Here is a 57,671-nt window from a genome sequence, read left to right on the forward strand (position 1 = left end):
CACCGCCGCCGACACCTTATTCAGATAATATTCATAGATGATCTCTTCCAGGGGATGATGACTATGCTCGACATAGACTTGCATATACTCGAGGATGTCGCGGATCAGGTTGAAGTTAACCGCCTCGCCATCGGCAAGCCTCATGCATTTTTTTTCTAATAAGCTTACCAAAATCCCTATATGCTTATGATCATTGATTAGCCTCTGCAACATAATCACCCCACAAAAAAACCATCTAAGCCCGATGCCTTAATAGTAGTCAAACGAACTATTAATGCCCAATATGCCAAAAGGCAGCTGCCGGCGATATGCTGTGGGTCACAGAAAGTGCCGGCAGGCTCGCAAGTTATCCAAGTGATGCCGAACAGGAAGGCGAACGGGGGAGGCATCACCTCCCCACTGCTAACTATGATGGCCGCGCGCCCAAGGCGCTAATGAGCCGCGCTAAAGCCTGCCGGGCACTAGCGTGACAAGCAGGCGAACATGTGGGCCTTGAGCGCAGCAAAATCGGCATCGAGCCGCGCCGATAGCGACGGCTTTTGCGCCACCGCCGCCAGCTCAGGCGGCAGGGGTAAATCCAGTCGCAACTCCCGGTCCACCACGTCCTTGAATTTTGCCGGATGCGCGGTACCGAGAAAGATCCCCTGTTCGGCGGCGTCCAGGCTCAGCGACAAAGCCCTGGCGGCGATGGCCGCATGTGGCTCAGACAGGTAACCGTCGTCATGCAAGCGGGCCAGCGCCTGCGACGTTTCGGCCTCGGACAAGGCGACGCCCGTAATGTCGGTTAACGGCCAGCCCAGCTGCGCGCAGATGGCTTCGACCCGCGGCCAATTGCTCGGCTCGGAAACGTCCATGGCATTGGACATGGTCGCCACCGTCGTCTCGGGTAACCAGTCCCCGCTCTTCAGGTAACGTGGCACTGTGTCGTTGCTGTTGGTGGCGGCAACGAAGCGTTTTATCGGCAGGCCCATGGCCTTGGCAAACAAGCCAGCTGTCAGGTTGCCGAAATTACCGCTGGGTACGGCAACCACAGGCTCGGCAAATCCCAGGGCTTGCGCCTGGGCAACCGCCTCGAAGTAATAACATACCTGCGCCAGCAGGCGGCTGATGTTGATCGAATTGGCCGAATTCAGATGCAGGCCTTCGCGTATGTCCTCGTCGTCGAAGGCCTGTTTCACCAGGTGCTGGCAGGCATCGAAGTCGGATGCGACCGCCACAGTATGTATGTTGCCGCCTAGGGTGGAGAACATCTTTTCCTGCAACAGGCTGATCTTACCCTCGGGATACAGCACCATCACCTTCACCTTCTCCAGCCCGAAGAAGGCATCGGCCACGGCGGCTCCCGTGTCGCCCGAGGTCGCAGTCAATATGGTCAACACCTTGTCGCCGGCGAGCCGGTTGATGCACTGGGCCATGAAACGGGCACCAAAATCCTTGAAGGCCAGAGTCGGGCCATGGAAGAGCTCCAGACAGGCGCGCCGCTCATCCACCCTGACCAGGGGCAAGGGGAAATTGAACGCTCCTTCAACCAAGGCATCCACCGCCGGCTGCCCCAGCTCTGACGCCAGCCAGGCCCCGAGCACTTTCTTGCTGCGCTCGACGAAAGGCAATGCCAGCAGGCTAGCCATGTCTTCCAGTACAGGGATCTCGGTCGGGAAGAAGAGCCCCCTATCCTTGCCCAACCCCAATTGTACCGCTTCACTGAAACTCACCCGCTGTTGCGGGTGTTTTAAGTTATATAACTGCATCTTATTGTATCCTTTGTCTTATTCCGATAATCGAGACTCAATCCACCCTGCGGGCACCCTGTTTATCCAAGCGGCATATGTGGCTGAAACCGCCTGGGCCGGACAGGTAATGCTGCTCGAGCCAGTCCCTGGCCGCCTGTGCCGTCGCCAGCTTGTCGGTGACAGAAAACAGCGTAGGACCGCTGCCGGAAATCCCGGTCGTCAGCATGCCGAGCTCCGCCAAACCCTCCCTCGCCTGGCGATAACCGGGAATGGCATCCGCACGATAGGGTTCGGCCAACACATCCTTGAGCATCTCGATGGCCAGCGCCGCATCCTGTTTATAGGAGGCATGCACGAAGGCGCTCAGGTAACGGCCAAAATCTATCGCGACGCTCCTGTCATAGTGTTCCGGCAACAGGGCCCGCATCTTGGCCGTCGACAGGGAAATCCCCGGATAGGCCAGCACCCAATACCAGTCATCGAAGCCTGGAATGGTGTCACACACCCTTCCAGGCACATTCAACATGAGTTGCATGCCGCCCAAATAGCAGGGCGCGACATTATCAAAATGCACCGAGCCGCTGATCTTGCCTTCGAACTCGCCCATCAACAGCAACAGCTGTTGTTGCGAATAAGGCTCGTCGAAATACAGGTTGAGGGCGTACAGGGCCGCCACGACCGAGCTGGCGCTGGATCCCAGGCCACTGCCCACCGGCAGGTTCTTCTCCAGCGTCAAGGCCAGGCCGACCGAGGGTTTCCCCAGGGCCTCAAGAAAGAAACTGGCGCACTGGTAGACGATATTCTGTTGTTGGGACTCGGGCAGCTTATGGGCCCAGGGACCGGTCAACGTCAGCTTGACCCCGGAAGGCGCCGCCTCGATGAAGACTCTGTCCCCCAGCAGACTGCCGTCGAGCGGTGCCAGGGCGGCCCCGAGCAGATCGAAGCCGACACCGACATTTCCCATGGAGGCGGGGGCGTATACCTTAATGCTCATAGGCTCACCTCGCGGGTCCAGTTCAAAGTCCTGAGCACATCGGCGAAGGCTCCGGCGGCGGTCACCTCGGTGCCGGCGCCATAGCCACGCAATACGAAAGGCAATGGCTGATAATAGCGACTGTAAAATGCCAAGGCATTCTCGCCCCCCTTGACGCTATAGAGAGGATCTGCGGCATCGACCTCGACGATACGCACCCGGCAGCACCCCTCTTCTATCTGGCCGACATAGCGCAGCAGCTTGCCTTCGGCCTTAGCGGCAGCGACGCGCATCGCCATGGCGTTGTCCAGTTGCGGCAGCCTTGCCATGAAAGCGTCGACATCACCCGAGGCATCGAAGTCCAGTGGCAACACAGACTCCACCTCCACATCATCCAGCTCGAGCTGCAACCCCACTTCCCGCGCCAGGATCAACACCTTGCGGGCCACATCCATGCCACAGAGATCGTCCCTGGGATCGGGCTCGGTGAAACACTTGTCCCTGGCAATGGCCGTCGCCTGCGACAGTGTCATCCCTTCATCCAGCATGCCGAAGATAAACGACAGGGAGCCGGACAATATGCCGTTGAACTGATGTAACTTATCGCCGGCAAACAACAGCTTCTTGAGGTTGTCTATGACAGGAAGGCCGGCACCTACCGTCGTCTCATACAGAAACTGGCGCCTTTGTTTCAGTGCCGTCTGGCGCAATGCCTGATAATAGCCAAAGTCACGGGTGTTGGCTTTCTTGTTGGGGGTCACCACATGCAGGCCAGCGTTCAGTACCTCGAGGTAACCGTCTGCAACCAGGCTGCTGGAGGTGCAATCGACCAGCACGGGATTGAGCAGCTGCTGCTCCCTGGCCCATGCCAGCATCAGCTTCAGATCATTGGCCTGCTGACTGTCGGCAAGCAAGGACTGCCAACGATTCAAATCTATGCCGGCACTGTCGAGCAACATGGTGCGTGAATTGGCTATGCCGCACACCCGCATGCAGATGTGCTGTGCCTTGAGCATCTGGGCCTGCTGTTTGATCTGTTCCAGCAGCCCGGTGCCTACGTTGCCACAGCCGACCAGGAATACGTCCAGATATTGCAGCACATCGAAGAACCCCTGATGGCAGGCGCCTATGGCATGCTTGGTCTTACGCTGCTCTATCACAGCCGAGATGGAGCGTTCGGAGGATCCCTGGGCGATGGCGATGATATTCACACTCGCCTGGGCCAGTGATTGGAAGAACTTGGCGGCAACCCCCTTATGGGTACGCATGCCATCGCCTATCAGCGACACTATCGCCAGCTCATGGCGGCATTCTATCCGTTCTATGAGCTCACTCTTTATTTCCAACTCGAACTCTTGTTCCAGTGCCCATTTGACCTTGGCGGCATCCTGGGTCGCCACACAGAAGCTGATGCTGTACTCGGATGAACTTTGGGTGATGAGGGATACGGATACCCCGCTGTGGGAAATGGCTGCCAGGGTACGGCTGGCCATGCCCACCATGCCCTTCATCCCGGGGCCCGAGATATCGAACATGCTCTGGCTGTCGAGATTGGAGATGGCCTTGACCTGCAACCCTGTCTCATCCGGCTGACTGGAGACCAGGGTGCCGGGCGCCTCTGGGTTGAAACTGTTCTTGATATAACAGGGAATGTGGTACTGGGCTATGGGGGTGATGGTCTTGGGGTGCAACACCTTGGCGCCGAAATAAGATAACTCCATCGCCTCCTGGTAGCTCAACTGGGTCAGCAGCTTGGCATCGGCCACCACCCTGGGATCTGTGTTATACACTCCGTCGACGTCGGTCCAGATCTCACAGCTGCTGGCATCGAGACAGGCGGCCAACACAGCCGCAGAATAATCTGAGCCGTTGCGCCCCAGGGTCACCACCTGACCATCGACATTGGCGGCGGTGAAACCCGGCATCACCCATACCCGCTTCTCATCCAGCGACAAGAGGCTGAACCTGGGTTTGCTGATGGCGATATCGACTATCGATTCCAGTGGCTTGCCATGGGCCAGGAATAAACGCCTGGGATCGAGCTGCCCGGCGGTGACCCCCTTAGCCTGCAGCACTTGCTCCATCAGGGCTGCCGACAGGCGTTCCCCGGCAACCACTATCTCGGCGCGTACATTATCCGGGCAGACCCCGAGCAAGCTGACGCCATGTAACTTGTCGCGCCAGATGTCGAGCTGGGCGGCAAGCTCCGCCGACAAATGATGGCTCTGGGCCTCGGACAGGAGTGCCGCCGCCTCCTGAAACAAGCCGGTGAATACTTGTTCGACCCGAGACAGCACAGCCAGATAGTCCCCGGCGGCAACGGCGACGTCGGCCATGTCCAGCAAGGCATTGGTCACAGTTGCCGGTGCCGACAAGACGGTGGCGACAGATTCATCCTTAGCGGACTGGGCCACTATCTCCGCCGCCATCAGGAATCGCTGCCAGTTGGCGAGCGAGGTACCACCAAACTTCATCACTTTCATCTTCATTCTCCTTAGTACCGCACCCGCTAAGAAACAAAAAAGCCCGCTTCTTGGTGGGAAGCGGGCTTGTAGTTTAATTCTTTCAGGGTGTAATCAGCCCGCCCCCACTTTGATAATAGTGGTGGTTGTAATAATGGTGGTTACAACTGGGCTGAGATTAGGCATTTGGCTGCGCTTAATTAACTTTGATTGCTTGGTAAACAGAATTGCCTTTTTTGTCTGTCCTTGTCAAGCCCGGAAAGCGAGTTATACATGAGGAATAATAAAGATGTTCGTCTATCCAGGTATTTTCCTCAGTTTTTGCAGGCAATTTTTGCATTTAATGCAAAACAACAGGGCTTACGTAAAGGTAACCCTGGGTACCACGCCAAAGTTAAAACTATTAAAATTCAAATGGTTAAAACAATCATTGATATGCAGCCATCGGAATTTTGTGCCTGAGTGCTATTTGTTACCTATTTCTTTGCCAAGGGGATGAATTCAGATGTTTCGCCCACGACAGGCAGCCTGCAACCCCCCTGTGCATGAATGATGCAAAAGGCAATTTGTCCACAACAGATCATCGCCAACGGCATAAAAGCACGTTACTATGCGCCCACATTCAGCTCTGGAGGCAATATGAAAATCACTCAACATAGCGCGGTAACCCTTCATTACCGTTTAACCGATGATCAAGGCAGACTGCTCGAAAGCTCTTTCGATGCCGAGCCTATGCAGTACATACACGGCACCGAAAACCTGATCCCGGGTCTCGAAGCCGCGCTGGACGGTAAAGCCAAGGGGGATACCCTGGACGTGACTATCGCCGCAGCCGAAGCCTATGGTGAGTATCATGAAGGTCTGCGCCAGGAAGTGCCAGTTGAAGCCTTCGGCGACATCGAAGACATAGTCCCTGGCATGCGTTTCATCGCCGAGACAGAGATGGGCCAACGCCCGGTTCAAGTACTTGAAGTCAAAGATGATCTAGTCGTTGTCGACGGCAACCATCCGCTGGCCGGTCAGGCATTGAGTTTCAGTCTGGAGATCATAGATGTCCGTGAAGCCAGTGCCGACGAACTGGCCCATGGTCATGTCCACGCCCCAGGCGGTTGTGGCAGCCATGGTCATGATCATGATGGACACGAATAAAGACTGCTTGCCACAGTGAGTCCCGAGATGACCCGGGGTGCCACTGTCACCTTAGCGTAAAAAAAACGCGGCGCCGGCTCGGGCCGCGGTTTTGAAGCATTAACTACCTTGGCTTGACTAGGAGATCAAACCCTTGATCTTCTCCCTATGCTCAACCGACATATGCTTCAGATAATTAGAGCAGCGGGTGATGGTGGCTATGCTCACCTGATATTCGGCTGCAATTTGCCGCTGGCTCAAGTCCCCACTGAGCAGGAGTTGAAACACTTTCAGTCGCCCAGCGATGGCACTGCGCTCCTCTTCTGTGAGTAACAATTGGAACAGGGCGATGAGTTCATCATGTTCGGCATGACTCAAGACTTTCTCTAATACTAATTCCCAATTTGCCCGCATGTCGCCTTTCTCCGGTACTGTTACAGCATTACATTCGCCAGTTTAACAAAACGGCTGCCAACACAAAACCTCTTATCCGAGCCGCCGTGGCTTTACACACAATCAGTGACAAAATAGCTTCTAGTACACGGAGTTAATATGTGTAGAATGGACTGGCAATGTCACTCATATGCCTTATTGAACAGTGGAAAACAGATGAAAAAGAGACTATTAATCTTAATCGCCAGCACAGCATTGACTGCCGGCGCCCAAGCCAATGATTTCAAAAATACCGATGCCGCCATTCATTACCGTCAGTCGGCATTCGACTTAATCGCCCATAACTTCGGTGACATGGGTGCCATGCTCAAGGGTAAGAAAGCCTTCGATGCCGATACCTTCACCATGCGGGCAACCCATGTTGCGGCATTGGCGAAAATGCCCTTCGAAGGTTTCGTTGCAGGTTCAGATCAGGGCGATACCGACGCATTGGCAAAAATTTGGCAGGACAGAGCGGATTTTGATGCCAAGATGAGCCGCTTCCAGGAAAATGCCGCCAAGCTGGCACTCGTTGCCCAACAAGGCGAAAAGATGGCTATCAAACAAGCCTTCATGGAAACAGGCAAAAGCTGCAAGGGCTGCCACGATAGCTACAAGAAAGACTGATAAGCCGGAGCCTCAAACACCTCCAAAGCCTGCACTCAGATGCAGGCTTTTTTGTGGCTGTTATTGATGGCTCACAAACTCTGGAGCACGGGTCGCATCAGGGTAACAAATACCAGACTCCCCAAGATGCTCAACAGGGCTATCGCGACCAACACAGAAGTAAATCTGAGCCGGGGATCGCCACTCCCGCTATGCTTCTTATAACCACTCACCATGGCCCACACCAGCTTATCTCCCTTAAACCAATGCAATGCCACGGCGGCTAGGTGTATTGCAGCCAGCCCAAGGATGAGTAAGAAATTTTGCTTATGCAGCCAAGTCAGGGAGGATGCCGTCTCGGCACTCACCCAGGAATACAGGGGGCCCTCGGTAAAGATCTCATCTGTGGCGAACAGGCCAGTGGCCAACTGCAGGCTCAGGGTGAAAATAAGCATCAGCACCATATAGCCCCCCAGGGGATTATGACCCAAGGTCGCTGGCAGCTCCCCCCCGCGGCCGGACTTAAGGTAGTCTATTACCCTCTTGGGGCCGTGAACAAACTGTTTGAATCTGGCGGTGTCACTGCCCACAAATCCCCAGAGGATCCGAAAACCAATAAAAACCAACAGGGTATAAGCCAGAAGTTGGTGCCACTGCATTTCCCCCGCATCGGCGCTCCACCAGAGGCCAACCAGCAGCAACACCATACCCCAGTGGAAGACGCGGGTCGGAAGATCCCATACCTTGATCTTAATCTCTTTCGCACTCATATATTGGCTCTCATCGACACCACCTACAGCGGTTTTGTGGTCTATACTCATCGAAGGCAGTTTATATGAAAGCTTACGGCAGGCAATGTTTCTATGGGGTAAATTTAAGTAAAGGTGGCAGGGTTATCCACTCGAATATGCGCTGCTTTCAAGCCGATAACAAGACCTTTGCTTCGTTTTTCAGCCGAAAATGTCTAAGTGTTCAAATATGCGCCTAACAGTCTGGAGGGAGCCGGAAAATGTGATTTAAATCACATTATGCAAGACTAAGCTTGATAGTCTGAACACAGGGAAACAATAGAAGGTTCGACATATGATAAAAATCACAAGCAAACAACTTGAAGTCACCACCCCTATTCGTGAGCGTGTAGAGAGCCGATTTGACAAGCTGGCACGTCACCAGATCCACTTGATCAACCCTCATGTCATCATCAACCAGGAGAAAAGCGTTTTTAAGATTGAAGCCTCTGTCGGTGTTCCAAACGGAGAGTTGTTCGCCCAGGCGAAGCATGACAATCTCTATGCCGCAATTACGGCGGTGGGACAAAAGCTGGAGAAACAGCTAAATCGCCTGATCCACAAGCCTGAAGCTCAACGCCATATTTCACTGGAAACTGAGCCTGAAATACTCGGCACTGACTTCGATGAACAGTATGAGGAGGTATACGCAGCTTGATGTTATATTCAATGTTCAACCGGCGCACCTTAGGGTGCGCTTTTTATTGAATAAGCGCCAAGTTGAGCAAGTTTCCATTGACAGCGCAGGAGCCGCGCTTTAGCTTTAATGGCATGAATAGTCTGAGCCCGGCCTTTTTTACTTTCTTTTTTATTCCCCCCTCGGATGGCGGCGGATTTTCGGTGTAAAAACGAAAGTGAAAAATCCAAAGCCTCCCAAATGGGAGGCTTTTTTGTCTGTAGCCATGACAGGTACCCCCAGAGTAACAATGAGGTCAGCATGCCCAATCCACAACCGTTAAACCAGACCCGAGAACAGATCACCGCATTGGACAAAGATCTCTTGGCCTTACTGGCAAAACGCCGCAGTCTCAGCCTGGAAGTGGCCCGCAGCAAGGAAGTCGATGTGCGACCCATCAGGGATACTCAAAGAGAGAAAGATCTGCTTGCCCGCTTGGTGCAACAGGGCAAGGCCCAGGGGCTGGATGCCCATTTCGTGCTGTCGCTCTATCAAAGCATAATAGAAGACTCAGTGCTCAATCAGCAGGCCTATCTCCATGGCAGGGCCAATCCCGATACCCAAAAACCCGCCTATTGCATCGCGTATCTCGGCGCCAGGGGCTCCTACTCCTACCTGGCCGCGACCCGTTATTGCCAACGGCGTCAGGTCGAGATGCAGGATCTGGGCTGCAAGAGTTTCGATGACATAGTGCAGGCCGTCGAGCTGGGGCATGCCGACTATGGTTTCCTGCCGATCGAAAACACCTCCTCCGGCTCCATCAATGAAGTCTACGACGTGCTGCAACACACCAGCCTGTCCATAGTAGGGGAAACCACCATAGAGGTTGGTCATTGCCTGCTGGCAAAAGCTGGCACCAGTCTCAGTGAGATCAAAACTGTGTATGCCCATCCCCAGCCCATCAGCCAATGCAGCCGCTACCTTAGCCAACACCCTGAGTTCAAGCTGGAATACTGCTCCAGCAGTGCCGAAGCCATGGAACGTGTGGCTCAGGCCGATGACAAGAGTGTCGCCGCCATAGGCAGCGTAGAGGGCGGCAACTTGTATCGGCTCGAAGCCATAGAGGACAAGCTGGCGAACCAAAAAGTCAATCAGAGCCGTTTCATCGTCGTCGCCCGCAAGGCGGCAGACGTGCCGGAACAGCTGCCGGCCAAGACGACGCTCATCATGGCAACGGGTCAGAAACCGGGCGCCCTGGTCGAAGCCCTGTTGGTACTCAAGGCGCAGGATTTGAATATGAGCAAGCTCGAATCCCGGCCGATCCCCGGCACCCCATGGGAAGAGATGTTCTACCTGGATATAGATGCCAACCTCGCAGGTGATGCCATGCAGGCGGCGCTGAAGCAACTCGAGCGGATAACCCGTTTCATCAAGGTGCTGGGGTGTTATCCAAGCGAAACCGTTAAGCCAACCCAACTGAATAACAGCCAGTTACTGATCGAACCCCAATCCCAGCTCGAGAAAACCGCAGCTGAAGCGCCGCAGACGGCCCTGCTCAGGTACAGCAAACACTACAAGCCCCAGGCAACCGAGATCAGCCGGGGCCCATTGCAACTGGGCACGGGTCAGTTTGCCGCCATAGCACAGCTGAAATTACCCATAGAAGCGGCCGAATTAGAGCAGTTGGCCAAGACGGTGAAGGCATGCGGTTTTCAAGCCATGATAATCGACGGCCTTAGCCGCCAGAGTGAACCCAGCCAGAGTCTGGCCAACATAAGACACAGGCTCAATCAGTTCGATCTCTGCTGCATACTGACAGTCGAGCATGAGTCTGAATTGACTGCGGCGAGCCAGGAAGCCGATATCCTGCTGCTAAGCGGTAAGCTGATGTTCAATCAGGCATTGCTGATGCGTGCCGGCTCCCTGCCTATTCCCCTGATCCTGGAAAGAAATGCCCTGGCGAGTGCTGAGGATTACCTGGCGGCGACAGAAACCATCTTAAGCCAAGGCAACCAACAGCTTATCTTATGCGAGGCCGGCATCAATACCTTTAACAACGCCAGCCACCCGTCGCTGGACCTGGCCAGTGTCGTCAGCCTCAAGGCCGACAGCCACTTACCTGTGCTGGTTAACCCCAGCCATCTCGTCTCGCCACAGGCCCTGCCGGCGCAGGCCCTCGCCATAAAGCGGCTCGATGCCGACGGCATCATACTCAGTCTCGACGCCTTGGGAGGCACAGACAAGGACAGCCTGGCGTCACTCGCTGGCTTGGTCGAGGCGCTGTACCGCTAGTCCCCGCCAGCTGGCCTCATGACATCTCCTTGAGGCCAGGTGACGGACGTGCCTGCGCAGCAACAGGCATAACCCTGTTGCTGCGCTTGATCAAGCCGGGAATGGTCGAGCCCTGCACCAAGATGGAGAAAAGCACCACTGCATAGGTCATCACCAGCAGCAGATCCCGCACACTCAGCTCACTGGCCGCGCTCAGGGTCGTGCCTTCGGGCAGACTCATGGCCATGGCGATCGCCAGCCCCCCCCTCAGCCCACCCCAGATAAGAATACCCTCGGCATAGGGGTTATAGGATTTAAACAGCCGAAAGCCCAGATAGGGCAAGAGCACGCTCACAGTCCTGGCAAATAAGACCAATGGGATAGCCGTCAACACGAACCACCATAGTTCAGTGTCGAAGTGCACCAACAGGAGAATTAACCCCAGCAGCAAAAATAACAGATCATTGAAGAAGGCTTGGATCAGTGACCAGAACACCCCGAGCTTCAGCCGCTCGAAGTGACTGAAGTATTTGGGGATACACACATTGCCTATCAGTATGCCGGCACTCACCATGGCCAGGGGACCTGACACACCCAGGGTCTCGGCAAACACATAACCCGCCGTGGGTATGGACAGGGTGATCAGCATCAGCTGGGCATCGTCCTCACAGAGCCGAAACAGCAGATACAGGGCGCCGGCGAGCAATGCCCCATAGAGGATACCGCCCAGGGCCTCCCGCAGGAACAGGCTCCCCACATCGGCCAAGGTCAAAGGTTCGGTCGAGAAGGCCAATTGAAAAATAGACACGAAGATCACCAGGCCGATACCGTCATTGAACAGGGACTCTCCCTCGACCTGAATGGCGATATCCTCGGGAGCCCCCAACTTCTTGATGATGGCCAGCACGGCTATGGGATCCGTCGGGGAAATCAAGGCACCAAACAGGAGGCAATGGCTCAGTTGCAATGGCAGTCCCAGCCAGGGGGCTATCCAGTACAGCACACCGCCGACCACACAAGTGGAGATCCCTGTGCTCAACAGGGAGAGAGTCAAGATCTCCCACTTCTGATGGCGCAACACCTTCAAGCGTATCTGCAAGGCACCGGCAAACAGCAGGAAACCTAGCATGCCCTTGAGCAGCACGGCATCGAAGTCCAGTTGCTGCAATCCCTGAACCAGGGGGGCATAGATGTCATCGCCCAGGCCCTTGCCCACCAACAGGACCAACAGGCTCAGGCAGAGGGAAAAGGCGGTGATGGCCACTGTCTCTTGTAATCTATGCAGGTGTGAAGAAATGAGCGAGGTGGTCAACGCCAGCGTCGCCAACAAACAGAGTATCTGGTAGCTTGTCATCTAAGGTCTCAAAAATCCTTTAATAATGAGACTCTAACATAGATAACTAGATTTCCAAGCCGTCGAGCAACGACAACCAGCCTTTGAGCAACCGATAGCAAAACCAGCCCAGGGCCATCAGGTAGATCAGCAGACTGAGCCAGAGTTGAGGTAACCAATACCCCAAGGCCAGCAACAGGAACAGACCTATGTTCGCCTGGCGCTGCCAGCGCAAATGCGACGCCAACAGGGGGCTCAGTTCCTCCTGTTTCTGGGTCAGATTGATCAACAGACTCAGGAGTACGGGAATAAGCAGCAGCGGAAATCCACTCATAAGCCCATACAATAAATGGCCTAAACTGCGGTCTTCCAGTTGCGCATCATAACCTGTTGTCGATGTCATTCGCATACTCCAGCCGGCTCAAAAGGCGCCGGGATTAACGCTCCAGACAAAGCCCACCCCGGCTCTTTAACCTTACTTTCTAGCCTAAAAAAGCGCAATGCAGCGGCACAAAAAATCATCGGAGACGCTCTGCAGCCCAGTAGAAACGGTTAGCTGCACTTCATGTCATTGACAGATTGCAGCATGACCCGACTCTCCTGCTGAAATTGCGGCGCGAAATCACCGAACCATAGGGCGACACGACGAAACTGGGCGATGAACTCTTCCCTGTTGCCCATCTTGAGCAATTCGAGGGCCTCGCGGTAATTATCCAGGTAGTCACAGATCACCTGCTCACTGCCCTGCTGGGCGAAGATGATGTCGGCATAGAGTTCCGGGCTCTGGGCAAAGAGACGCCCGACCATGGCCAGCTCCAGCCGGTAGATGGGCGAGCTGAATTGCAACAGGCTGTCTATATCCGCCGCCTCCTTATACAGATTCAGTCCATAGACGAAGGTGGAAAAATGCCGCATCGCCTGCACCAACTGCATGGCATCATCGTGTCGCTTAGGCTCGGCTTCCACTACCCTGGCCCCCCAGATCTCTATCTGCTGCAACAACCACAGGTAAGCCTGTCGCTGACGGCCATGACAGACGACCACCACCTGCTTGGCGAGACTGCCGACATCCGGGCCAAACATGGGATGCAGGCCGACAACGGGCCCCCCATGCGCCGCCAGCATGGCCTGCATAGGCGCTTCCTTGATGGACGTCAGATCGGCCAGGATGCAGTCCTCAGGTAAGTGAGTCAGTTTTTCCCGGATAAGCTCACAGGTCACAGAAATGGGCACTGTGACCAACACCAGACCGGCTCCCGCGAACAGGCCCGGCGCCCGCTGCCAATCGTCTTTATCCAGCGTCTCTACCCGATAGCCGGACAGACTCAGCATTTGACCGAATAGTCGCCCGAGCTGGCCTTCGCCGCCCACTATGACTACCTGTCCCAGATCCGGCTTGATTTGCTTGAAACCGACATCTTTCTCGTTCAGATAAGACTCGCGCATCAGACGCCGCAATATATCTTCGATCAGCTGCGGCGCGACCCCCATGGCGCCGGCTTCCTCACGGCGTTTGGCCAACATGGCCGCTTCGCGTTGCGGTGCATAGATAGGCAGGCCGGCGGCATGCTTGACCGCGCCGACCCTGGCGACCAGATCCAGGCGCTTGCGCAGCAGTCGCAACAACTCCTGATCTACACCATCGATAAGGCCGCGCAGCTGCTCCAGCTCAGCCGTGGTTTTCTCATTCATCACAGACATCTCTCATGTTCAATTCTTCCCTGCCCAGCAGCGCATGGCCAGGCTGGCACACAGCCGGACTCGGCTCACTATGACTCACTACAATATCAGGCATTGGCCAGGCGCACCCTGTCGAAACGCGTCGGTAACCCCCAGCTCAATTGGGCGGCGCCCCGGCGCAGCAGAGCCTCGGTTGTTGCCCAATCTATGCAGGCATCCGTCACAGAGACGCCGTAAGCGAGTTCACCGAGCGGCCTGTCGCAGCTCTGACTCCCCTCGTTGAGGTGGCTCTCGAGCATCACGCCTATGATGGACTTGTTGCCCTGGGCTATCTGCTGGAAGACATCTTCACAGACGCCTGTCTGACGCCGGTGATCTTTGGATGAATTGCCATGGCTGCAATCTATGATGAGCCTGGCGTTGAGCCCGGCCTTATGCAACTGGGTCTCACACTCGGCAACACTGGCAACATCATAGTTAGGGGTAGCGCCACCACGCAAGATCACATGGCCGTCCGGGTTACCTGCCGTCTGCAGCAGGGCGACCTGGCCTTGCTGGTTGATGCCCATGAATCTGTGGCTGCTGGCGGCCGACTTCAGCGCATTGATGGCCACCTCCAGCTTGCCGTCGGTACCGTTCTTGAAGCCAACAGGCATGGACAGGCCAGAAGCCATCTCCCTATGGGTCTGGGATTCTGTGGTACGGGCGCCAATCGCCGACCAGGTAACCAATTCGGATATGTACTGAGGGCTGATGGGATCCAATGCCTCGGTCGCCACCGGCAGTTCCAGCTCGGCCAACCAGAGCATCAGCTCACGCGCCATCTTGAGCCCCTTCTCCACATCGAAAGACTCGTCCATGTCGGGATCGTTGATCATGCCCTTCCAGCCCACTGTGGTGCGGGGTTTCTCGAAATAGACCCGCATCAAGATGTAGAAATCATCCTTGAGTTCGTCATGGAGCCGCTTCAGTTTGAGGGCATACTCCTTGGCGGCCTTTATGTCATGGATAGAACAAGGCCCCGTGATGACCAATACCCTTTTATCTCGCTTATGGACTATGTCCGCCACGGTTTGCCTGGCATCGAGAATATATTGATAAGCATGCGCCGACAAAGGTAATTCCCGCTTGAGCTCTTCCGGGGTGATCAACACCTTTTCCGAACTGATATGCACATTGTTGATGGTATCTTGTTGCATGCTATCCGCCTGTTCTGTCCGTTCAATTAGCCATTCAATTAGCCAGAGGTGCCAACGCCTGGTCATAGTGCCAACGTCTAGTAATAGTGCCAATGCACCATTGCCGCAATGGCGTAATGCTACAGCGTTACATCGAGGAGCTACTATGCCTTGTCCGGACAGGGAGATCAAGCCTTAAGTCATTTTTCAGGGCAAACAAAAACCCGCCACTAGGGCGGGTTGATGTGCGAACACTGCGTCTTTTTTTCTGTAGCTGTAACTATTACTTAGTTGCCAGCTTCTCACGGATACGTGCAGACTTACCTGAACGATCACGCAGATAGTACAGCTTGGCGCGACGAACGCGGCCACGACGCTTAACTTCAATGCTTGAGATCAGTGGGCTGTGCGTTTGGAATGCACGCTCAACACCTTCACCATTAGAGATTTTACGCACTGTGAATGCAGAATGCAGACCGCGGTTACGCTTAGCGATAACCACACCTTCAAACGCCTGCAGACGCTCTTTTTCACCTTCTTTAACACGAACCTGAACCACTACTGTATCACCAGCACCGAAAGCAGGTACGTCTGTTTTCATTTGCTCATCGTTGAGCATTTTAATGATGTTGTTCATAACTTACTCCATTCTAGTATTAACTGAGCTACGACTAAGGACGCTTGTCCGTTGTTTCAACAAACTGCGCTAATAGAGTCGCTTGTTCGTCAGTCAGAGCTAGATTTTCAAATAATTCCGGTCGTCGCAGAAAAGTCCTACCTAGGCTTTGCTGTAGACGCCAGAGTCTAATTTGTTCGTGGTTGCCACTCAACAAGACTGCCGGTACAGCTAATCCATCCAGGCTTTCGGGGCGAGTATAGTGGGGACAATCCAGTAAACCGTCAGAGAAGGAGTCCTGCTCTGCCGAAGCTTGTTTTCCCAGCACGCCGGGAACCAACCTGGATACCGAATCAATCAGAGTCATGGCAGGTAGTTCGCCGCCCGAGAGCACGTAATCACCTATCGACCACTCTTCATCCACTTCAGTTTGTATGATGCGCTCATCGATACCTTCGTAACGACCACACACCAACACCAAACTGGGTGATTCTGCCAGTTCAGCAACGCCACGCTGAGTCAGCTTGCGTCCCTGAGGAGACAGATAAATCACTTTCGCACCTTCGCCTGCCGCAGCCTTAGCCGCGTGAATGGCGTCGCGTAACGGTTGCACCATCATCAACATACCCGGACCACCGCCGTAAGGGCGATCATCCACAGTGTTATGCCTATCATGGGTGAAATCACGGGGATTCCACGTGTGCAACTCAAGCAGACCGTTTTTCACGGCACGACCCGTAACACCAAAGTCTGTAACGGCACGAAACATCTCTGGAAACAGGGTAACTACCCCTAACCACATATGTTATACCTCGACTTAGAAGTCAGGATCCCAATCCACTGTTATCTGTTTACCTTGCAGATCCACCTTGACGATGAATTGCTCGGTGACAAAGGGGATCATACGTTCCGCTTTGCCGAAGCCATCTTTTTCGTTGGCCTTAACCAGTAACACGTCGTTCGATCCTGTTTCCACGATCTGATCGACTATGCCCATGTTATAGCCATTAGTATTCACCACTTCACAACCTATGAGATCGCGCCAGTAGAACTCGTCTTCCGGCAGATCATTCATTTGCTGTGGCAGTATGCCAATCTCACAATTAGTGAGCATTTGCGCCTGCTCGCGAGTGTCGACCCCTTCGAGTGCGGCCACGACAGCCTTACCCTGGAAACGCCACTGAGTGACTTTAACTTCACGCCATTCGCCCTGCTCTTTTATCAACCAGGGTGAATAGTCAAAAATACCTTCAACAGAATCGGTATAGGCGGTGATTTTCAACCAACCTTTAATGCCGTGACAGGAGCCTAATTTGCCCAGTACAACTGGCTGTTGGTTACTGCTCATCAATCTATACCTTAACGCTATTAAGCAGCAGCTTTACGCGCGTCTTTGATCAGTTTCGCTACGCGATCTGATGTTGCTGCACCTGTGGCAACCCAGTGCTCAACGCGATCCAGGTCTAAACGCAGAGTTTCTTCCTGGCCACGGGCCAGTGGGTTGAAGAAACCAACACGCTCAATGAAACGACCGTCACGAGCGTTACGGCTGTCAGCAACAACGATGTTGTAAAATGGACGCTTTTTTGCGCCGCCACGAGCTAAACGAATGGTAACCATGCGTTTTCAATCCTCTAATGATTTGCCTGAAGCAAAAATAAAAACTGGAACCCCGTGTTCGCGAAGAGTCCCAGTAGAAAGCCGGAAGATTTTACCTGACTTTCCACCGAATGCAACCAAATCTGGCGATTATTAAGGCTGCGGCCACTTGGCATCTCGGATGAAAATCGGGAACAACCGACTGATAGCCAATAAAATTGTCTATCCCTTGGCCGAATTAACGTCCGGGTAATTTCATTCCCGGTGGCATCATGCCACGCATACCGCGCATCATTTTCTGCATCCCACCCTTGGCAGACATTTTTTTCATCATCTTCTGCATCTGGGTGAATTGCTTCAGCAGGCGGTTAACATCCTGGATCTGGGTGCCGGAACCGGCGGCGATGCGACGCTTGCGCGAGCCCTTGATCAGATCCGGATTCTTGCGTTCCTTGGCCGTCATGGAGTTGATGATGGCCTCCATCTGGCCGGTCATCTTGCCATCCTGTACCTGCGCCAGGGCTTCCGGAGGCAGTTGACCGACACCGGGCAATTTTTCCAGCATGTTCATCATGCCACCCATGTTCTTCATCTGCTGCAGCTGTTCACGGAAATCTTCCAGATCGAAACTGCCGCCTTGCTTGACCTTGGACGCCAGCTTCAGCGCCTTTTCCTTGTCTACGCCGCGTTCGACTTCTTCGATGAGCGACAAGACGTCACCCATGCCCAGGATCCGCGAAGCGATACGGTCCGGATGGAACGGCTCCAGGGCATCTGTCTTCTCGCCCACACCGAGGAACTTAATCGGCTTGCCCGTGATATGGCGAATAGACAAGGCCGCACCGCCGCGGGCGTCACCGTCGACCTTGGTGAGTATCACACCTGTCAGTGGCAATGCTTCGTTGAAGGCCTTGGCGGTATTGGCCGCATCCTGACCCGTCATGGCATCGACCACGAACAGGGTTTCTATCGGGTTAACCACCTGGTGCAGATGCTTGATCTCTTCCATCATGGCTTCGTCGACGTGCAGACGGCCGGCGGTATCGAGCAGCACCACATCGATGAACTTGAGCTTGGCGTGCGCTATGGCCGCCTTGGCGATATCCACTGGCTTCTGGCTGACATCGGATGGGAAGAATTCGACTTCGACTTCCCCCGCCAGGGTCTCCAGCTGTTTGATCGCCGCCGGACGGTAGACGTCGGCACTGACCACAAGCACGGACTTCTTATGCCTGGTACGCAGGAATTTCCCCAGTTTGGCCACACTTGTGGTCTTACCGGCACCTTGCAGACCGGCCATCATGATCACCGCCGGCGGCTGGGCGGCAAGATCCAACGCTTCGTTGGCCTCGCCCATGGATTTTTCCAGTTCACTCTGGACTATCTTGATGAAGGCCTGACCAGGACTCAGGCTCTTTGAGACTTCCTGCCCAACGGCTCTTTCCTTGACGCTGTTGACGAATTCCCGCACCACAGGCAGGGCGACATCCGCCTCCAGCAGCGCCATACGCACTTCGCGCAGGGTTTCCTTAACATTTTCTTCAGTTAAGCGACCACGGCCACTGATATTTTTCAGCGTGCGTGACAATCTGTCGGTTAGGTTCTCAAACATGGTCCTGTTCTATACCCTTAAGAATTTACATTATTGGCCTGTATTATAGCGATGCCTGCATATTATGCTACTGCCGCGCCGCACTTGTGCCAGTATGCACCCGGGCGCCGATCCTGGAGCATTTTTCACCTGAGCGTAAATAATTTAGAGTTAAGCGTCAGAATCTGTTAAATTTTGCAATCCAGGTCACCGCCCGCTACCCGGGGGACATGTTAGTCTGGCAATTGACATGGATGAACTCGTTTTCACGGTCACATACAAACAACACGATAGGTTAATTACAGATGGTCATTTTTTCTGCCGCAGCCATGTTTTTTTACTGCATCGCCTTGGTATTAGTGACGAGTCGCCTGTTTCATGCCCAGGGGCCCAATCGCGGTGCCGTCGCCATTTTTGCCGCCATAGGGGTGCTGCTGCATGGCGCCGCCTTATCCCAGGCGATCATGACGACAGACGGCCAGAATTTCAGCCTGACCAATGTCATCTCCCTGGTCAACTGGATCATCGCCTTTACCTTTACCGTGCTGATATTTCGCATCCGCGTCATCGTCTTGATGCCGGTGATCTACGCCTGCTCGGTGATTTCCGTGGCGCTCCTGTGGTTGCTGCCTCCGGAATTTATCACCCATTTCGAACTCTACCCCAAGGTGCTGGTGCATGTGGTCCTGTCCCTGATGGCCTACAGTGCCCTGATGATCGCCGCACTCTACGCCATTCAGTTGGCCTTGATCCAAAACAAGCTGAAGAATAAAAAGACCCTGGTCCTGAGCCCGGCCATGCCTCCACTGATGACGGTCGAAAAGCAGTTATACCACCTGGTCATCATAGGGGTGGTCCTCCTGAGCCTGTCGCTGGTCACAGGATTCATTTTCCTCGACGATATGTTTGCCGGCGGTACGGCCCATAAGGCGGTGTTATCGATCATCGCCTGGTTTGTCTATATTGCCATGCTGTGGCAACACTACCGGGTGGGCTGCAAGATGCGCACCGCGGTCATTTATACCCTGACGGGAGCCGGCTTGCTGACACTGGCTTATTTCGGCGCCAGAATTGTCAAAGAATTAATATTATCTTAACCTTATAGCCTGTCGGTTGAAGGCCGGACCTTCGACCGCCAGTTCCTTATTCTAACTTGTCGGCACGGACGCAAGCTTGCCGGCTATAACGGAGCCCTTTTTGGACGCGATATCGACAAGCGCACTCCTCATATTCCTGTTGGTGTTAATCTTAATCTCTGCCTATTTTTCCGGCTCAGAAACCGCCATGATGACACTCAATCGCTATCGGCTGCGTCACCTGGCCTCCAACGGCCATAAGGGTGCCCTGAGAGCGATCAAACTGCTCGAGCGCCCGGACAGACTCATAGGGCTGATCCTCATAGGCAACAACCTGGTCAACATCCTGGCCTCCGCCGTAGCCACCATCATAGGCATCCGCCTCTGGGGTGATGTGGGGGTCGCGATCGCTACCGGCGTGTTAACCATGGTGGTGTTGATATTTGCCGAAGTCACCCCCAAGACGGTCGCGGCGCTGCATCCGGAGCGCATCGCCTTCCCATCCAGCATACTCTTGTATTGGCTGCTGGTGTTGTTGTCGCCGCTGGTCAAGACGGTCAACTTCATCACCTCGATGTTTCTGCGCCTGCTCGGCATCAAGAACGTGCGCAGCGACGATGCCCTGAGCCAGGAAGAGCTGCGCACTGTGGTACACGAGGCCGGCGCCCTGATCCCCCAACGACATCAGGAGATGCTGCTGTCGATTCTGGATCTGGAGAAGGTCACGGTCGAAGACATCATGGTGCCGCGCTCGGACATCTACGCCATCAACATGAATGATGACTTCAAAAATATCAATAGGTTGGTAGTGCAAAGCCCCCATACCCGGGTCTTGGTCTACCGGGATAACATAGACGATGTCGTCGGCTTCATTCACCTGCGCGACGCCCTGCGACTGCAATCCAAGGAACAGTTCAGCAAGTCTTCCTTGCTGCGGGCGGTGAAGGAGCTGTATTTCGTTCCCGAAGGTACCCCGCTCAATGTGCAGCTGGCCAACTTCCAGCAGAATAAGCAGCGCATCGGTCTGGTGGTCGACGAGTACGGTGACATTCAGGGGCTGGTGACACTGGAAGACATTCTCGAGGAAATCGTCGGCGACTTCACCACCTCAATGCTGACCACCGCCAGCGAAGACATCAATGTGCAGCAGGATGGCAGCTATCTGATCGATGCCAGCATCAACATTCGCGATCTGAATAAGGAAATGAAATGGGACTTTCCTACCGACGGTCCCAAGACACTCAATGGCCTCATTCTCGAATACCTGGAAGAGATCCCTGCCCCGAACACCAGCCTGAGATTGGCGGGTTACCCGATAGAAATCGTCGACGTCGCCGACAATATGATCAAGACGGTACGTGTGATGCCCCAATATTATCAGCCGCCGGGCACCCACTAGCCCTTTGGGCTCACTTGTCCGAGCATAGTCCAAGGCAGCTGAAATCTAAGGCATCTGAGTCCAAAGCAGCTGAAATCCGAGACAGCTGAAACTAGGACAGTCCTTTCCTGTGCGCCTTATCCAGTGCCTGGCGTCTGGCCAAGGCCAACGGGGCGATGGCTTGGGCGAGTGACTGTTCCAGCCCACACTTGAAATAGACTTCCGCCATCAGAAAGAAGGGCCCTATCAGGAGTTGACTCAGATCCTCCAGGAAAGCCGGCTTGGCCCTCTCATACCTATGGCCGAGCAACTGGAACAGCCAACCGACCACGAAGGCCCCGCTCGCTGTCGCGATAGGATGAGGGGTTTGTGTCATCCACTCGGCGCTCAGCAGCAGAGGCAAGAAGACCAAGGTCATGCCCAATGCCAGGCGCCAATGCAGCCTGAAGTAATAGAGCAATACCACAGGCGTTAGCAGCATGGCGACACTGAGCCTATGCCCTTCGGCGCCAAGCTGGAATTCCAGCGAGGCCAGCAGTAGCATCAGGGCCCAGAGGATCAGCGGCACCCCGACAAAGTGGGTGCCGATATTGCGAGGGTCCAGATGCACACTCTTATAGCGAGCCAATTGTTCTACTGCCGATTTCATGGCGCGACTCCCGTTGCAGTTCAAACTTGCTGCCGTAAACCAAGACTTCAATCCATGAGAGCGGCCGCTGCCGGGTTCACGTGGATCACAGTTATACCACTCCTTATAAATATCTGATCAATTCGGGCCGAGCACAAAGTAGAAAATAACAAAGGAGCCTGGCGGCTCCTTTGATGCTAGGGCGAGATACGGCAAAACTGCCTAGTCAGAGGTTTCCAGGATCACTGTCGCCACCGCGTAGCGCTGCTCGTCGGCGATGGACACATGCCCTACCACGGCCCGCAGCACCTGCATCCTGGCCAGCGCCCCATCGCTGAAGCTTATTGTCGGCGCCCCATCGGCATTGTTGCCTATGTGGATATGCTGGAAGGATACCCCCCTGCCTATGCCTGTGCCCAGGGCCTTGGCCGCAGCTTCCTTGGCGGCGAAGCGCTTGGCCAGATAGCGCCCGGGTTGCCCCATGCCATGGTATATCGCCAACTCGGCCTCGGTCAGCACCCGTTTGGCGAGCTTGTCGCCGCCCCTGGCAAGCTGGGCTTCTATGCGTTCAATCTCGACAATATCTGTGCCTAAACCGACGATCGCCATTATTCGCCCCTGCGTCCTTCGAGCATCAGGGTCTTCATGTCCTTGACCGCGGTCGCCAAGCCGTCAATCGCCGCCCTGGCGATGATCGCATGGCCTATGTTGAGCTCGTACAGCTCGGGGATCGCGGCTATGGGTTTGACATTGTGATAGTGCAGGCCATGACCCGCATTGACCACCAGGCCCTTGCCATGGGCGTATTGTGCCATCTCGCTGATGCGGGCCAGTTCTTGCGCGGCCTCGGCATCAGTTTTCGCATCTGCGTAGCAACCCGTATGGATCTCGATAACCGGGGCGCCCGCGGCGACGGCGGCATCGATTTGCGCCTTATCGGCATCGATAAACAGCGATACCTTGATGCCCTGCTCCGCCAAGCGAGCCACGGCAGCGCTGATCTTCTCCAGCTGCCCGGCGACATCCAGACCACCTTCGGTGGTGACTTCCTGGCGCTTCTCCGGCACGAGACACACATAGGTGGGCTTGACCTCACAGGCTATGGTCAGCATCTCTTCGGTGACGGCAATTTCCAGATTCATCCGGGTCTTGAGGGTCTTGGCCAACAGATACACGTCTCTGTCTATGATGTGACGTCTGTCTTCACGCAGATGAATAGTGATGCCTTCGGCACCCGCATGCTCGGCAACGGCCGCCGCATGGACAGGATCTGGATAACGGGTGCCACGGGCCTGACGCAAGGTGGCAATATGATCTATGTTCACGCCCAATAAGATACCACTCACCGGGAACTCCTTTTTAATGACGGCTGATTGCGGCTTATTGTATACCTAAACTCGGCCGCATTGCAGGTAATAAACCGCCATCTGAGCGCAAAATCCCCGCCAAGAAAGCGAATTTATTTCACGGCTTTGGCATGCACACTGCGGCTGAAAAGCTGCCGACTGAGGAGGGGTTTATTTCCCAACAGGGGGTGCAACAACAAGCGCATCAGCTGCTTTAGCTCGGCAAAGTGAGTGGCTTCTATTGTATGTTGCTCGAGTGCCATCAGGGATGCACCGGAGAAACTGTTGCTCGCATGGGTTGCCAGCGTCGGCCAAAAGCCTTCTTCCGCTACCCAACGATAATAGATCACTGCCTCCAAAGGGTCGCCGGCCGCATCCATGGCTAACGAAGGCATGGCGCCGAGCTCATGCAGGAGTGACTGCTCGAAATAACGCAGCTGGCTCTGACAAAACCGCGCGGCCATCGCCATCAGCGCCTGATGATAGGTGATGAACAGGTTTTCGGCACCATGATGCACCGACAGGGTACGCACCAACAGTTCGTTGAGATACATGCCCGCATACAGGCCATGGCCGGACAGGGGCACGGGCGGAGCGCCGGCCTCCACTTGGGTCAGGGTCTTTAATTCGGATTTGCCGGAAAATTCAAAAATGAGCGGCTGGAAGGGTTGCAGGATACTCTTGATGGAGCGCCTGCCGCTGCCCAGCCTGGCAACGGCATCGATACGCCCATGGCCATCGACCAGGAGGTTCACCAGGACGTTGGCCTCCCTATAGGGTCTATGGTGCAGCACATAACCGCGTTCCATGGGCTTTAGCCTAGGCGCGTTGCCGGGCGAGTCTTCACCGGCTCAGTCTTCACCATAACCCAGGCTGCGCAGTGCCCGCTCGTCATCGGCCCAGCCCGACTTGACCTTGACCCAGACCTCGAGGAAGACCTTGTTGTCGAACAGGGTTTCCATGTCCAGACGCGCCTGGGTGGCTATGGTGCGAATACGCTCGCCCTTGTTGCCTATCACCATGCGTTTCTGACCCTCACGCTCGACCAAGATCAGGGCGTTAATCTGGTAGACGCCATTCTCCATCATCTTGAACTGTTCGATTTCCACCGTCGCATCGTAGGGCAACTCGTCGCCGAGGAAGCGCATCAGTTTTTCCCGCACTATCTCGGACGCCATGAAGCGCTGGGATCTGTCGGTCACATAGTCTTCCGGGAAGAAGTGTGGCCCCTCGGGCAGAGACTCATTCGCCAGCTGCATGATGCGCTGCACATTGGTGCCTTTGCTGGCGGAGATGGGCAGTATCTCATCGAAGTCATATTTCTTGGCTATCTCTTGCAGATAGGGAAACAGGGCTTCCTTGTCTTTGATATTGTCGACCTTGTTGATCGCCAACACTGTCTTGCGCTCCTCACCGCCACGGCGCAGTTTACTGAGCACCATTTCATCGTCGGCGGTCCAGGTCATGCCATCGACCACGAAGATCGCCATGCTGACATCGGCCAGTGAGCTGGCGGCGGCACGGTTCATCAAACGGTTGATGGCCCGCTGCTCTTCGATATGCAGCCCTGGGGTATCGATAAACACTATCTGCCGCGGGCCATCCGTGTGGATACCCATGATGCGGTGGCGTGTGGTCTGGGGTTTCTTGGAGGTGATGCTCACCTTCTGCCCCAGCAAGCGGTTCAACAGCGTCGACTTGCCGACATTGGGACGCCCCACTATGGCGACCATGCCGCAGTAGCTGACATCATGTTGCGCCACCGGCGTCGGTGTCGACTGATTCATCTTAGCCAGCAGTTCATCCAAGCTGGGCTCGGTCGTCTGCTGTGGCTGAACGTCAGTCAAACCTTTCTTTTTACTCATTTCTTCAACAACTCCAATACCTGTGCTGCAGCGAGCTGCTCCGCTTTTCTTCTCGAGCTGGCCACCCCTATGGTGCTCTGGCTCAAGCCATCGACCCGACACTCGACTGTGAAGGTTTGATCATGGGCTTCGCCCTCGATATTGATCACCTGGTAGTCGGGCAAGGGTTTCTTAAAGCCTTGCAGGTGCTCCTGCAGCAAGGTCTTGGGATCTTTCTGACTTATCCCGGGTTTAATTTCCTGTAAGCGAGCCTGATACCAGTTTAGAAGCAAGTCCCGGCATACATCCAGGTTGGCGTCCAGGTAGATGGCACCTATGATGGCCTCGACGGCATCGGCCAAGATAGACTCGCGCCTGAAACCACCGCTCTTGAGCTCTCCCGGGCCCAAGTAGAGGTAATCGCCGAGCTTGAACTCCTTGGCGATCAGGGTCAGGGTATCGCCACGCACCAGGGTCGCCCGCATCCGGCTGAGATCGCCCTCGGTCGCCTTGGGGAACTGGTGATACAGGGCATCGGAAATCACAATAGACAGAATCGAATCGCCGAGGAACTCGAGCCGCTCGTTATGCTTGTTGGCGGCGCTCCTGTGGGTCAATGCCTGGGTCAGCAAATCCATGTTGCTGAATTCGTACCCCAAGGTGCGACACAGGCGCGGCAAGTTTTTAATGGGCTCCATCATCAAATGATCCCACCCACACGTTCGAACCTGATGCCGGTTGGGACCCAAGTCGGCAGTATATCCGCCGGGGTACGTTCGAATTCGAAGCTGATCCAGATAGCCACAGCCTTGCCGACCAGGTTCGCCTCTGGGACGAAGCCCCAGAAGCGGCTGTCGGTGCTGTTGTCCCTGTTATCCCCCATCATGAAGTAATGGCCTTCAGGCACCAAAAATTCCCCCATGGCATGCCCTGACTGATGATGGAAATAGCCCAGCATGTCGGGGCGGGTCGGGTTGAGCAGTATGTCGTGGCTGACATCCCCCAGCTGCTCCTTGTATCTCAGCAAGGGCACGCCATCCTGAGTAAAGTCGCCACGGCTGACGTCCAGGTGTTTGACCAACTCGGGCCCAGGGCATTGGGTTTGCACCGAGGCACAGGCCTTTTGCAGAAACAGCTGTTTATTGCGGTAAATGATACGATCCCCAGGCAAGCCGACCACCCGCTTGATATAGTCTATCTGCGGGTTGTCCGGATACTTGAACACCACCACATCGCCGCGCTCAGGTTCGCCTGTCTCGATAAGCTTGTTGCGCCAGACGGGATCCTTCAGGCCATAACTGAACTTCTCGACCAGGATAAAATCACCGACCAAGAGCGTTGGCATCATGGAGCCCGATGGGATCTGAAATGGCTCATAGATGAAAGAGCGCAATATCAGCACGAAGGCGATCACGGGGAAGATGGAATGGGCCGTCTCGACCAGCGCCGGCTCACGTATGATCTTATCTATTGCGTCCTCGCTCAACTCTGTCTGGCTCGCCTGTGCCAATGCCAGATTGGCACGGCGTTTAGGTGCCATCAGGAGCGCATCCAACATCCAAATCAGTCCGCTTCCCAGCGTAACCAGCACTAATATCAGCGAAAAATAGGCTGCCATAGTTACAAACTCCTGCCTCAAAATATAAATCAATCAATAGGGAACATTGCCCGGCGAACAGGCTTTAGTTAGGTTACCCATGGCCCGGCGTCGCGACGCGGCAGTTGCTGGGGGTAAACTAACTAAAGCGCCGCAAACTGCGGCGCAATATCTGACTCAGTGGTAACACAAAATCTGTTATTCGTTAAGCTTCAGCACCGCCAGGAAGGCTTCCTGTGGCACTTCGACGTTACCGACTTGCTTCATACGTTTCTTACCTTCTTTTTGTTTATTAAGAAGTTTTTTCTTACGAGAAACGTCGCCGCCATAACATTTAGCCGTCACATCCTTACGCAGCGCCTTCACGGTCGAGCGCGCTATCACCTGGCTGCCGATGGCCGCCTGAATGGCGATATCGAACATCTGCCTCGGGATAAGCTCTTTCATCTTCTCCACCAACGCCAAACCACGGTGACGTATGTTTGAGCGGTGGATGACCATGGCCAGGGCATCGACCCTGTCACCGTTGATCAGGATGTCCAGGCGCACCATGTCGGCCGGCTCGAAACGTATGAAGTTATATTCCAGCGAGGCATAACCCCGGCTGGTCGACTTCAGACGGTCGAAGAAGTCCATCACCACTTCCGCCATGGGGATCTCGTAGGTGATCGCCACTTGATTGCCGTGGTAGACCATGTTCTTCTGCGAGCCGCGCTTCTCGATACACAGGGTGATGACGTTGCCCAGGTAGTCTTTCGGCACCAGGATATTGGCCTCGACTATGGGCTCACGAATTTCGGCTATGTTGTTGGTCGCCGGCAGATCCGATGGATTGTCGACATAGACAACCGAGCCATTGGTCATCTCGACTTCGTAGACCACGGTTGGCGCCGTGGTGATCAGCTCCAGATTGTATTCGCGCTCCAAGCGCTCCTGGATGATCTCCATGTGCAGCAGGCCCAGGTAACCGATACGGAAACCAAAGCCCAGCGCCGATGAGGTCTCGGGCTCGAAGAACAAGGAGGCATCGTTGAGGCTGAGTTTGTTCAGCGCGTCACGGAAGTTCTCGTACTCGTCGGTGGAAATGGGGAACACCCCGGCATAGACCTGAGGCTTGACCTTCTTGAAGCCAGGCAAGGGCTTGTCGGCACCATGCTTGGCGTGGGTCAAGGTATCGCCCACAGGGGCGCCGTGGATTTCTTTCAAGCCGGCGATCACATAGCCGACTTCACCCGTGCCCAGCTGCGGCCTGTCGGTTTGTTTCGGGGTGAAGATACCGACGCGATCTGCGGTATGGGTTTGTCCGGTCGACATCACCTTGAACTTGTCGCCTTTTTTCAGGACGCCGTTCATCACCCGCACCAAAGATACCACCCCTAAATAGCTGTCAAACCAAGAGTCGATGATCAAGGCCTGCAGTGGTCCTTCCGGGTTGCCTTGCGGCGGCGGGATCTGCGCCACTATCACTTCGAGCACCTCATCGACGCCTAAGCCGGTCTTGGCCGAACAACGCACCGCGTCCATGGCATCTATGCCGACTATGTCTTCGATTTCTGCGGCGACACGCTCGGGATCGGCTTGGGGCAAGTCAATCTTATTCAGTACCGGCACCACGTCCAGATCCATTTCCAGCGCGGTATAGCAGTTGGCCAGGGTCTGGGCTTCTACGCCCTGACCGGCATCGACCACCAACAAGGCGCCTTCACAGGCGGCCAACGAACGCGAGACTTCATAGGAGAAGTCGACGTGGCCGGGTGTATCGATGAAGTTGAGCTGATAGGTCTCACCGTCTTTGGCCTTATAATCCAGAGTCACGCTCTGGGCCTTGATGGTGATGCCACGTTCACGTTCCAGATCCATAGAGTCCAGAACCTGTGCAGCCATTTCACGGTCGGTTAACCCGCCACAAACCTGAATAAGGCGATCTGATAAGGTAGATTTGCCATGATCGATATGGGCAATAATCGAGAAGTTTCTAATGTGTTTCATTATGCTGCAATGACTAATTCTGAAAATGGATACGGATTAAAGGAGCGAAATTGTACCTGATTGCAGTGTCAATACCAATCAGATTCAACGTTAGTTGCCGTTAAGCCCTATGACCCAAGAGCTAAGGGCTGACATATCTGCCGCGACTCTGAGCCCTTTAACAAGGGCTGGCTTCAATCGGGCTGGCGCTGCAGACTGACAGCCGCACCTAAATAGGCCAAAACCACAGGTTGAGCCTGGGCTTCGAGTTTCGCCGCCAGACGCCGGCCCCAATACCAGCTGAGCAGCGCCCCACAGGCGCCGAAGACAATGGCAGTCGGATCTTTGGCCAGCGCAAATCCGGAAGCCATGAGCAGTCCCATGCCGGCACCGACGAACAACCCCAGCAAGGGCAGGAGGTAAACCAGCGCCGCCGCCTTCAGGATCACGCTCTCCGGCAGCCCGAGTTTCAGCAACTCGCCGGGGCGGCAGGCCTGGTCGCAGGGAATTGAGAATTGTTGGGTCTTGGGAGAGAAGGCCTTGGCCACGGCCGAGGTGCCGCAAGACTCACTGCTGGCACAGTGATTACAGCCACTCTTAATCTCGACCTCGACGGTCGCCCAGCCAGAAGCATCATAACTGACCACTCTGGCCATTTCTTCCATCATACTCGGCTCCCGTTACTCGAGCGTCAGGCTCTTGGCTATGCGGCTCAAGGTTTCCATCGGCACCTTGCCCAGGGCAACGACTTCGGCATTACCGACCTTTTCTGTCACCAGGGAGAGTCCATTTCGAGTGAGCAACTCTTCCGGCAGCGGGCTGCTGCCGGCCCTGGCGACGTAGACGGAGATACTCGCCATGCCATCGGTCAAACCTATATATTCCACCGCCTCATGGCTGCCGATTAACCTGTGATGATCCCGGATCAACACACTGAAACCCTTGGGCAACCAGGCAAACTGCCAGTTCTGCCCTTCCTGACGTTCGGCCTGATCTATCACAGGTGGCCACTCATGCTTGTAGGCTTCGAGCAACAGCGCCGGCGGCTCCTGCAGTTCCAGCAGTTCGATCACCATCAGCTGTTCCAGCAGCTGCCTGTCTTCGGTCAGCATGTCGAAGCGCAGTGGCAAATAGGTTTCCATATCCAGCCACACCTGATAGCCATAGCGCGAATTATCATAGGGTAGCAGGCGGATCATCTGTCCAGGACGGCCGGCGATACGCGAACGGCCGCCGAGGATAAACTGGTAGCTGGTTTCCAAGGCGCCGATATCACCGGCGAAGGCGGCGGGCCATATGCCCTGCAGTCTGCCGGCAACCACGCTGTAAGGGGCTTGGTCATGTTCGATAAAAGTCACAGTATTACCGACTCTGACCGCGTTCTTCGGCGGACCATTGAGGTATTCGAGGAAGGCAATTTCCTGACCGTTCACTATGCCATGCAGGTAAACCAACGGACGCACATGACCGGCCTGGAGCTGAATGAGAGAGGCTTTAAACTCTTTATCCCGCAGTGCCTGACTCATGTTGTTCAGCCAGGTCTTGGCTGACATATCTTCTTGGGCGGCCACGGGAAAGACCAGGGCCGCCAACACCAGCAGGATTAAACGCAAGTTAACTCCTTGTTATTGATTGACAGAAACGGGGGTATCCTCGCTATTGTCATCGATAACCACCCCGGTATTCAATCTCTGTTGCAACATATGATCTTGGATATAGGCGTTGATGCGGCGGCGCTGCTCTATCACTTGCTCGTTGGTATACCCCTGGGGTTGTTTCACTGCCCCTGTCTGGAAGCTGACGGGAGAAGCACTGCCTACCAAGGGACGGGTCACCAATACCGGCGACAGAGACTGGCCATTGTCTGCATCCTGACTGTAATTTTGCACGCCAACGATAGCAACCAGGGCGACGCTGGCAGCTATGGCATATTGGCCGAACTGCTTGAGCGATTGTGTGAAGAAAGGCACCACCTTGCTCTGGTTCGCCTGGGTGGCAACCTCGGGCTCAGATACCACCAATGCCGGCTCAGACTCGATTGCCGCTGCAACCCTGGCCGCAAAATCCAGGTCAATAGTCTGAGGCAGTTCGCCCCGCATGGCATCGCCTATCAGGTGATACTTTTGCCACTGACTATGCGAATGTGTATCGGCAGACAAGGCCGCCAACGTCTGCGCATCAGTCTCATCATCGACCGCGGCAGATACCCATTCCGGATTTAATTTATCCATTATTCACCTGTCAAAATAGGTTGTTACTCTTCCAGCATAGGCTGGAGCTTTTTATCTATGGCCTCACGGGCACGGAAGATACGCGATCTCACTGTCCCCACGGGGCAATCCATTATGTTGGCAATATCTTCGTAACTCATGCCATCGAGTTCACGCAGGGATATGGCCATACGCAATTCTTCGGGCAGGGACTCCAAGGTATCGAAGATCACTTTCTTGATCTCGTCCGATAACATCAGCCGCTCCGGGGAGGCAAACTCCTTGAGCGCGTCGCTGCCTTCATAGTATTCGGCATCTTCGGCATCGACATCGTTGGCAGGCGTCCTGCGCCCTTGCGATACCAGATGATTCTTTGCGGTATTGACCGCTATGCGGTACAACCAGGTATAAAACGCACTCTCACCACGGAAATTGGGCAAAGCCCGATACGCCTTAATGAAGGCTTCCTGTGCCACATCGGCAATGTCGGCCTGATTTCGCATATAACGGGAAATCAAACTGAACACCTTGCTCTGATATTTAAGCACCAGCAGGTTAAAAGCGTTTTTATCTCCTTGCTGTACGCGCTCAACTAATTGTTGATCACTTATTGGTCCACTCATCCGAGCCGACTTCTCCCAAATCTAAAATGCTGATTTCTCAGTCGCTCGAATCATATTCACTTATGTAGACTAGCGTGCGTTGAAAAAGTTCTTAAAATTATAAAAATAGCCAAAACCACAGGAAAGTACCCATAAGGCTAAAGTTGGTTTACCATAGCTGGCACTCCCAGCCACACCATGATACCTGATGAAACAAGTAGTTGAACACCAATCTGATATTCTGATTATTGGCAGCGGTGCCGCCGGTCTGACGCTCGCATTGCATCTCGCTGAAAAATCAAAAGTAATCCTGCTTTCCAAGGGGCCACTCTGCGAAGGTTCGACCTATTATGCCCAGGGCGGCATAGCCTCGGTGTTCGACGAAGGCGATACCATAGAGTCACATGTCGCCGATACCTTGGTCGCAGGCGCGGGTCTATGTGATAAATCTGTCGTCACCTACACGGCCGAAAATGCCAAGGCGGCCATGCAGTGGCTCATCCAATGCGGTGTCGCCTTCGACAAGGAAGAAACCCCCGAGGGTGACACGGGCGATGCCCCCTACCACCTGACCCGCGAAGGCGGTCACAGTCACAGGCGCATACTGCACGCCGCCGACGCCACGGGTAAGGCGGTCCAGACCACGCTGCAAGAGCGGGCACTCGCCCACCCCAATATCCAGGTGCTCGAGCGTTACAATGCCATAGACCTTATCACCAGCCGCAAGCTGCATCTGCCGGGCAACCGGGTCCTGGGCGCCTATGTATGGAACCGGGATCAGGAGCATGTGGAGACGGTCAGAGCCAAGTTTGTCGCACTGGCAACGGGTGGCTGCTCCAAGGTCTACCAATATACCTCCAATCCGGATGTCGCCAGTGGCGATGGTATCGCCATGGCCTGGCGCGCCGGTTGCCGGGTGGCCAACATGGAATTCAACCAATTTCATCCAACCTGTTTGTACCATGTCGACGCCCGTAACTTCCTGCTGACCGAGGCCCTTCGCGGTGAAGGCGCCTACCTGCGCCGCCCGGATGGCAGCCGTTTCATGCCGGAATTCGATGAGCGCGCCGAGCTGGCGCCGCGGGACATAGTCGCCCGGGCCATAGACTATGAGATGAAGCGCCTGGGGGCCGATTGTGTCTATCTGGATATCAGCCATAAGCCGGCGGATTTTGTCATCAAGCACTTCCCGACCATCTACAGCCGCTGTCTGGAGCTGGGGATAGACATCACCACAGACAGGATCCCCGTGGTACCCGCCGCCCATTATACCTGTGGCGGAGTGATGACGGACCTGCATGGCCAGACAGATCTCAATGGCCTCTATGCCATAGGCGAAGTCGCCTATACCGGCCTGCATGGCGCCAACCGCCTGGCCAGCAACTCGTTACTCGAGTGCCTGGTCTTTGCCCGCGCCGCCGCCCAGGATATCGACAGCCAGCTCGGCAAGATAGCCATGCCCGGCATGCTCCCCCATTGGGATGAGAGCAAGGTCAGCAACTCGGACGAAGAAGTCGTGATCGCCCATAACTGGCATGAGCTGAGACTGTTCATGTGGGATTATGTCGGCATAGTGCGCTCGGACAAACGTCTGGAGCGGGCACTGCGCCGCTGCGCCATGCTGCAGCAGGAGATCCAGGAGTATTACAGCAACTTCAGGGTGAGCAATAACCTGCTCGAACTGCGCAACCTGGTACAGGTTGCCGAGCTGATCATTCGCTGCGCCATGCAGCGCAAGGAAAGCCGCGGGCTGCACTATAATATCGATCATCCGAGCAAGAATGACGCTCCCCGCCCCACCATACTCCAGCCAGATTGACAGGCCAGCTCATGTGAATGAGCCTAATCTGGCCTGTGGCCGAGCAAGAGACGACATAGCCGGCGATAGTCGGCGTCGTCCAGCATATCCGCCCAGACGATCAACAAGCGCTTCCCCGAAGGCGTATGCAGATAGATGAGGCAGGCAAAAGGCGTGACCCAAGGTTTCCCCTGCAGTCGACAACCCTCGTCCGCCCCCAAGCTGGCTGCACCCAGGTCGTCGAGCACCAGCAGCCGCTGCCAATGACCGAGTGACCATAGCTGGTAACTAAAAAATATCAGGGTGGCGAGAAACAGCAGTAACTGCAGCAGCCGATACCAGAATAGCTCCAGTTCGGGCCAGGCAAGAAAGGAACTCAGGCAGACACAGGCGAGCACGACCAGCGACAGCCGCTGGTCGAAAGAGGCTTCGAGGCGGAAACTATGGCGCCTCGCGTCCACGTACCTGCACTACCATGCGGGCCAGTTCGGGATCCGGACAGGCTTCATGCCCCATGAACCAGGCAAACAACTCGGGATCCTCGCCCTCGAGTAAGCGGATAAACAGCGCCTTATCGGCATCGGACAAGTGCTGATACTCATGCTCGACAAACGGCTGAAACAGGACATCCAGCTCCAGCATGCCACGGCGGCAAGCCCACCTTACTCTGGCGATGTTCATTAATTCCAACACTCTTCTCCCTCACGGCTAAATTGCCGCTAGTTTACCGTTCGCGGCCCACAGTGTCGATTCTCTTTATGCTTATATCGAGGCCTGCACCTGCCGATCCCGCCCGGCAAACAGCTCGGCAAAATCGGTGGCAAGCAGACGCTTGACCGCCGGATGCTGGATCATACGTTCGGCAAACATCACATGGTACTCTTCCTTGATGTCGCAGGTTTCGCCCAACAGGTGCATCCCATGGGAGAGGATCTCCTGCCGATAGATGGAAGGCGCCACGAAAATCCCCCGCCTGAAATAGCCGAAGGCCTTCATCATGGCGGCATCATCGAACTCCCCCAAAATACTGACCTTGAGACCCTGCTCGTCGAACCAGCGATACAACTGTTGCCCCAGGGAAGTGCGTCGCCCAGGGATCAACAGAGGCGCAGCTTCCAGGCAAGCGGGGAAGGCGACGGGATAGGATTCGGAGGAGAAAAAACTGACCCCACACTCACCGAGTTTCTTCGACAGTATCTCCGGATACTTGAGCGACTCCCCGGCACAGTCGGATAGGATCATATCCAACTTATGTTCCCGCAGCCGGTTCATCAAGTCGTCGTGGGAAGACTCATAGCAGGCTAAATGCATGGAGGCATCGCCCGGCACCACGCTGAGCAAGACCCGACTTACCAGCGCCTTGGACAAGGCGTCGGCGATGCCCACTTCGAACAGTGTTGCGGCATCCTTTTGATAGTTGAGCAGGTCGAGCATTTCATAGCTCAGACTGAACATCTTGTCGGCGTAACGAAATACCAATTCCCCCAACTCGGTCGCCTCCAGCGAACGGCCGACCCGAGTGAACAGGCTGCCGTTGAGCCGCTGCTCCAGGGCCCGTATCTGTCCTGTGACTGTCTGGGGCGTCAGGCAAAGTGCCTCGGCGGCACGGACCACGGAACCGGACTTCTTCACCATCCAGAAATAATACAAATGGTTATAGTTCAGATGCGACATAATAAGCTATCCCATTCGCCTCAGACTTTGTCCGCATCGGACCGACGCGGCGCGCCGGCAGGCAGCACCCTGGCGAGCCAGAAATAACCTATTCCCGCCGCCAGCATGGAGCCCAGCAAGATCCCCAACCGGGCGAGATCCCCATAGTCCCTGCCCGAGTGCTCGAAGGCCAGAGAGGCAATAAACATGGACATGGTGAAGCCGATACCGCACATCACGGCTACGGGCATTATCTGGCGCCAGCCGATACCTGAGGGCAACTCGGCCAGCCTTAACTTGACCGCCAGATAACTGAAGCCGAGCACGCCCAGGGGTTTGCCCAGCAACAGACCTAGCGCTATGCCTACCGGGACTGGCGAGACAATATCCGTCAACGCCATGGCGCCGAGGGCGACCCCGGCATTGGCGAAGGCGAACAGAGGCAAGATCAGGAAGGTGCTCCAGGGGTGCAGGCTATGCTCCAACTGCTCCGAGGGTGAACTGCCATCTTTGGCCCGCAGCGGAATACAGAAGGCGATGATCACCCCGGCGAGGGTCGCATGCACTCCGGATTTCAACACTGCGACCCAGAGAATGAAGCCGAACAGCCCATAAGGCGTGAGCGAGGTCACTCCGCTGCGGTTGAGTATCACCAACACCAAGATCGCCAAGGCGGCAATCGCCAGGCTCAGCATGGACAAGTCGCTGCTGTAGAACAGGGCGATGATCACTATCACCCCGAGATCGTCTATGATCGCCAGCGCCAGCAGAAACACCTTCAAGGCAACCGGCACCCGACTGCCGAGCAGGGCCATGATCCCGAGCGCGAAGGCGATGTCGGTCGCCGCCGGGATGGCCCAGCCGACCTGAGTCACAGGATCGCCATGGTTAAACAACAGATAGATGGCTGCGGGAAACAACATGCCGCCCAAGGCAGCGAAGCTGGGCAAGGAAGCCTTGGCCACACTCGAGAGCGCCCCTTCGAGCAACTCACGTTTGACTTCCAGGCCAATCAACAGGAAAAACAAGGCCATCAGACCATCGTTGATCCATAACAACAAGGGCTTGTTTATGTCCAGCTCGCCCAGTCGCAGCTGGAACTCGGTGCCGAGCAGGCTCTGGTACAGACCGGAAAGCGGTGAGTTGGCGAAGAGCATGGCCAAGGCCACCGCCACTAACAAGAGGATGCCGCCGGCCGACTCCTGACTGAGAAAATCCCTGATTGCCTTTTGCATAAATAGACTCCTTAAACCCGAATGCTTCGAGTGTAACCGAATCTATTCTACTAAGATAATCGTATGTTTCTGCCCAATACCTCGATTATTCCGAGGTATTGGGCTAACAGTCACAAAGAACACCAGAGTTAGATGGCGACAGGCGCCTTGATATGGGGATGGGATTGATAGCCTGTGAGCTCGAAATCCTCGAAGCGATAATCGAAGATAGACTCGGGTTTGCGCAGGATCTTCATCTGCGGCAAGTCGTAAGGCTGACGGCTGAGCTGCAGCTCGGTCTGCTCCATATGGTTGGAATAGAGATGCGTGTCACCACCGGTCCAGACGAAGTCGCCCAGCTGGAGATCGCACTGCTGAGCGACCATCATGGTCAGCAAGGCATAGCTGGCGATATTGAATGGCAAACCGAGAAACACATCACAGCTGCGTTGATACAACTGGCAGGACAGCTTGCCGTCGGCGACGTAGAACTGAAAGAAGGCATGGCAAGGCGCCAACGCCATCTTGTCGAGCTCACCCACATTCCAGGCCGAGACTATCAGACGGCGCGAATCCGGCTGCTGCTTGATCTGCTCTATGACCTGGCTTATCTGATCTATAGACTCGCCCCCCTGAGTCGGCCAGCTGCGCCACTGGGCGCCGTACACAGGCCCAAGATCGCCATGCTCATCGGCCCACTCGTCCCAGATGCTGACCTTGTTGTCCTTCAGGTAGGCGATATTGGTGTCCCCCTTCAGGAACCAGAGCAACTCATGCACTATGGAACGCAGATGGCATTTCTTGGTCGTCACCAGGGGAAAGCCCTGATTGAGATCGAAACGCATCTGATAGCCGAATACCGAACGTGTCCCTGTACCTGTGCGATCCGTCTTCTCAGTGCCCTCGGCCAAGATGTGCTGCATTAACGCTAAATATTGTTTCATGACGCCTTACCCTGTTTACGCATAAGCAAATACAAACCACACAAGATCATGGGAACAGACAAGATTTGCCCCATGGTCATAACCCCCCAATACAGGCCCAGTTGGGCATCGGGCTGGCGCACGGTTTCGACAACCACCCTGAAGATGCCATAGCCCAGCAGGAACATGCCTGAGACGGCGCCGGTTTTGCGCGGCGTCTTACTGAACCAGTAAAGCAACAGAAACAGGGCCACGCCTTCAAGGGCAAACTGATACAACTGGGATGGATGGCGCGGATAAGGACCGCCATTGGGGAATACCATGGCCCAAGGCACATCCGTGACCCTGCCCCACAGTTCGCCGTTGATGAAGTTGCCGATGCGGCCGGCTCCCAAACCTATGGGTACCACGGGTGCCACCATGTCGGCCACGGCGAAGAAGTTGCGTTTTTGCTTCCAGGTGATGTACAGCATGCCGGTGATCACCCCTATCAGGCCGCCATGGAAAGACATGCCGCCTTCGGTGATCTTGAACAAGTACAGGGGATCGGCGAGGAAGAAGTCGAAATGATAGAAGAGCACATAACCTATTCGCCCACCGAGCACGACCCCGAGGAAACCGTAGAAGAGCAGATCCGAGACCTGTTCCCGGCTCCAGATGCCATTGGAGTCATCGGCCTTGCGATTGAGCAGCCACATGGCGGCGATAAAGCCCACCAAGTACATGAAGCCATACCAGCGCAGCGCAGGCTCAAAGGTCTGGCCAAAAACATGAAAGGGGCCAAACGACACTATGATGGGATCAATATTCGGAAAATTCAACGCCATAACTAAATCCATTATTCCCTCTGACGAGGTACGAGAGTAAAAATCAGGTCAGAATCAACTTAAGACCCAAACTAAAGAGCAAGACTGCAAATATCCGCTTGAGCACCAGTGTCGGCCAATGGCTCGCCGCCCTGACGCCCACCGGCGCCATCAGCATGGAGGTCAACACTATCCCCAGCAAGGCCGGCAGATAGATGAAGCCCAAGGTCCACTGGGGTAAACCCGGCACGTCGGCACCGGCCAGCACATAGCCCAGGCTGCCGACCAATGAAATGAGCAGGCCTGTCATGGCGGAAAAACCGACAGCATGGCGCATCTGCAGGCCACACCAAGTTAAAAAGGGCACCAACAATACCCCGCCGCCTATCCCCATCATGCCGGCGAGCAAGGCTATCGAGACAGACACCCAAAACAGCACCCAAGTCCCGGGCAAGCTGCGCCCGGCCTCGGCCTTCCTGGGAAAGGCCATCTGCGCCGACATCAGCAGCACGAATAAGGCGAAGCCTTGCTGCAGCCTATGGGCCGGGATCTGCTCCGAGATAAAGGCCGCCGCCAAGGCACCGACTATGATGCCGGGCATCATGGGTTTAAACAGCGCCCAGAGAATATTCCCCCTGTTGTAGTGCGCCCTGGCAGAGGAGGAAGAGGTCAGTATGATGGCCGCCAGGGAGGTGGCGATGGCAATGTGGGGCAGTTGCTCGGCGTTGATACCGACAGATGGCAAGAGGTAGATCAGGGCGGGGACGACGAGCAAACCGCCGCCAATGCCCAGCAGACCGGCCAAGAAGCCAACCAGGGCTCCCAGGACTAAACAGTCAACAAACACCCACAACACACTGTCCAATGAATACCTTCGCTCTGCCGAATTTTGGCGACTAGCTTAAATCAATTCCGCCAATTAGTTAAGAATAGATCCCAGGTTGCGCGCATTTAGGTATTCGGCGACCAATTGGCGCACCTGGCTGCCATTGGCCAGTTTCAGCGCCTGTTCGAGCAAGCACCTCAGTTCAGTCTTGGACACCCTGCGCAGCAGATAGTTGATCCGCGCCAGACTGCCCTGGTTCATGCTCAGTTGCTCATACCCCATGGCCACCAGCAGCAGTGCCCCCATGGGTTCCCCCGCCAGTTCACCACAGACACTGACGTCCAACTTGAATTTATCACAATCGAACCAGGCCCGTTTCAGCGCCCTCAGGATCCCCGGATGGTAGCTGTCAAACAATGAACTCACCCTGGGATTGTTGCGATCGACGGCCAACAGATACTGAGTCAGATCGTTGCTGCCGACCGACACGAAGTCGACCCGCTGCGCCACTTCATTGAGCTGATAGAGCAGCGCCGGCACTTCCAGCATGATGCCGATTTTCGGACGGGTGATATCCTGGTCAACATCGGCCTTAAGCTCCATATAGGCCTGCTCCAGATACGCCAGCGCCTGATCTATCTCATCCAGACTGCTGACCATGGGCAAGAGGATCCTCAATTGCTCACCACAGCCCCCCGCCTGCAACATGGCCCTGAGTTGCACCAAAAACAACTCGGGATGATCCAGCGACAGGCGGATCCCCCGCCAGCCGAGAAACGGGTTGTCTTCATTGATGGGGAAATAGGGCAAAGGTTTATCGCCGCCAACGTCCAGGGTGCGCATCACCACAGGTCTGCCGGAGGCCGCCGCCAGGACCTGCCGATAGACCTTGATCTGCTCGGACTCGCTGGGAAAACGTTGCTGCAACATGAAGGGAATTTCGGTGCGATACAAGCCGATACCATCGGCACCTTCGGCAATTTCGGTCGCCAAGCCGCTCAGGAGACCGGCATTGAGGTATAAACGGATCCGCTCGCCATCCAAGGTAGCGGCCGGCAGGCTCAGCTCTTGGGCGTACTGGCGTTGCAACGCCTGGTGGGCCGAGATCAGGTTGCGGTATTCATCGATCACCGCGGCAGAAGGCGACACCATGAGATGACCACGGCTGGCATTCAATACCAGCAGCTTCTGATCTATCTCGGTCGACAGTATCTGCTCGACGCCCGTGATCGCCGGCACCTCCAGCGCCCGCGCCAGTATCGCCGCATGGGAGTTGACCCCACCCATTTCAGTCACTATGCCTGCGAGTTTTTGCCGCGGAAATTCGGCCAGCAGGGTGGCGTCGGCTTCCCTGGTCACCAAGATCACGGGTTTATCCGGCTCCTGTGCCAAGCGCCCCGGCTCTATCAGCTGCCTGAGCACCTTCTGGCCCAAATCCCGTATGTCGCTGGCACGTTCCTTGAGATAGGGATCTTCCATCGCCAAAAACTGCTGGATATAACGCAGGGATACCCGGCTGACCGCAGACTCGGCGCTCCAACCCAGCTGAACCTCCCTGGCGTACTCGCCGCCGAGACTGGCATCGTCGAGCAGCAGTTGCAACGCGGTGAAGATGGAAACCACTTCCTCATCTTGCTCCCGGTCGAAACGTTGTGACAAGGCGGCGAGCGCTTCCTTGCAGCGCCCCATGGCGAGGGACAACCTGTAGACTTCAAGCGCCACATCCTCGCAAGGCACTTCGGGTTGTTCCAGGGAAATTTCCCCACCTATCACCAATGCCTGGGCGATGGCGATACCGCTCGAAGCCGACGTGCCCTGAAACAGGATCTGATGCCCGTGACTCCTGACTTCGGCTTTCTGCTTATGTCCTTTGACCGCCATGGCCAGCTGGGCTGCCAGGGTCATCAGGAAGGCCTCTTCGCCTTCGCTGAACTGGCGGGTGCTGGCCTGCTGCACTACTATGACGCCCAGCACTTGTTTTTGGTAGATGATAGGTACGGCAAGGAAGGCGCGGTATTCTTCTTCGGCAACCTCAGGGAATAATTTGAATCTGGGGTGAAGACGGGCATCTGCGAGGTTAACCGCTTCTTCGCGCTCGGCGACCAAGCCGACCAAACCCTCGGACAAGGGCATTTTGACCGTGCCGACGGCGCCTTTTTCCAGGCCATCGGTCGCGGACAACACCAACTGCTGCTGTTCGAGAATATAGATGGAGCAGACCTGGGTGTTCATTGCGGTTTTAGTCTGGGTGACCAACAGCTCCAGCGCACTGTCGAGATTGCCGGCCGAGGCCACCGCTTGGGTAATGTCCCTGAGGGTATTCAACACTTTTAGCTATCCCCTTCTAAATCTGTACTTATCCCCTTTGACGCATCCGCTTTCGCGGCATTTCCTGAACCTGGAATGCCAATGCCGTCGCCGCAAACTCCTTCATCACCTTACGATAGACGTCACGCTTGAATGACACCACTTGCCTGACAGGATACCAATAGCTCACCCAGCGCCAATCATCAAATTCAGGATGGCCGGAAGAATTGAGATTGACGGCACTGTCCTGACTCTTCAGCTGTAATAGGAACCACTTCTGTTTCTGCCCGATACAGACAGGTTTACTCTCTTGGCGCACCAAACGTTTGGGCAACCTGTAACGCAACCAGGAACGGGTCGAGGTCAGGATCTGCACATGCTCGGGCCTGAGGCCAACTTCCTCATAGAGTTCCCGGTACATGGCTTCTTCTGCCGACTCACCATCGTCGACGCCCCCTTGGGGGAATTGCCAGGAGTGCTGGCCGAATCGTCTGGCCCACATAACCTGGCCGAATCTATTACAGATTATGATGCCCACATTTGCGCGAAAGCCGTCGCTATCAATCACATGGACTCCGAATACACAAAAATGTTAATGATCCGATTGTTTCACAAAGCCAGTCTATCGGCAAACCTCTATTTCACCCACAGCGTTGGATAAAAATCAGAAACACACACAATTATCAACAGCGGTTTCCAGGGGGTCGGGGGGATATCCACATTTTCTGTGGATATCTCTGTTTGAAACTCGGTTAAACTTATGGAAACGTCTAAAAAACGGCTCACCCCCGGGTTAACACCCGCATTCAAAAACAATTAAAAAACCTTTAAATTCAATGTTATGAACAAATGAAAAATAAAATAAGGTAGAATTTCGCGGCTAGAGCACACTTTTTAAGCAGTCGAATATCATTGAATAACTCGCTCGCGGATCCATTAGGGTTATACACAGAACGCCCTGGAATTTCGTTCAAAACCGGCTTAAAAAGCCCTTTTATCCGGTTGACCCGGGCTTTTTTATCGGTTAAGGACGCCTGCTTGCTAAGTTATCCATAATTTCTGTGGATAAATAGGTTGAAAAAGCTGGGGAAATACCCGGGTAACTTCTCCCCAAAGCGGCACAAGTGACACAATGCCAAGATATTCCGCTTTAATTCAGTCAGTTATAACAAGGCTTCTTCAAAAATGTTCAGCGACACCCTGGCGTACACTTTTTAACCGGGATTGATAAGCCGAAGATCTCAGGTAAAATCCCGCCATGGAAAAAATATCCCCTCCCCAAGATCTCGCCGAGTTGATGTCCAGGGCCAATATGATGGCCGGCTTAACCTTGGCACAAATTGCCGCGCCCCACGGACAAGCGGTGCCGGCCGATCTCAAGCGTGACAAAGGTTGGGTCGGGCAGATGATAGAGACAGAGCTGGGGGCAAACGCCGGCTCCAAACCCCAGCAGGACTTCCTCCACCTGGGGGTGGAACTCAAGACCATCCCCATAGATGGCGCGGGGCGGCCACTGGAAACCACCTATGTCTGTGTCGCACCCTTAATCAACATCCAGGGGCTGAGCTGGGAACAGAGTCTGGTATGCCACAAGCTGGAAAGGGTCCTGTGGGTACCGGTCGAAGGCGACAGGCAGCTGCCGATAGCCGCCAGACGGGTCGGCACCCCCATACTCTGGCAACCCGACGCTCGAGAACAAGCCTTGTTGCGCCAGGACTGGGAAGAAATAATGGAACTCATCAGCCTGGGAAAGGTGGAACAAATCAGTGCCCGCCATGGAGAAGTACTGCAACTTAGGCCCAAGGCGGCCAACAGCCAGGCCCTGACCCAGAGCATAGCCGAGGACGGCAGCATCAAACTCACCAATCCCAGGGGCTTCTATTTGAAGACCCAATTCACCGCCCAGATACTGGCCCGGCACTTCGGCTAGCTGGCACCTGCCGGACTGTTGGCCCAAAAAGGCTTGAAAACGCCTTAAAAAGGGCTGGACAAGATTGAGTGACTAATAGTCCTGGCCCTAGCGGGGGTGTTTTCTATAAACTAGCCCATCCTGAAATACAGCATATCCGGATACCTTAACCACAGTGAAAGCCCGTCGACAGGCGAAAAAATTACTCTTTGCAATAATGGCATGGGCTGCGGCCATGGGCGCGTTTGTGTTTTTTCGCTATGCCCAAACCCCGGAATTGCCACAATGGGCCAGAGGCAACGCAGATCTGGCGACCTTGGCCGTCTACATGGGGGTCATTTTTGGCAGCCTGCACTGGATGTCCAATCTCATCACGGATTTTCGCATCATCAATCGCCTGCCCTATATTTTCTCGGTCACCTTCAAGGGACTATTCTTGCTCCTGGGAGCAATCACACTCGCCTATATGATCCAATACCTCAACATGTGGGCGATAGAACACCACATGGTTCCCCTGAGGCAGATGTTAACGGCACAGATACTCTATAGCCCCTCGTTTCAGGCCCTGCTGATTTACCTCGTGGTGGTGCGCCTCGGCCTGGCCTTCATAGAGCAGATGGCCTTACTCATGGGCCCCAGGATACTGCTCAATATCGGGCTGGGGAAATACCATAAGCCCAGGTATGAGCAGAGACTCTTCCTCTTCCTCGATATGGTCGCATCCACCTCACACGCCGAGGCGCTGGGTGATTATCGCTTCAGCCGCCTCATCCAGGACAGCTTCAACCTCTTGTCGGACACAGTGACCAACAATGACGCCGAGATTTACCGTTATATGGGAGATGCAGTGCTGATCCACTGGCCATTGGAGACGGGAATAGTGCATGACAGGTGCATGAACATTTATTTCGAGTTCAGCCAGCAACTGCATTGGCATAGGCACTATTTCGAGAAACACTACGGCTTCGTGCCTGAATTCAAGGCTGCGGCCCATTGCGGTCAGGTGGTGGCGGCCGTCGTCGGCGTGCATAAACAAGAGATCAGCTTCTTCAGCGACGTGCTCAACACCCTCACCCGCTTGCAAGATCAGTGCAATCCTCTCGGCCAGCGGATGCTGATCTCAGGCGCCCTGTCCGGACGCCTGGACAACCAGGAATCCCAGTATAAGCGCACTCACCTGGGCCCCATTAAACTCAAAGGCAAGCAACATTCCATCGAGGTGTTTGCCGTTTCCCCCAAGCTGGCCTCGGCCAATTAGCCTTGGAGCAGGGTTTGGATCTCCAGCCCCAAGGTACGGAAGGTCAGGATGCGGCTGGTCGTCTGCCGCCATACCAGGCCTATGTCGCGGTAGGGGGCTTTCCCCGGCGGCGTCATAACCACCAGGTCCGTGTCATTCAGGATACCCGCGTCTATCGCCATTTGCGGCAGAAAGGTGGTGCCCAGCTTGCTGTTCACCATCTGCACCAAGGTATGCAGACTGGTGGCGGCGAAGGGATTGATCTTATTGCTGTCCCCCAGCTCACAAGCACTGATGGCATGGCCTGTGATGCAATGCTCTCCCTGTAACAGGAAGATGCTCTCGTCCGGCAGGGACTGGTAATCCAGCGGCTCATGCACATCTCCCAACAAATCCTTATGCATCACCATCTTAAAAGGATCTATACCCACCTTCATGCTGTGATACCCGCCGGTATCTACGGGCAAAGCCAGAATGAGCAAATCCAGTTCTCCCTTACCCAGGGCCTCCAACAGCCGCTCCGTGGTGTCTTCCTTCAGCAGCAGACTCAAGCCGGGATAAGCCTGCTGACACTGGCGCATGACCCGGCTCAGCAGGAAGGGGGCTATCGTGGGTATGCACCCCAGGCGTATGTCGCCCGTCATGGGGTCGCCCTGGTTCTTCACCAACTCGACCAGGTCGTCGACCTCGGTGAGGATCTTCCTGGCACGCAGCACCACCTCTTCGCCTATGGCGGTAAAGATGAAAGACTTATGATCTCTCTCTATCAATTGATGTCCGAGTTGCTCTTCCAGGTTTTGAATGCCGCTCGACAGGGTCGATTGGCTGACGAAACTCACTTTGGCCGCCCGATTAAAATTCTGCTCTTGATGCAGATTAACCAGATAATAGAGATTTTTCAGACTGGGCAAGTTTTTCATTTAATCGATTACCATGTGTTTAATTAATTCAATAGTTGAAACTACTCTATCACAGTCAGGGATGACTGCCAGCAGCGCTAAATAACGCCTGCCGTTCGCCTCACATGGCTTGCCAATACAGGGGGGGCATCTATACTTTTTGGGTCGTTTCCAAATGGGATATAGAGGAATGAAGGGGGTTGTCGCTGGACTATGCTTACTCCTGCTGCTGCCATTCGCCTATGGCAAAGTGAATCTTTCCGAGGGAAATCGTCTCTTACCCCTGGCCTCGCTATACAGCCCCCTGAACGTTGGCAACGCCCATGCATTGAGTCTGTATCTGGATAGCCAGACCACAGAAGCCCAATTCCACTCGGGTCCCTGGCAAAGCCTTACCATCACCAATACCCAACAGAAAACCGGCCTCTGGTATCTGACCCAAGCCGATGCCCGCCAGGTAGCCCCCCTGTTGGTACGCTCGGGAGACAAGCTGATCCCGCTCGCGGGTAAAACCTTCATCTGGCCCATGGCAACCCATGTCTATCTGCTGACCCTGGGGCCCAATGAAACCAAACAACTCTTGGTCCAGCATGATAACAGCCCGACCCAACTCTGGTCTGCGGCTTGGTGGCAAGACTGGCAGGACATGGCATCCGCCTGCGGTTACTTGCTGATCGGGGCCCTGAGTGGTCTCTGCCTCATGCATCTGACCCTATGTCTGCTGCAGGGGGGCAGGTGCGGCGATTTACTACTCTTACAGGCGTTGAATATCACCTTTTTAATCAACAACATCTGGGTGGCGGATAAACACTTGTCTTTCTTTATCAACCTGCCGCTGCCTCTGCTGGCCTTTTCACTTGTGCTGCTCTTCAACCAGGCCGAACCCCATCTGGCCAAGACACTGTCGGAGCGAGCGCTGCTCAGCGTCAGGCTACTCCTCTGTGCCTGTCTGGCATTAGCCATAACCTCGTTATTCTTCGTGAACTCAACCTGGTATGACGCCATGCTGTTCATCCTGTTATTCAGCATAGTGAGCCTGACCGGCTTGCTGCTGCACGGGATGAAACAGCACTTCCAGCCCCATTATTTGCCCCTCATAGGGATCTGCTTATGCCTGGCCAGCATGACTGTGACTCAGTACCAACTGACGCTGGTCACCGAACGTTTGTATCTGTACTTGCCCCTGCTGGCACTCAACCTGCTGGCGCTGATACTGACCATGCTCAACTCGGCCCCCCAGAGGCAAGCACGCCTGAGTCAGGACAATATGAGTCCGGCAGAAGCCCTCAGCAATAATAGATTAAGGTACGAAACCTTAGTGCAACAGCTGGCCGAACTGCAGATAAATTACAAACTCCTGCTGGAGAAAAATGCCATAGACTTCCTCACAGGCTTGAAGAACAGGCAATTTTTCAACGAAAAATACCATCGTGAGCTGACCCAGAGCCTGCGGGAACAACAGGCCCTCAGCCTGATCATCATAGACATAGATTTTTTCAAGAAAGTGAACGATAAATACGGTCATCAGACGGGAGATGAAGTGTTGCAAGCCGTCGCCAAGCGGTTTTACGCCGTACTCAAGCGGCCGGCAGATTCAATCTGTCGTTACGGTGGAGAAGAGTTTGCCGTGCTCCTGCCGAACACAGAACTGCAGGGCGCCGCCCATGTTGCCGAGCTCATTCGCAAGAGCGTCAAGAGCAGACCCATACTGACCAATCAGGGGGAAATTCACGTCACGGTCAGCCAGGGCATAGCCTCAATGGTGCACTCTGCCGACACAGACACAGACAAGCTCTTGAACAGTGCAGACAAGGCACTGTACCAAGCCAAAAACTTGGGCAGGGACAGGATAGAACTGGCGCCGACAAAACCTTATATAGTCACTGCCGAGCGCCAAAGTTGACGCCAAATTAATCCATCAGGCTTTGGCTTGCAGAAATTGCTTCAACTGTTGCAAATCATCGAAGGCATGTTCGACTATCACATTGAGCCAATTCGCATGACCCGCTTCCCATTCGGCTTCCTCGCCATGTTGCAACAACTGGGCATACTGCTGGATGCGTTTCAATCCAACCGAGCCCGCCGCCCCCTTGAACTTATGGGCTTCGCCGCACAGGGTCTCCTTATCGCCGCTATCATAGGCTTTTTGGAGGTTGGCGACATACTCGGGCATCAATTGCTCAAATAAAACCACACTTTTCAATAAGGTACCTGCACCTATCGCACTACAATATTGATCCAGGGTATTCAGATCCAGGATTGCTTCTAATTCCATTGTGGCCATGAAGGCACCTCTATAAAGACAGTCAAATGCTTAATACCGATTCACCCCATAATACCCACTAAAATGTCAGGTGCAACTTAATAGCGGCAACAGAGTCCAGATAGCGCCAGATTTAACCTGTGCTTGCCGTTGGCACCCGCTGTGAGCGACAGCCATGATCCCGGGCAGTCCGGTGCGCTACTATCGCACAAAAAAAATGAATAATTAAGCAGAAAGGGTAATTTTTTAACTATTCTTCAGTATCTGTGACGAAAATCACTATCCGTAAATTTAAAAGCATAAGCAGCAAATGTTGCCAAATCGTAAAGCAAAAGTCTCTCATATTTTAAAATTCTTTTTATTCATAATGTTATACAAGTGATTTCACAGTTTACGTTAACGTAAATCAACTGTATTTACTGCAAAAAATCTGCTGAAACGCCATGAGTATAAGCAAATTTATGGTTTGACCTTTGCTGAACCCCAGGCTAATTTGGGTGGTTCGGGTGCATATCTATATAGAATGTCTGTTACATTTCTCCCGAGTTGTATTTAGCCGAGGTTTAGGGAGGTTTCTGTATGAGCTTATATCATCCCAGTTTTGAGCGGGACAACTGTGGTTTTGGACTGATAGCACAGATGGATGGCGAAGCCAGCCACAGGATAGTGCGCACAGCCATCCATGGTCTGGATCGCATGAAGCATAGAGGTGGTATTGCCGCCGACGGCCGCACGGGAGATGGTTGCGGCCTGTTGATGCAAATGCCCACCCAGTTTTTCGAAGCGGTTGCCGCCGAAAACGATTGGCACCTGAGCCGCAAATTTGCCGTCGGCATGCTATTCCTCAGCCAGGACGAAGACAAGGCCCAACTGGCCAAGCACCTGCTGGAACGCGAGTTGGAGCGGGAAACCCTCAGCATCGCCGGCTGGCGCAAGGTGCCGGTCAATCCCGAGGTGTTGGGTGAAATAGGCAAGGCCAGCCTGCCGCAGATAGTGCAGGTGCTGATCAACTCTCCCATAGGCTGGCGCGAGAAAGATCTCGAGCGGCGCCTCTATATGGCCCGTCGCCGCTTGGAGCAGCAGATAGTCGACGACAGCGACTTCTATGTCGCCAGCCTCTCGGGCCAGGTCATAGTCTACAAGGGCCTGATGATGCCGGTCGATCTGCCGGCCTTCTACCCGGATCTGGCCGATATCCGCCTCAAGAGCGCCATCTGCCTGTTCCACCAGCGCTTCTCCACCAACACTTCGCCCAAGTGGCCGCTGGCACAGCCTTTCCGCTTCCTGGCGCACAATGGTGAGATCAACACCATCACGGGCAACCGCCAATGGGCCAGGGCCCGGGCCTACAAGTTCAACTCGCCCCTGTTGCCGGATTTGCAGCAGGCGGCGCCCTTCGTCAATGAAACGGGGTCAGACTCCTCGTCGCTGGACAACATGCTGGAGATGCTGCTCAGTGGCGGCATGGATCTGTACCGTGCCATGCGCCTGTTGATCCCGCCGGCATGGCAAAGCAACCCCGAGATGGATGATGAGCTCAAGGCCTTCTACGACTTCAACTCCATGCACATGGAGCCCTGGGACGGTCCGGCGGGCATAGTCATGACCAATGGCCGCCATGCCGCCTGCGCCGTCGACCGTAATGGCCTGCGGCCCTCGCGTTATGTGATCACCAAAGACAGGATACTGACCCTGGCCTCGGAAGTGGGCATCTGGGACTATGCCGCCGATGAGGTGATAGAGAAGGGCCGCGTCGGTCCCGGCGAGCTGCTGGTGCTCGACACCCTCAACGGTCGTCTGTATCAATCCTTCGAGATAGACAATGATCTCAAGCGCCGTCACCCCTACAAGGAGTGGATGGCGAAAAATAGCCGCACCCTGGTCCCCGCCGAGCAGCTGGCTTCGGAGCAACATGGCGCCAGCGAGTTCAGCCCGCAGACGCTGCTGAGCTACCAGAAACTGTTCGGCTATAGCCGTGAGGAACTGGAACAAGTGATCTGGGTGCTGGCCAAGCAAGGCGAGGAAGCCACAGGCTCCATGGGTGACGATACTCCCATGGCGGTGCTGTCGAGGCAATCCCGTTCCCTGTATGACTATTTCCGACAGAAATTTGCCCAGGTAACCAACCCGCCGATAGATCCGCTGCGCGAGAAACACGTGATGTCGCTCACCACCTGTATCGGTCGGGAGCAGAACCTGTTCAACGAGACCACGGGTAACGCCTATCGGGTGATGTTCGACTCCCCCATATTGTTATTCAGCGATTTCAATCAATTGCTGGGCCTGGACAGCACTTACTATCGCGCCAACAAGGTGGATCTCAACTATGATCCCAGCGAAGGCCTGGAGCATGCCATTCGCCGCATCACGGACGAGGCCGAGCGCCTGGCCCGCTCCGGCACTACCCTGCTGATCCTCTCGGATCGCGCCATCGCCAAGTCGGCACAGGTCATCCCGGCCGCCATGGCCGTGGGCGCGGTGCAACAGATGCTGGTGGACAAGAGCCTGCGCTGCGACACCAACATCATAGTGGAGACGGCATCGGCGCGGGATCCGCACCACTTCGCCGTGCTGCTGGGCTTCGGCGCCACCGCCATCTATCCCTATCTGGTCTATGAGTCCATCTCGGATCTCGCCAAACGCCACGGCGGGGGCGACAACGCCAACACGAGTGACACCACGGCCCTGATGCTCAACTTCCGTTACGGCATAGAAAAGGGTCTGCGCAAGATCATGTCCAAGATGGGCATCAGCACGGTCGGCTCCTACCGCTGCAGCCAGCAGTTTGAAGCCATAGGCCTGGCGAGCGATGTCATCAGCCTCTGCTTCAAGGGGGTCATCAGCCGCATCGAAGGGGTCAGTTTCCAGGGTATTGCCGATGATCAGCAGCTGCTGCATAAGGCGGCCTTCAGGCCCCATGTGCCCCTGCCCCAGGGCGGACTGCTCAAGTATGTCGAGGGCGGCGAATACCATAGCTTCAACCCGGATGTGGTCAACAGCCTGCAGGCCTCGCTCAAAGACAAGGACTATGGTGCCTACAAACAATTTGCCCAACTGGTAGATCAGCGCCCGGTCGCGACCCTGAGGGATCTCATCGGCATCCGGGGCGACCAGGCGCCCATCGCCCTGGAAACCGTCGAAGCCGCCGGCACCCTTTACCCGCGTTTCGACAGCGCCGCCATGAGTATCGGCGCCCTCAGCCCAGAGGCCCATGAGGCGTTGGCCATCGCCATGAACCGTCTCGGCGGGCGCTCCAACTCGGGTGAAGGCGGCGAGGATGCCCGCCGCTTCAACACCGAGCGCAACTCGGCCATCAAACAGATAGCCTCGGCACGCTTCGGGGTCACGGCCCATTATCTGGTCAACGCCGAAGTGCTGCAGATCAAGGTCGCCCAGGGCGCCAAACCGGGCGAAGGCGGACAACTGCCGGGTCACAAGGTGAGTGTCGAGATCGCCGGCCTGCGCCATGCCAGACCTGGGGTGACACTGATCTCGCCGCCGCCACACCATGACATCTATTCCATCGAAGACCTGGCGCAGCTGATCTTCGATCTCAAGCAGATCAACCCCAAGGCGCTGGTCTCGGTGAAGCTGGTGTCCGAGCCAGGTGTTGGCACCATAGCCACCGGCGTCGCCAAGGCCTACGCCGACATGATCACTATCTCAGGTTACGACGGTGGCACTGGGGCCAGCCCCATCACCTCGGTCAAGTATGCCGGCAGCCCCTGGGAATTGGGGCTGGCCGAAGTCCACCAGTCGCTGGTGGAAAACGGCCTGCGGCATAAGATACGCCTGCAGGTCGACGGCGGCCTGAAAACCGGCACGGACGTCATCAAGGCGGCGCTGCTCGGCGCCGAGAGCTTCGGCTTCGGCACTGTGCCCATGATAGCGCTCGGCTGTAAGTACCTGCGCATCTGCCACCTCAACAACTGTGCCACAGGAGTCGCGACCCAGGATAAAAATCTGAGGGATAACCACTACCATGGCTTGCCCGAGCGGGTGATGACTTACTTCGAATTCGTCGCCGAGGAAGTGCGCGAATGGATGGCGAAACTCGGCGTGGCGCGCTTCGAAGACTTGGTCGGTCACAGCGAGTGGCTCCATGTCCTCGAAGGCCAAACCAGCAAGCAACAGGGGCTGGATCTGTCGCCTATCCTCTATCGGCCCAAGCTGCCGGCAAGCTCGGCGCTCACCTGGCAGGAAACCAATCCACCGGCGGATCAGGGCTTGTTGAACCAACACTTGCTCAACGAATGCCGGCAGGCGGTGGATCTGGGCGAAACCTTAGAGGCCGCCTATGCCATCAACAACACCGACCGCTCGGTCGGCGCCGCACTGTCGGGCTACATAGCCACCAAGCTCGGCGTCAAAGGCACGAAGCAAGCCCTGAAGCTTAACTTCAGCGGCAGCGCCGGCCAAAGCTTCGGCGTGTGGAATAGCCCTGGACTCGAGCTCAGGCTCTGCGGTGACGCCAACGACTATGTCGGCAAGGGCATGTCCGGCGGCAAGCTGGTCATCAACCCGCCGCTGGGCAGCCCATTCCAGAGTGAGCGCAGCGCCATCGTCGGCAATACCTGTCTGTATGGCGCCACCGGCGGCAAGCTGTTCGCCGCCGGTCAGGCGGGCGAGCGCTTCGCAGTGCGCAACTCTGGGGCCATCGCCGTGGTCGAAGGCACGGGCGATAACGCCTGCGAGTACATGACGGGCGGCATAGTAGTGGTGTTGGGCAAGACGGGCGTCAACTTCGGCGCCGGCATGACGGGCGGCTTCGCCTATGTGTTCGACCAATTCGGCCGCTTCAACCGCAGGGTCAATACCGAGCTGGTCGATACCCAGAAGCTGGAGTCCCCTATCCAACAGCAACACCTGAAGGGCTTGATCCAGGAGCATGTGGCCGAAACCGGCAGCGAACATGCCAGCGCTATCCTGGAGGAGTTCGATAACTGGCTGGACTGTTTTGTGTTGGTGAAACCTAAAAATATCGCCGTCGCCGATCTGCTTAAGATGGAGCAGTCGAGCCCGGAACTAGCAGTAAGAGTGGGGTAAGCAGCATGAGCAATGATTTTCAATTTATCGAGGTCGGACGCCAGGATCCTGCCAAGCACCCGGCGGCCAAACGTGCGACTCAGTTCATCGAGATCTATCAGCCCTTCTCCCAGCCCCAGGTGGCCGAGCAGGCGGATCGCTGCCTGGATTGCGGTAACCCTTATTGCGAGTGGAAGTGCCCGCTGCATAACTATATCCCCAACTGGCTGAAGCTCGCCGAGCAGGGGCGCATCATGGAAGCGGCGGATTTGGTCCACGAGACCAATACCCTGCCGGAGATCTGCGGCAGGGTCTGTCCCCAGGACAGGCTCTGTGAGGGCGCCTGTACCCTCAATGACGGCTTCGGTGCCGTCACCATAGGCAATGTGGAGAAATACATCACAGATACCGCCATAGCCCAGGGCTGGCGGCCGGACATGACCAAGGTCAGCCCGCGCAGCGAGCGGGTCGCCATAGTAGGTGCCGGGCCTGCCGGTCTCGGCTGTGCCGATATCCTGGCGCGCAACGGCGTCAAGGCGGTGGTGTTCGACAAGTATCCCCAGATAGGCGGCCTGCTGACCTATGGTATTCCGTCATTCAAGCTGGACAAGGAAGTGATGGCGACTCGCCGCAGCGTGCTCGAGGGCATGGGCATAGAATTCAGGCTCGGCGTCACCATAGGCAAAGATCTGGCGTTCGCCCAGCTGCTCGAAGAGTACGATGCCGTCTTCCTCGGCATGGGCACCTATACCGCCATGAAGGGCAACCTGCCGGGCGAGGACGCCAGCGGCGTGTACCAGGCGCTGCCCTACCTCATAGGCAACACCCATCACATAATGGGCACCCAGGATGAGGCCACCCCTTACCTGAGTCTGGCAGGCAAGCGGGTGGTGGTGCTGGGCGGCGGCGACACCGCCATGGATTGCGTGCGCACCGCAGTGCGCCAGGGCGCTGCCCGGGTGACCTGCGTCTATCGCCGCGACGAGGCCAACATGCCGGGTTCGCGCCGTGAGGTGCAAAATGCCCGCGAAGAAGGAGTCAACTTCCTCTTCAACCGTCAGCCGGTCGAGATCGAGACCGTCGCCGGCCGGGTGAGCGGCATAGCTTGTGTCGAGACCCGGATGGGCGCCGCCGACGCCAGTGGCCGTCAGAGGGCCGAAGCCATCCCCGGCAGTGAGCAGCTGCTGGAGGCCGATGCCATCATCATCGCCTTCGGTTTCCAGCCGAGCCCTGCCCCCTGGTTTGCCGAGCATGACATCACCCTGGATCAATGGGGGCGGGTCGCGGCCAACAAGCAGAGCGACAATCCCTTCCAGACCAGCAATCCCAAGGTATTTGCCGGTGGCGACATGGTACGGGGCTCCGACTTGGTGGTTACGGCCATCGCCGAAGGTCGGGATGCCGCCATGGGGATACTCAACTACCTGGATTAACCGGGCACATCAGGCTCGAGTGAAATGCCGGCGCATCCATGGATGCGCCGGCATTTTTTGCGCTGCCGCCAAACTGGCCCGACGTCTTAGGCGACTAACATTTTCATCACTCTATGCTATATTAGCGCGCATATTTTACCCCGGTAAGCCTGCGGACTCACGGCGCAGCTTATTGTTATCAGGAAAGATCCCCATGAAACTAGGTATCATAGGCGCTATGGAGCCGGAAGTGGCTCACCTCATCGCCTCGATGAAGCACCCCAGCTCGCAAACCATTGCCGGCATCGAATTCGTATCCGGCCAACTGGCAGGCAAAGATGTGGTAGTGACTCGCTCCGGCATAGGCAAGGTCGCTGCCAGCATAGCCACGACCCTGCTGATCGAGAAATTCGCCCCGGATGCGGTGATCAACACAGGCTCGGCCGGCGGCTTCGTCGACACCCTCTCCATAGGCGACATAGTCATTTCCTCCGAGGTGCGGCATCACGATGTGGATGTCACCGCCTTCGGTTATGAAATAGGTCAAATGGCACAGCAGCCCGCGGCATTCATCCCGGATGCACGCCTGGTTGCCGCCGCCAAGCAGGCGATTCAGCACCTGGGTGAAGTCCAGGCCATCGAAGGTCTCATCTGTACCGGCGACAGCTTCATCTGCGATCCCGAGCGCACCGCCACCATGCGCAAGCATTTCCCAACCATGGCTGCCTGTGAAATGGAAGGCGCCGCCATTGCCCAGGTATGCCACCAGTTCAAGGTGCCCTTCGTGGTGATCCGTTCCCTGTCGGACAATGCCAACAACGATTCGCCGGTGGATTTCGATGCCTATCTGGTCAAGGCCGGGCACCATTCGGCCTTGATGGTCATGGCATTACTAGAGCAACTCTAAGCGGCAGAGACTGAACCCATGAATATCCCCTTCTATGAGCAATTGGTCCTTGTCGATGGCAACTTGTTTGAGGGATTTCTGGTTCTGTTTTTTGCCCTGCTGTTGGCACGACTGGCACCACTGCCGCGGGAAATGCAGCCGCTGATCTGGTTCGGCCATCTGGCCAAGCGACTGGCCGCCAAGGTCAACAAGCCGGAGCGCTCGCCGTCACAGCGGATCACCGCCGGCTTGCTCGCCAGTCTGCTGTTAATCTTGCCCTTCTGGGGCATCATCAGCTTCCTGCTCGAATTGGCGGCCTTTCCCTGGTTTTTCGAGTTTCTGGTGCTGTACCTCTGCCTCAATGACGCCAGCTTCAGCCAGGTGGCCGACGATGTCGCCCAGGCGCTGAAGCGGGATGACAATGCCGGTGCCAAGCGCCTGCTCCGCCTCTGGGTGGCGCGTGATACCCAGAATCTCTCCCCCGTTGGGGTGAGTAAGGCCACCATAGAGAAACTGGTCTCCTCGCCGGTTTACGGCACGGCGGCCACCCTGTTCTTCTTCGGCCTGGCCGGCGCCTCGGCGGTATTGGCCGTGCGCATGCTCAAGCAGCTGGAACTGGCTTGGCCGGCACTGGACCCACGCTATCGCCACTTTAACCGCCCAGTGTACCTCGCCAGCACTGTGCTGCTGCTCATCCCCTCCTGGTTATGGAGCTTTTCGCTGGCGATCCAGGGCGGGCCCAGGGCGCTGAAGGCGCTACTGAGCCCACCCGTCAGCCGCTTCCCGCTGGGAAATACACTGCTGAGTCTGCATGTCAGCGCCACCATATTGGGCCTGGAACTGGGCGGACCGCAGAAGTTCAACAACATAAGGATCGCCGTCGAGCCCATAGGCCGGGGGCCGCTGCCCAACGGCGCCCAGATCCGCCCAGCGGTGAAACTCGCCTCCCGCGCCTGTGCGCTCTGGTTCAGTTCCGTGGTCATTTTGCCTATGCTATGGGCAGGCCTGCGCTGGCAACAGAGCCTCTAACCACTTGTTTTAAAAGATACCCATGAGTCATACTCTTTGGGCCATACGCCAGAGTCATTAGTTCATAGAAAGAGGCTGCCATCTTGCTGGAAAATATACACCTGTCGCTGACGACCCCCGCACTGCTATTCCCGGCGATATCTTTGTTGTTACTGGCCTATACCAATCGCTTCTTCGCCCTGGCGGCGCTGATCAGGAGCCTGAGCGGCGAGAATAAACCCGTACATGACGATCAGATCAAGAATTTACGTCAGCGGATAGTGCTGATCCGCAGGATGCAGGAGGCCGGCGTCTCCAGCTTCGCCCTGTGCGTGCTATGCATGATCTTCCTCTACGCAGGCTTTACCCAGACGGGCTCGGTGATCTTCGGTTGCAGCCTGCTGCTGTTGCTGTATTCGCTGATCTTGTCCGTGATAGAGATACGCATCTCTGTCATCGCCTTGAATATTCACCTCAAAGAGATGAGCAAATAAGCAGGTGCCGCCGAAAAAGCCAGGGTTGCAGAGCCAATGCCATGGTCCCTGCATCCCGGGCTTGATCGCAGCCCCATGAGTAGGCATTATTCGAATATTGTGTCTGGCGAGCCGCTCCATACGCCCGAGCCCTGGCTTACCCTGGCCTGACATACCGCAAGCCGCGTGGCGGCCGATATAAAAACAAAGAGACCTTAGTGTGCGAATACTCTGCTTCATCCTCAGCCTCTTGTGTTTGCCCGTGTCGGCAAACCCGGGTGACATGCCCGAGGAACAACAGCTGGCGATGCGTTATCTGCAGGCGCTGACCGAGCATGATTACCCTGCCTTGAAACGTTTCTACAACCGCGACAGTGTCTTTTACGACAGGACAGCCGACCGCAAATACAAGGGACAGCGCCACATCATAGCTTTCCTCGAACGGGCCCATGAAGGGGTGCTCGAATATGAGTTCAATATCGAGCATATGTTCAACTCTGGCTCCCTGGTGGTGATGATAGGCAACTATCATTTCAAGGGGCCGGGCGAACAATTCGGCAAGCCAGGCAAGATCATCGACATCGCCATTCCCGGGGTGACCAGTCTCAAGCTGGACATGCAGCATAGGCGGGTGATGGAACACTTGGATCTGATGGACTATCAGACCATGTCGGATCAATTGGCCGGCCAATAGGCGTTAGGCCGCAACAGCGCCCACAAAAAAGGGTCTGTACTCGGTACAGACCCTTTTTTAATCGGCTCGAAAACACCCTATGAGTCAGCTCACACTGACCTTGGCGAACTTGCGCTTGCCGACCTGGAACACAGCTTGGGTACCCGCGGGCAGCAACAGACGGCTGTCGTCCAGCTTGTCACCGTCCATCTTGACCGCACCTTGCTTGATCATCCGCATCGCATCCGAGGTCGAGGCGACCAAACCTGCATCTTTGAGCAGGTTGGCGATCGGCAGGCCTTCAGAGGCAATCAAGGCCACTTCGGGGATGTCATCCGGGATGGCGCCCTTCTGGAATCTGTCGATAAAGGCCTGATGGGCCGCTTCGGCCGAGACTGCATCGTGGAAGCGGGTGATGATTTCCTTCGCCAGGAGTATCTTGGTATCCCGCGGGTTGGCGCCCTGGGCAATATCCTGCCTGAACTGCTCGATTTCGGCCAAGGGGCGGAATGACAGCAGCTCAAAGTAACGCCACATCAGCTCATCCGAGATAGACATTATCTTGCCGAACATCTCGTTGGCCGGCTCGCTCACGCCTATGTAGTTGTTGGCCGACTTGGACATCTTCTTGACGCCGTCCAGGCCTTCGAGCAGTGGCATCATGATCACCGCCTGGGGCTTCTGGCCTTCGGCCTTCTGCAACTCAC

Annotated in this window: 56 protein-coding genes and 1 other annotated feature (2 of these 57 cut by a window edge); of the genes, 16 read left to right on the forward strand and 40 right to left on the reverse strand. The window is 55.6% G+C overall.

The window, feature by feature from the left end; translation table 11 throughout:
• From LZP73_RS03580 to thrA, 4 genes are all read right to left on the reverse strand, one after another.
• Positions 1-213: the 5' end (the start) of a hemerythrin domain-containing protein gene (locus LZP73_RS03580; RefSeq protein ID WP_234233085.1), read on the reverse strand. 327 nt of this gene lie to the left of the window's left edge; only the first 213 of its 540 coding nucleotides appear in the window; its start codon is at positions 211-213; its stop codon lies beyond the left edge, outside the window.
• Between the two features lie 248 nt (positions 214-461).
• On the reverse strand, positions 462-1,748 hold the full coding sequence (gene thrC / locus LZP73_RS03585) for a threonine synthase (RefSeq protein WP_234233086.1): 1,287 nt from the start codon (positions 1,746-1,748) through the stop codon (positions 462-464).
• 37 nt (positions 1,749-1,785) lie between these two features.
• Positions 1,786-2,724, reverse strand: coding sequence for a homoserine kinase (gene thrB, locus LZP73_RS03590; protein WP_234233087.1), 939 nt, complete (start codon positions 2,722-2,724; stop codon positions 1,786-1,788).
• On the reverse strand, positions 2,721-5,186 hold the full coding sequence (gene thrA / locus LZP73_RS03595) for a bifunctional aspartate kinase/homoserine dehydrogenase I (protein ID WP_234233088.1): 2,466 nt from the start codon (positions 5,184-5,186) through the stop codon (positions 2,721-2,723). Before thrA ends, thrB begins: the two co-directional genes overlap by 4 nt.
• A gap of 618 nt (positions 5,187-5,804) precedes the next feature.
• Here thrA and LZP73_RS03600 point away from each other — a divergent pair.
• Positions 5,805-6,314 carry an FKBP-type peptidyl-prolyl cis-trans isomerase gene (locus LZP73_RS03600; RefSeq protein WP_234233089.1) on the forward strand — a complete coding sequence of 170 codons (510 nt, stop codon included), beginning with the start codon at positions 5,805-5,807 and terminating at the stop codon, positions 6,312-6,314.
• 117 nt (positions 6,315-6,431) lie between these two features.
• Here LZP73_RS03600 and trpR read toward each other — a convergent pair whose 3' ends face one another.
• Complete coding sequence (gene trpR, locus LZP73_RS03605; protein WP_169563452.1) at positions 6,432-6,707, reverse strand: trp operon repressor; 276 nt, start codon at positions 6,705-6,707, stop codon at positions 6,432-6,434.
• Between the two features lie 195 nt (positions 6,708-6,902).
• Here trpR and LZP73_RS03610 point away from each other — a divergent pair, with 195 nt between their 5' ends.
• Positions 6,903-7,352: a c-type cytochrome gene (locus LZP73_RS03610; RefSeq protein ID WP_234233090.1), complete on the forward strand. Its 450-nt coding sequence runs from the start codon at positions 6,903-6,905 to the stop codon at positions 7,350-7,352.
• Positions 7,353-7,423: 71 nt separating this feature from the next.
• Here the strand turns inward: LZP73_RS03610 and LZP73_RS03615 are convergent, their stop codons facing one another.
• A complete protein-coding gene (locus LZP73_RS03615) occupies positions 7,424-8,101 on the reverse strand; it encodes a cytochrome b/b6 domain-containing protein (RefSeq protein WP_234233091.1) in 678 nt (225 codons plus the stop codon).
• A gap of 313 nt (positions 8,102-8,414) precedes the next feature.
• On the opposite strand from LZP73_RS03615, the gene hpf reads away from it, so the two are divergent.
• Positions 8,415-8,777: a ribosome hibernation-promoting factor, HPF/YfiA family gene (hpf, locus tag LZP73_RS03620; protein WP_234233092.1), complete on the forward strand. Its 363-nt coding sequence runs from the start codon at positions 8,415-8,417 to the stop codon at positions 8,775-8,777.
• A gap of 29 nt (positions 8,778-8,806) precedes the next feature.
• Here hpf and LZP73_RS03625 read toward each other — a convergent pair whose 3' ends face one another.
• Complete coding sequence (locus LZP73_RS03625) at positions 8,807-9,058, reverse strand: hypothetical protein (RefSeq protein ID WP_234233093.1); 252 nt, start codon at positions 9,056-9,058, stop codon at positions 8,807-8,809.
• Positions 8,893-9,014, forward strand: a sequence feature (Phe leader region). Its footprint overlaps the gene before it by 122 nt.
• Here LZP73_RS03625 and pheA point away from each other — a divergent pair.
• Positions 9,057-11,027: a prephenate dehydratase gene (pheA, locus tag LZP73_RS03630; protein WP_234233094.1), complete on the forward strand. Its 1,971-nt coding sequence runs from the start codon at positions 9,057-9,059 to the stop codon at positions 11,025-11,027. The two genes, LZP73_RS03625 and pheA, sit on opposite strands and share 2 nt — an antisense overlap.
• 16 nt (positions 11,028-11,043) lie before the next feature.
• On the opposite strand, the gene LZP73_RS03635 is transcribed toward pheA, so the two are convergent.
• The 9 genes from LZP73_RS03635 to ffh all read right to left on the reverse strand — a co-directional run bounded on the left by LZP73_RS03635 (position 11,044) and on the right by ffh (position 19,024).
• Complete coding sequence (locus tag LZP73_RS03635; protein ID WP_234233095.1) at positions 11,044-12,360, reverse strand: cation:proton antiporter; 1,317 nt, start codon at positions 12,358-12,360, stop codon at positions 11,044-11,046.
• Positions 12,361-12,406: 46 nt separating this feature from the next.
• Positions 12,407-12,742 (reverse strand): hypothetical protein, encoded by a 336-nt coding sequence (locus LZP73_RS03640; protein WP_234233096.1) that lies wholly within the window; start codon positions 12,740-12,742, stop codon positions 12,407-12,409.
• Between the two features lie 149 nt (positions 12,743-12,891).
• The gene (gene tyrA / locus LZP73_RS03645; RefSeq protein ID WP_234233097.1) at positions 12,892-14,031 is read right to left on the reverse strand and encodes a bifunctional chorismate mutase/prephenate dehydrogenase; all 1,140 of its coding nucleotides are present in this window, start codon (positions 14,029-14,031) and stop codon (positions 12,892-12,894) included.
• A 95-nt stretch (positions 14,032-14,126) separates the two neighbouring features.
• Complete coding sequence (locus tag LZP73_RS03650; protein ID WP_234233098.1) at positions 14,127-15,218, reverse strand: 3-deoxy-7-phosphoheptulonate synthase; 1,092 nt, start codon at positions 15,216-15,218, stop codon at positions 14,127-14,129.
• A gap of 262 nt (positions 15,219-15,480) precedes the next feature.
• Positions 15,481-15,834 carry a 50S ribosomal protein L19 gene (rplS, locus tag LZP73_RS03655; protein WP_169563460.1) on the reverse strand — a complete coding sequence of 118 codons (354 nt, stop codon included), beginning with the start codon at positions 15,832-15,834 and terminating at the stop codon, positions 15,481-15,483.
• A 34-nt stretch (positions 15,835-15,868) separates the two neighbouring features.
• Complete coding sequence (gene trmD / locus LZP73_RS03660; RefSeq protein ID WP_169563461.1) at positions 15,869-16,615, reverse strand: tRNA (guanosine(37)-N1)-methyltransferase TrmD; 747 nt, start codon at positions 16,613-16,615, stop codon at positions 15,869-15,871.
• Between the two features lie 15 nt (positions 16,616-16,630).
• The gene (gene rimM / locus LZP73_RS03665) at positions 16,631-17,161 is read right to left on the reverse strand and encodes a ribosome maturation factor RimM (RefSeq protein ID WP_169563462.1); all 531 of its coding nucleotides are present in this window, start codon (positions 17,159-17,161) and stop codon (positions 16,631-16,633) included.
• A 20-nt stretch (positions 17,162-17,181) separates the two neighbouring features.
• Positions 17,182-17,433, reverse strand: a complete 252-nt coding sequence (gene rpsP, locus LZP73_RS03670; protein WP_169563463.1) for a 30S ribosomal protein S16 — start codon at positions 17,431-17,433, stop codon at positions 17,182-17,184.
• A gap of 217 nt (positions 17,434-17,650) precedes the next feature.
• The gene (gene ffh / locus LZP73_RS03675; protein WP_234233099.1) at positions 17,651-19,024 is read right to left on the reverse strand and encodes a signal recognition particle protein; all 1,374 of its coding nucleotides are present in this window, start codon (positions 19,022-19,024) and stop codon (positions 17,651-17,653) included.
• A gap of 284 nt (positions 19,025-19,308) precedes the next feature.
• On the opposite strand from ffh, the gene LZP73_RS03680 reads away from it, so the two are divergent.
• On the forward strand, positions 19,309-20,100 hold the full coding sequence (locus LZP73_RS03680) for a cytochrome C assembly family protein (protein ID WP_234233100.1): 792 nt from the start codon (positions 19,309-19,311) through the stop codon (positions 20,098-20,100).
• 100 nt (positions 20,101-20,200) lie between these two features.
• Positions 20,201-21,478, forward strand: a complete 1,278-nt coding sequence (locus tag LZP73_RS03685; protein WP_234233101.1) for an HlyC/CorC family transporter — start codon at positions 20,201-20,203, stop codon at positions 21,476-21,478.
• 91 nt (positions 21,479-21,569) lie between these two features.
• Here the strand turns inward: LZP73_RS03685 and LZP73_RS03690 are convergent, their stop codons facing one another.
• From LZP73_RS03690 to rpoE, 12 genes are all read right to left on the reverse strand, one after another.
• Positions 21,570-22,106: an Mpo1 family 2-hydroxy fatty acid dioxygenase gene (locus LZP73_RS03690; protein ID WP_234233102.1), complete on the reverse strand. Its 537-nt coding sequence runs from the start codon at positions 22,104-22,106 to the stop codon at positions 21,570-21,572.
• Between the two features lie 201 nt (positions 22,107-22,307).
• Positions 22,308-22,694 carry a holo-ACP synthase gene (gene acpS, locus LZP73_RS03695; RefSeq protein ID WP_169563468.1) on the reverse strand — a complete coding sequence of 129 codons (387 nt, stop codon included), beginning with the start codon at positions 22,692-22,694 and terminating at the stop codon, positions 22,308-22,310.
• On the reverse strand, positions 22,694-23,431 hold the full coding sequence (gene pdxJ / locus LZP73_RS03700) for a pyridoxine 5'-phosphate synthase (protein WP_234233103.1): 738 nt from the start codon (positions 23,429-23,431) through the stop codon (positions 22,694-22,696). The genes acpS and pdxJ overlap by 1 nt, the downstream gene beginning before the upstream one ends.
• 113 nt (positions 23,432-23,544) lie before the next feature.
• Complete coding sequence (recO, locus tag LZP73_RS03705; RefSeq protein ID WP_234233104.1) at positions 23,545-24,240, reverse strand: DNA repair protein RecO; 696 nt, start codon at positions 24,238-24,240, stop codon at positions 23,545-23,547.
• A 42-nt stretch (positions 24,241-24,282) separates the two neighbouring features.
• Positions 24,283-25,296: a GTPase Era gene (gene era / locus LZP73_RS03710; protein ID WP_234233105.1), complete on the reverse strand. Its 1,014-nt coding sequence runs from the start codon at positions 25,294-25,296 to the stop codon at positions 24,283-24,285.
• Positions 25,293-25,973 (reverse strand): ribonuclease III, encoded by a 681-nt coding sequence (gene rnc, locus LZP73_RS03715; protein ID WP_169563640.1) that lies wholly within the window; start codon positions 25,971-25,973, stop codon positions 25,293-25,295. Before rnc ends, era begins: the two co-directional genes overlap by 4 nt.
• A 2-nt stretch (positions 25,974-25,975) precedes the next feature.
• Positions 25,976-26,893, reverse strand: a complete 918-nt coding sequence (gene lepB, locus LZP73_RS03720) for a signal peptidase I (RefSeq protein WP_234233106.1) — start codon at positions 26,891-26,893, stop codon at positions 25,976-25,978.
• Between the two features lie 177 nt (positions 26,894-27,070).
• Positions 27,071-28,861 carry a translation elongation factor 4 gene (lepA, locus tag LZP73_RS03725; protein WP_234233107.1) on the reverse strand — a complete coding sequence of 597 codons (1,791 nt, stop codon included), beginning with the start codon at positions 28,859-28,861 and terminating at the stop codon, positions 27,071-27,073.
• A 173-nt stretch (positions 28,862-29,034) separates the two neighbouring features.
• Positions 29,035-29,508, reverse strand: coding sequence for a SoxR reducing system RseC family protein (locus tag LZP73_RS03730; protein WP_234233108.1), 474 nt, complete (start codon positions 29,506-29,508; stop codon positions 29,035-29,037).
• A gap of 12 nt (positions 29,509-29,520) precedes the next feature.
• Positions 29,521-30,453, reverse strand: a complete 933-nt coding sequence (locus tag LZP73_RS03735; protein WP_234233109.1) for a MucB/RseB C-terminal domain-containing protein — start codon at positions 30,451-30,453, stop codon at positions 29,521-29,523.
• Positions 30,454-30,465: 12 nt separating this feature from the next.
• The gene (locus tag LZP73_RS03740; protein WP_234233110.1) at positions 30,466-31,071 is read right to left on the reverse strand and encodes a sigma-E factor negative regulatory protein; all 606 of its coding nucleotides are present in this window, start codon (positions 31,069-31,071) and stop codon (positions 30,466-30,468) included.
• A gap of 23 nt (positions 31,072-31,094) precedes the next feature.
• Positions 31,095-31,673, reverse strand: coding sequence for an RNA polymerase sigma factor RpoE (gene rpoE / locus LZP73_RS03745; RefSeq protein WP_169563477.1), 579 nt, complete (start codon positions 31,671-31,673; stop codon positions 31,095-31,097).
• Positions 31,674-31,860: 187 nt separating this feature from the next.
• Here rpoE and nadB point away from each other — a divergent pair, with 187 nt between their 5' ends.
• A complete protein-coding gene (gene nadB, locus LZP73_RS03750) occupies positions 31,861-33,471 on the forward strand; it encodes an L-aspartate oxidase (protein ID WP_169563478.1) in 1,611 nt (536 codons plus the stop codon).
• A gap of 23 nt (positions 33,472-33,494) precedes the next feature.
• Here nadB and LZP73_RS03755 read toward each other — a convergent pair whose 3' ends face one another.
• The 9 genes from LZP73_RS03755 to rppH all read right to left on the reverse strand — a co-directional run bounded on the left by LZP73_RS03755 (position 33,495) and on the right by rppH (position 41,747).
• Positions 33,495-33,911 (reverse strand): protein YgfX, encoded by a 417-nt coding sequence (locus LZP73_RS03755; RefSeq protein ID WP_234233111.1) that lies wholly within the window; start codon positions 33,909-33,911, stop codon positions 33,495-33,497.
• Positions 33,892-34,140: an FAD assembly factor SdhE gene (locus LZP73_RS03760; RefSeq protein ID WP_234233112.1), complete on the reverse strand. Its 249-nt coding sequence runs from the start codon at positions 34,138-34,140 to the stop codon at positions 33,892-33,894. Before LZP73_RS03760 ends, LZP73_RS03755 begins: the two co-directional genes overlap by 20 nt.
• Before the next feature lie 72 nt (positions 34,141-34,212).
• Entirely contained in the window at positions 34,213-35,124 is a 912-nt protein-coding gene (nhaR, locus tag LZP73_RS03765; protein WP_234233113.1) for a transcriptional activator NhaR, read from the reverse strand.
• A 20-nt stretch (positions 35,125-35,144) separates the two neighbouring features.
• On the reverse strand, positions 35,145-36,338 hold the full coding sequence (gene nhaA, locus LZP73_RS03770) for a Na+/H+ antiporter NhaA (protein ID WP_234233114.1): 1,194 nt from the start codon (positions 36,336-36,338) through the stop codon (positions 35,145-35,147).
• A gap of 128 nt (positions 36,339-36,466) precedes the next feature.
• Positions 36,467-37,261 (reverse strand): thymidylate synthase, encoded by a 795-nt coding sequence (thyA, locus tag LZP73_RS03775; protein WP_234233115.1) that lies wholly within the window; start codon positions 37,259-37,261, stop codon positions 36,467-36,469.
• On the reverse strand, positions 37,258-38,067 hold the full coding sequence (gene lgt, locus LZP73_RS03780) for a prolipoprotein diacylglyceryl transferase (RefSeq protein WP_234233116.1): 810 nt from the start codon (positions 38,065-38,067) through the stop codon (positions 37,258-37,260). The genes thyA and lgt overlap by 4 nt, the downstream gene beginning before the upstream one ends.
• 43 nt (positions 38,068-38,110) lie before the next feature.
• On the reverse strand, positions 38,111-38,911 hold the full coding sequence (locus tag LZP73_RS03785) for a sulfite exporter TauE/SafE family protein (RefSeq protein ID WP_234233117.1): 801 nt from the start codon (positions 38,909-38,911) through the stop codon (positions 38,111-38,113).
• A gap of 54 nt (positions 38,912-38,965) precedes the next feature.
• Complete coding sequence (gene ptsP / locus LZP73_RS03790; RefSeq protein ID WP_234233118.1) at positions 38,966-41,200, reverse strand: phosphoenolpyruvate--protein phosphotransferase; 2,235 nt, start codon at positions 41,198-41,200, stop codon at positions 38,966-38,968.
• A 28-nt stretch (positions 41,201-41,228) separates the two neighbouring features.
• Positions 41,229-41,747, reverse strand: coding sequence for an RNA pyrophosphohydrolase (gene rppH / locus LZP73_RS03795; protein WP_169563486.1), 519 nt, complete (start codon positions 41,745-41,747; stop codon positions 41,229-41,231).
• A gap of 690 nt (positions 41,748-42,437) precedes the next feature.
• Here rppH and mutH point away from each other — a divergent pair.
• Positions 42,438-43,109 carry a DNA mismatch repair endonuclease MutH gene (gene mutH, locus LZP73_RS03800; protein WP_234233119.1) on the forward strand — a complete coding sequence of 224 codons (672 nt, stop codon included), beginning with the start codon at positions 42,438-42,440 and terminating at the stop codon, positions 43,107-43,109.
• A 154-nt stretch (positions 43,110-43,263) separates the two neighbouring features.
• Entirely contained in the window at positions 43,264-44,346 is a 1,083-nt protein-coding gene (locus tag LZP73_RS03805) for an adenylate/guanylate cyclase domain-containing protein (RefSeq protein ID WP_234233120.1), read from the forward strand.
• Here LZP73_RS03805 and oxyR read toward each other — a convergent pair.
• Positions 44,343-45,245, reverse strand: coding sequence for a hydrogen peroxide-inducible genes transcriptional activator OxyR (gene oxyR / locus LZP73_RS03810; RefSeq protein WP_169563489.1), 903 nt, complete (start codon positions 45,243-45,245; stop codon positions 44,343-44,345). The two genes, LZP73_RS03805 and oxyR, sit on opposite strands and share 4 nt — an antisense overlap.
• Before the next feature lie 169 nt (positions 45,246-45,414).
• Between oxyR and LZP73_RS03815 the strand changes: the two genes are divergently transcribed.
• A complete protein-coding gene (locus LZP73_RS03815; RefSeq protein WP_234233121.1) occupies positions 45,415-47,127 on the forward strand; it encodes a GGDEF domain-containing protein in 1,713 nt (570 codons plus the stop codon).
• 15 nt (positions 47,128-47,142) lie between these two features.
• Here LZP73_RS03815 and LZP73_RS03820 read toward each other — a convergent pair whose 3' ends face one another.
• Positions 47,143-47,508 (reverse strand): Hpt domain-containing protein, encoded by a 366-nt coding sequence (locus LZP73_RS03820; RefSeq protein WP_169563491.1) that lies wholly within the window; start codon positions 47,506-47,508, stop codon positions 47,143-47,145.
• 558 nt (positions 47,509-48,066) lie between these two features.
• On the opposite strand from LZP73_RS03820, the gene gltB reads away from it, so the two are divergent.
• The 6 genes from gltB to LZP73_RS03850 all read left to right on the forward strand — a co-directional run bounded on the left by gltB (position 48,067) and on the right by LZP73_RS03850 (position 56,985).
• Positions 48,067-52,533, forward strand: coding sequence for a glutamate synthase large subunit (gene gltB, locus LZP73_RS03825; protein WP_234233122.1), 4,467 nt, complete (start codon positions 48,067-48,069; stop codon positions 52,531-52,533).
• 5 nt (positions 52,534-52,538) lie between these two features.
• Positions 52,539-53,945 (forward strand): FAD-dependent oxidoreductase, encoded by a 1,407-nt coding sequence (locus LZP73_RS03830; protein ID WP_234233123.1) that lies wholly within the window; start codon positions 52,539-52,541, stop codon positions 53,943-53,945.
• Positions 53,946-54,138: 193 nt separating this feature from the next.
• On the forward strand, positions 54,139-54,831 hold the full coding sequence (locus tag LZP73_RS03835; protein WP_234233124.1) for a 5'-methylthioadenosine/adenosylhomocysteine nucleosidase: 693 nt from the start codon (positions 54,139-54,141) through the stop codon (positions 54,829-54,831).
• Positions 54,832-54,849: 18 nt separating this feature from the next.
• Complete coding sequence (locus tag LZP73_RS03840) at positions 54,850-55,839, forward strand: cobalamin biosynthesis protein CobD/CbiB (protein ID WP_234233125.1); 990 nt, start codon at positions 54,850-54,852, stop codon at positions 55,837-55,839.
• Between the two features lie 95 nt (positions 55,840-55,934).
• Positions 55,935-56,312, forward strand: a complete 378-nt coding sequence (locus LZP73_RS03845) for a DUF2721 domain-containing protein (protein ID WP_169563642.1) — start codon at positions 55,935-55,937, stop codon at positions 56,310-56,312.
• Between the two features lie 199 nt (positions 56,313-56,511).
• A complete protein-coding gene (locus tag LZP73_RS03850; protein WP_234233126.1) occupies positions 56,512-56,985 on the forward strand; it encodes a nuclear transport factor 2 family protein in 474 nt (157 codons plus the stop codon).
• 84 nt (positions 56,986-57,069) lie between these two features.
• On the opposite strand, the gene tyrS is transcribed toward LZP73_RS03850, so the two are convergent.
• A protein-coding gene (gene tyrS, locus LZP73_RS03855) for a tyrosine--tRNA ligase (RefSeq protein WP_234233127.1) crosses the window boundary here: on the reverse strand, positions 57,070-57,671 show its 3' portion. 595 nt of this gene lie beyond the right edge of the window; the window shows 602 of its 1,197 coding nt (coding positions 596-1,197); the start codon falls outside the window, past its right edge; it ends in the stop codon at positions 57,070-57,072.

Origin of the sequence: Shewanella sp. AS16 (assembly GCF_021412365.1) — a bacterium.
GTDB classification, from domain to species: Bacteria; Pseudomonadota; Gammaproteobacteria; order Enterobacterales; family Shewanellaceae; genus Shewanella; species Shewanella salipaludis.

What these genes read in the sequence shown, in the direction of transcription:
- thrC (WP_234233086.1), bottom strand. Translation starts at nt 1,748, where the DNA reads ATGCAGTTATATAACTTAAAACACCCGCAACAGCGGGTGAGTTTCAGT.
- thrB (WP_234233087.1), bottom strand. Translation starts at nt 2,724, where the DNA reads ATGAGCATTAAGGTATACGCCCCCGCCTCCATGGGAAATGTCGGTGTC.
- thrA (WP_234233088.1), bottom strand. Translation starts at nt 5,186, where the DNA reads ATGAAAGTGATGAAGTTTGGTGGTACCTCGCTCGCCAACTGGCAGCGA.
- LZP73_RS03600 (WP_234233089.1), top strand. Translation starts at nt 5,805, where the DNA reads ATGAAAATCACTCAACATAGCGCGGTAACCCTTCATTACCGTTTAACC.
- trpR (WP_169563452.1), bottom strand. Translation starts at nt 6,707, where the DNA reads ATGCGGGCAAATTGGGAATTAGTATTAGAGAAAGTCTTGAGTCATGCC.
- LZP73_RS03610 (WP_234233090.1), top strand. Translation starts at nt 6,903, where the DNA reads ATGAAAAAGAGACTATTAATCTTAATCGCCAGCACAGCATTGACTGCC.
- LZP73_RS03615 (WP_234233091.1), bottom strand. Translation starts at nt 8,101, where the DNA reads ATGAGTGCGAAAGAGATTAAGATCAAGGTATGGGATCTTCCGACCCGC.
- hpf (WP_234233092.1), top strand. Translation starts at nt 8,415, where the DNA reads ATGATAAAAATCACAAGCAAACAACTTGAAGTCACCACCCCTATTCGT.
- pheA (WP_234233094.1), top strand. Translation starts at nt 9,057, where the DNA reads ATGCCCAATCCACAACCGTTAAACCAGACCCGAGAACAGATCACCGCA.
- LZP73_RS03625 (WP_234233093.1), bottom strand. Translation starts at nt 9,058, where the DNA reads ATGCTGACCTCATTGTTACTCTGGGGGTACCTGTCATGGCTACAGACA.
- LZP73_RS03635 (WP_234233095.1), bottom strand. Translation starts at nt 12,360, where the DNA reads ATGACAAGCTACCAGATACTCTGTTTGTTGGCGACGCTGGCGTTGACC.
- LZP73_RS03640 (WP_234233096.1), bottom strand. Translation starts at nt 12,742, where the DNA reads ATGACATCGACAACAGGTTATGATGCGCAACTGGAAGACCGCAGTTTA.
- tyrA (WP_234233097.1), bottom strand. Translation starts at nt 14,031, where the DNA reads ATGAATGAGAAAACCACGGCTGAGCTGGAGCAGCTGCGCGGCCTTATC.
- LZP73_RS03650 (WP_234233098.1), bottom strand. Translation starts at nt 15,218, where the DNA reads ATGCAACAAGATACCATCAACAATGTGCATATCAGTTCGGAAAAGGTG.
- rplS (WP_169563460.1), bottom strand. Translation starts at nt 15,834, where the DNA reads ATGAACAACATCATTAAAATGCTCAACGATGAGCAAATGAAAACAGAC.
- trmD (WP_169563461.1), bottom strand. Translation starts at nt 16,615, where the DNA reads ATGTGGTTAGGGGTAGTTACCCTGTTTCCAGAGATGTTTCGTGCCGTT.
- rimM (WP_169563462.1), bottom strand. Translation starts at nt 17,161, where the DNA reads ATGAGCAGTAACCAACAGCCAGTTGTACTGGGCAAATTAGGCTCCTGT.
- rpsP (WP_169563463.1), bottom strand. Translation starts at nt 17,433, where the DNA reads ATGGTTACCATTCGTTTAGCTCGTGGCGGCGCAAAAAAGCGTCCATTT.
- ffh (WP_234233099.1), bottom strand. Translation starts at nt 19,024, where the DNA reads ATGTTTGAGAACCTAACCGACAGATTGTCACGCACGCTGAAAAATATC.
- LZP73_RS03680 (WP_234233100.1), top strand. Translation starts at nt 19,309, where the DNA reads ATGGTCATTTTTTCTGCCGCAGCCATGTTTTTTTACTGCATCGCCTTG.
- LZP73_RS03690 (WP_234233102.1), bottom strand. Translation starts at nt 22,106, where the DNA reads ATGAAATCGGCAGTAGAACAATTGGCTCGCTATAAGAGTGTGCATCTG.
- acpS (WP_169563468.1), bottom strand. Translation starts at nt 22,694, where the DNA reads ATGGCGATCGTCGGTTTAGGCACAGATATTGTCGAGATTGAACGCATA.
- recO (WP_234233104.1), bottom strand. Translation starts at nt 24,240, where the DNA reads ATGGAACGCGGTTATGTGCTGCACCATAGACCCTATAGGGAGGCCAAC.
- era (WP_234233105.1), bottom strand. Translation starts at nt 25,296, where the DNA reads ATGAGTAAAAAGAAAGGTTTGACTGACGTTCAGCCACAGCAGACGACC.
- rnc (WP_169563640.1), bottom strand. Translation starts at nt 25,973, where the DNA reads ATGGAGCCCATTAAAAACTTGCCGCGCCTGTGTCGCACCTTGGGGTAC.
- lepB (WP_234233106.1), bottom strand. Translation starts at nt 26,893, where the DNA reads ATGGCAGCCTATTTTTCGCTGATATTAGTGCTGGTTACGCTGGGAAGC.
- lepA (WP_234233107.1), bottom strand. Translation starts at nt 28,861, where the DNA reads ATGAAACACATTAGAAACTTCTCGATTATTGCCCATATCGATCATGGC.
- LZP73_RS03730 (WP_234233108.1), bottom strand. Translation starts at nt 29,508, where the DNA reads ATGATGGAAGAAATGGCCAGAGTGGTCAGTTATGATGCTTCTGGCTGG.
- LZP73_RS03740 (WP_234233110.1), bottom strand. Translation starts at nt 31,071, where the DNA reads ATGGATAAATTAAATCCGGAATGGGTATCTGCCGCGGTCGATGATGAG.
- rpoE (WP_169563477.1), bottom strand. Translation starts at nt 31,673, where the DNA reads ATGAGTGGACCAATAAGTGATCAACAATTAGTTGAGCGCGTACAGCAA.
- nadB (WP_169563478.1), top strand. Translation starts at nt 31,861, where the DNA reads ATGAAACAAGTAGTTGAACACCAATCTGATATTCTGATTATTGGCAGC.
- nhaR (WP_234233113.1), bottom strand. Translation starts at nt 35,124, where the DNA reads ATGTCGCATCTGAACTATAACCATTTGTATTATTTCTGGATGGTGAAG.
- nhaA (WP_234233114.1), bottom strand. Translation starts at nt 36,338, where the DNA reads ATGCAAAAGGCAATCAGGGATTTTCTCAGTCAGGAGTCGGCCGGCGGC.
- thyA (WP_234233115.1), bottom strand. Translation starts at nt 37,261, where the DNA reads ATGAAACAATATTTAGCGTTAATGCAGCACATCTTGGCCGAGGGCACT.
- lgt (WP_234233116.1), bottom strand. Translation starts at nt 38,067, where the DNA reads ATGGCGTTGAATTTTCCGAATATTGATCCCATCATAGTGTCGTTTGGC.
- mutH (WP_234233119.1), top strand. Translation starts at nt 42,438, where the DNA reads ATGGAAAAAATATCCCCTCCCCAAGATCTCGCCGAGTTGATGTCCAGG.
- oxyR (WP_169563489.1), bottom strand. Translation starts at nt 45,245, where the DNA reads ATGAAAAACTTGCCCAGTCTGAAAAATCTCTATTATCTGGTTAATCTG.
- LZP73_RS03815 (WP_234233121.1), top strand. Translation starts at nt 45,415, where the DNA reads ATGAAGGGGGTTGTCGCTGGACTATGCTTACTCCTGCTGCTGCCATTC.
- LZP73_RS03820 (WP_169563491.1), bottom strand. Translation starts at nt 47,508, where the DNA reads ATGGCCACAATGGAATTAGAAGCAATCCTGGATCTGAATACCCTGGAT.
- gltB (WP_234233122.1), top strand. Translation starts at nt 48,067, where the DNA reads ATGAGCTTATATCATCCCAGTTTTGAGCGGGACAACTGTGGTTTTGGA.
- LZP73_RS03830 (WP_234233123.1), top strand. Translation starts at nt 52,539, where the DNA reads ATGAGCAATGATTTTCAATTTATCGAGGTCGGACGCCAGGATCCTGCC.
- LZP73_RS03835 (WP_234233124.1), top strand. Translation starts at nt 54,139, where the DNA reads ATGAAACTAGGTATCATAGGCGCTATGGAGCCGGAAGTGGCTCACCTC.
- LZP73_RS03840 (WP_234233125.1), top strand. Translation starts at nt 54,850, where the DNA reads ATGAATATCCCCTTCTATGAGCAATTGGTCCTTGTCGATGGCAACTTG.